This is a genomic window from Marivita sp. NO-S04 (assembly GCF_059070475.1).
Map to the genome: position 1 here is coordinate 1,779,266 of NZ_CM180980.1, position 43,235 is coordinate 1,822,500.

The window sequence follows — 43,235 nt, forward strand, 5'->3', positions numbered from 1 at the left end:
AGGTTTGGATTGGCTTTGGACAGATCGGCAAAAACCCGCGGAAGCACGAAATTCGCGCACCCGTCCGGTGCCCCGATACGGATCTGCCCGGTCAGCGTTCCCGCCTCTCCTGTCAGAACCGAGCTTGCACCCTGCATCGCCTGTTCTGCGCGTTCGGCATGGTCGATCAACCGGGTGCCCGCTTCGGTCAGCGTGTAGCCCTGTGGGCTTTTGACAAAGAGCGCCTGCCCAAGCGTTTCTTCGAGCCGCGCGACCCGCCGCCCCACCGTGGCGGGGTCCATGCGCAGGGCCCTGCCCGCTCCGGACAGGGTTTCACTGCGTGCGACGGACAGGAAAATTCGCAGGTCATCCCAGCTTTGCATCTCGAAACCTTTGCATTTTTGCAAAACGCATTTGGGATATTGCCTCTTTGCCCAGCATTTTTGCAAGGCTATGGTGCCCGCAAAAGGGAGACTGATCATGAAAGAGCTTACGCATTTCATCAACGGCGCGCAGGTCAAAGGCACGTCTGGGGATTTTGGCGACGTCTACAACCCCGCAACCGGTGAGGTTCAGGCAAAGCTGCCGCTGGCCAACCCCGCCGAAGTTTCGAAGGCGGTCGAAGATGCCGCTGAGGCACAGGTCGCATGGGGCGCCACAAACCCGCAGAAGCGCGCGCGTGTGATGATGAAGATGGTCGCGCTGATGAACCGCGACATGGACGTTTTGGCCGAGGCGCTGAGCCGCGAGCACGGCAAGACGATCCCGGACGCCAAGGGCGATCTTCAGCGCGGCCTCGAAGTGATCGAATACTGTGTTGGCGCGCCGCAGATGCTCAAGGGCGAATACACCGACGACGCGGGCCCCGGCATCGACATGTATTCCATGCGTCAGCCTCTGGGTGTGGTCGCCTCCATCATGCCATTCAACTTTCCGGCGATGATGCCGCTTTGGCATGTCGGCCCTGCCCTTGCCTGCGGCAACGCGGTTGTGCTGAAACCGTCCGAGCGTGACCCCTCGGTGCCGCTGATGCTGGCGGAGCTGTTCGTCGAGGCGGGCCTGCCCAAAGGTGTGTTCCAGGTCGTGAACGGCACCAAGGAGGCGGTCGACACGCTGCTCGATCACGAGATCATCCAGGGCGTGTCCTTTGTCGGCTCCACCCCGATTGCGCAATATATCTACAGCCGCGCCACGGCGAACGGCAAACGTGCGCAGTGTTTCGGCGGTGCCAAGAACCACCTGATCGTCATGCCCGATGCCGACATGGATCAGGCAGCCGACGCGCTGATCGGTGCGGGCTTTGGTGCGGCAGGCGAACGCTGCATGGCGGTCTCTGTCGCCGTGCCCGTGGGTGAAGAAACCGCAGATCGGCTGATCAGCGCTCTGGTCCCCCGGATCGAAAAGTTGCGCGTGGCTCCCTACACCGATGGCGACGATGTTGATTTCGGCCCCGTTGTGACCCGCGAAGCCAAGGAACGTATCCTTGGTCTGATCCAGTCCGGTGTCGATCAGGGCGCCGAGCTGGTGGTCGACAACCGTGACTTCAAACTTCAGGGTTATGAAAACGGGTTCTTCGTCGGTCCACACCTGTTCGACCGCGTCACACCGGACATGGACATCTACAAACAAGAGATCTTTGGTCCCGTGCTGTCGACCGTTCGTGCCGGGTCTTATGAAGAAGCGCTCAAGCTGGCGATGGACCACGAATACGGCAACGGCACCGCGATCTTTACCCGCGACGGCGACACCGCCCGTGATTTCGCGCACCGCGTGAACATCGGCATGGTGGGCATCAACGTGCCGATCCCCGTGCCGCTGGCCTATCACACCTTCGGCGGATGGAAGAAATCCATGTTCGGCGATCTGAACCAGCACGGGCCGGACAGCTTCAAGTTCTACACCCGCACCAAGACCATCACAACGCGCTGGCCTTCTGGGATAAAGGAAGGTGGGGAATTCAACTTTAAGGCAATGGATTGATTTGCCAGAAAAATAATAGCACAAAGGGCGGAGCAATCCGCCCTTTTTTGTTCGAGGTTCCGTGCCTGTCTCCGTTCAGATCATTGCCACGCATAACCTCGTGTATGTCCGCTACAGTGGCGCCATGTTGGTCAACGAGACGGCGGAGGCGCTGACCGAGTTTGCCAAGCACCCCCTTGCAGGACCGGGTCTACGGCATCTGGTCGATCTTACACGCCTGACTGATATCGATCGTGACTACGCCAAATTCATGGAGATACAGGCCAAGAAGGTCGAAACGATGGCTGGGCACGGAATAGAGACCTTTATGGTCTATTACGCGACAACACCCATCGGCCTGCAGGCTGCCAATCTTGGCAAAAATGGCTGGACGCCGGAAAGTGGTGTCGTGGCCATTGTTCTGGAGGACGAGGAGCACGCCCTGCAAGCACTGGGGCTGCCCTATGACAGCATTGCGGCCATGCTCGACAGGGTCGACGTACAAAGCGTGTGATGCGTGGAGCCGCTATTGCATTGCGTTCGCGGGCTTTTTCCGAAATTGTCGCCGGGTTGATGCCCCTTTGTCATTGAACCCCCATGCCCGCCAGTTTCCAGATCCTGCCCCAGCACAATCTTGTCTATGTCCGCTACAGCGGGTTGATGCTGGTTGAGGACAGCCTCAAGGCCTTTGGCGCCTATGCGCAACACCCCGACGCGCGGCCCGGCCAACGCCATCTGATCGACCTGAGTCGGATCACCGACATGGAACGGGATTTCGCGAGAATCATGCAATTGCAGGCCACCAAGGGCGCGGATTTGGCAATGCGCGAGGTCGACACCCTGATGGTCTATTTCGCAAATACGGCCGTGTCGCTCAAGGCGGCGGCACTGGCCAAGAACGGCTGGTCTGCGAGCCCAGGTGTGATTGCCATCGTGCAGGACACTGAAGAGACTGCGCTTGCCGCATTGGGATTGGCGGCGGCATCCTTTGATGCGCTTCTGGAAGAGGCGCTACGCCGGACACCCTGAGCGCGTGCGTCCAGAATGACGCAGTAACAGGTTTTGCATTTCTGACCACGAGCGGTCATTTTGGCATGACACAATCGGGAGGTGTGCCATGCAGGAACCCGCATTCAGCATCGGGATCGAAGAGGAATACCTGCTGGTCGATCTCGACAGCATGGCTTTGGCCCAAGCGCCTGAAGGGCTGATGGAAGCCTGTGCGGCAGAGCTGGAAAGCCAAGTCAGCCCGGAATTCCTGCAATGCCAGATCGAAATCGGCACTAAGGTCTGCGCCGACATCAACGAGGCACGAGAAGACCTCAAACGTCTGCGCAGCACGGTCGCGCGCTGTGCCAAGGCCTATAACCTCGCCCCTATTGCCGCGTCGTGCCACCCGTTCGGAGACTGGAAGCACCAGCACCATACCAACAAAGACCGGTACAACGCGCTTCAGGATGCGTTGGGGGGTGTGGTGCGGCGGATGCTGATCTGCGGGATGCATGTCCATGTGGGGCTGGACGATGACGCATTGCGGGCGGACCTGATGGGGCAGATGGCCTATTTCCTGCCGCACCTGCTTGCGATGTCCACCTCTTCGCCATTCTGGCAGGGGCAGGATACTGGGCTGGCCTCCTACCGGATCTCGGTGTTCGACAACCTGCCCCGCACCGGACTGCCGCCGACCTTTGACAATTGGTCGGAATATGAACGGTCGGTTCAGGTCTTGGTCGATCTGGGCGTGATCGAAGACAGCTCGAAAATCTGGTGGGATTTGCGCCCGTCGCACAGCTTTCCCACGCTTGAGACGCGCATCATGGATGTGCAGCCCCGGCTTGAGGACACTCTGACGCTGGCCGCCATCAACCAGTGCCTGATGCGGATGCTGTGGCGGTTGCGGGTGCGCAACCAGCGTTGGCGGCGGTATGATCCGTTCTTGATCAGCGAAAACCGCTGGCGCGCGCAGCGCTATGGGGTGAGCGACGGGCTGATCGACTTTGGCCGGGGTGAAATCGTGCCGATGGCTGAATTGACCGAGGAATTGATTGCACTGGTCGAAGAAGATGCAGGCATTTTAAGGTGTTACCGAGAGTTGGAGCACAGCCGCGAGATTGTCGCGAATGGCAACGCGACCACCCGCCAACGTGCGGTCGCGGCCGAGGCCAAGGCCGCAGGCAAAGACGGTGATGGGCAGATGCAAGCAGTTGTCAGCCATTTGGTCGAGGCGTTCCACGACGGGCTTTGACCTCTTGCAAAAGTCCTGAAACAGTTGGCAATTAAACAAACGTTCAATTCTCGCAGCCAAGGGGAGGAGCAGCGCGATGGATTTTGCCCTCACAGAAGAACAGACCGCCATTTTCGACATGGCTTACGCCTTTGGGCAGGAGCACATCGCGCCCCATGCCCGCGACTGGGAAGCGCAAGGTACGATCCCGAAAGAGCTTTGGCCGCAACTCGGAGAACTGGGGTTCGCCGGTTTGTACGTGTCCGAAGACAGCGGTGGCTCTGGTCTGAGCCGATTGGACGCCACCTTGGTGTTCGAGGCGCTGTCGATGGCCTGCCCGTCGGTCGCAGCCTTTCTGTCGATCCACAACATGTGCGCCAAGATGATCGACAGCTTTGCCGATGAAGCCATGAAGGCGCGTGTTCTGCCCAAAGCCATGACGATGGAAACAGTGCTCAGCTATTGCCTCACTGAGCCGGGCAGCGGGTCAGACGCGGCGGCGTTGAAAACACGGGCCGAGCGGTCCAACGAAGGTTACACGCTCAATGGCACCAAGGCCTTCATCTCGGGCGGCGGCTATTCCGACCTTTACGTCGCTATGGTGCGCACGGGCGAGGACGGACCCAAGGGCGTGTCTGCGGTGCTGATCGAAGACGGCACACCAGGGCTGAGCTTTGGTGGGTTGGAAGACAAGATGGGCTGGCGGTCGCAACCCACACGGCAGGTCCAGTTCGACGATTGCAAGATCCCGGCGAACAACCTGCTGGGCGAGGAAGGCCAAGGCTTCAAATACGCGATGGGTGGTCTCGATGGCGGGCGGCTCAACATTGCCGCGTGCTCATTGGGGGCGGCACAAACCGGTCTGACCTCGACCCTCGCTTACATGGCTGAACGCAAAGCCTTCGGGAAATCCATCGACCAGTTTCAGGCGCTTCAGTTTCGGCTGGCGGATATGGAAATCGAATTGCAGGCCGCACGAACCTTCCTGCGGCAGGCAGCATGGAAGCTCGACACCGGTGCGCCGGATGCTACCAAGTTCTGCGCAATGGCCAAGAAATTCGTCACCGAAGCAGGCAGCAAGGTGGTCGACCAGTGTCTGCAATTGCATGGCGGCTATGGCTACCTTGCCGATTACGGGATCGAGAAGCTGGTCCGCGATTTGCGGGTGCACCAGATCCTCGAAGGCACCAACGAAATCATGCGCCTGATCGTTGCACGGCAAATGTTGGCGCGCTGACCCTCCGGCTTCTTTGGGCTTGAAATACCTCGGGGGAGTCCGCCAGCGGCGGACGGGGGCAGCGCCCCCCTCGCCCCTCACCAGACACGCGAAAGCAGACCGATATGACCGACATCGACATTCGCAAAGACGGCCATGCCGGCCGCATCACGTTGAACCGACCCAAGGCGTTGAACGCTCTGACCTACGAGATGTGTCTGGCCATCGAAAACGCGCTTTGGAACTGGCGTGAGGATCCGACGATCAAATTGGTGTTGATCGACGCGATGGGCGAAAAGGCGTTCTGCGCCGGCGGAGACATTGCAGACATGTATGCCAGCGGCACAGCAGGCGATTATGCCTATGGCCAGCGGTTTTGGCGCGACGAGTACCGGATGAATGCGCTTTTGTCTGAATATCCCAAGCCGGTCGTCAGTTTCCTGCAAGGCTTCACCATGGGTGGAGGCGTCGGTGTGGGCTGTCATGGATCGCACCGCGTCGTCGGAGACAGCAGCCGCATCGCCATGCCGGAATGCGGCATTGGCCTTATTCCGGACGTTGGCGGGTCATACCTTCTGGCGCGCGCCCCTGGGCAAGTTGGCGCTTATCTTGGGCTGACCGCCGATCGTATGGGACCGGGCGACGCGATCTTTGTCGGGTTTGCCGATCTTTATGTGCCAGAGAGCGCATGGGGCAGCATCAAGGTGGCACTTTGTTCACAGGGCAATGTCGCATCGCTGACCAAGGCGGCGCAGCCCGCACCGGAGGCCGCCTTGATCGAACACCGCGCGCAGATCGACCATCTGTTTGCCTCAGAAACCCTTGCCGATCTCGTAGCAAAACTTCAGTCAGACCCGGGCGATTTTGCGCAGCAAGCTTTGGCCAAGCTGTCGCGCAATGCGCCGCTTTCGATGGCCTTTACGCTGGAGATGCTGAAACAGCTGCGCTCCGGACCGCTGGATATCCGCCGGGCGCTGGAGCTAGAGTATCGTTTTACGTCGCGCGCGATGGAGCATGGCGATTTTATCGAAGGCATCCGCGCGGCGATCATCGATAAAGACAAATCCCCGAAATGGTCACATGATCTGACCGGGGTGCCCGAGGCGGATGTGGCCGCGATGCTGCAGCCGGTGGCAGGCGAAAACGTGACATTCGAACGGAGGAGCGAGGCATGAAGATCGGGTTTATCGGATTGGGCAATATGGGTGCGCCGATGGCGGCGAACCTGGCGAAGGCCGGGCATGATGTGACCGGATACGACATGGCGACCGTGACAGTGGACGGGGTGTCGAACGCGCGAACCGCCAACGAAGCCGCAGAGGGCGCGGATGTGGTGATCACCATGCTGCCCAATGGTGACATCCTGCGCGCGGTGGCGGCGCAGGTCATTCCCGTGATGCGCAAAGGGGCCGTGCTTCTGGATTGTTCGACCGTGGATGTGGAGAGCGCACGCGCTGTGGCGTCCGATGCCGAAACGGCTGGATTGCTGCCGTTGGATGCACCGGTGTCCGGCGGGATCGGAGGTGCGGCGGCCGGAACGCTGACCTTCATGGTCGGTGGATCGGACGAAGCGTACACCACCGCCCTGCCCCTGTTTGAGACAATGGGGCAAAAATCAGTCCATTGTGGACCCTCGGGCAACGGTCAGGCGGCTAAGATCTGCAACAACATGATCCTTGGCGTGACCATGATCGCCACCTGCGAAGCCTTTGCGCTTGCCGACAAGTTGGGCCTAGATCGGCAGGCGATGTTCGACGTCGTTAGCACCTCGTCGGGATACAGCTGGTCAATGAATGCTTATTGCCCAGCACCTGGGATTGGCCCCAAGAGCCCGGCAGATAACGATTATATCCCAGGTTTTGCCGCGGAATTGATGCTCAAGGACCTGAGGTTGAGCCAACAGGCGGCCGATGCGTCTGACGCCGATACGCCGCTGGGTCAGCAAGCGACAGAACTCTATCGCCGCTTTGTAGAGGACGAAGACGGCGCCGGCCGGGACTTTTCCGCGATGCTGCCCCGTTTCGAAAAACGTGGGCGCGGATAGCTGCCACAATTATCCAAAGATAGCGATCAATACCAAAAGAAATGTCTAAAAGTTAACTAGATTGCTACAAAAGATCGCCGCCTTGCCGGGGCAAAACCGTCTGAACAACACGGTTAAAGGCAAGGCGGCACAACATGCCCATCGCGCAGGAACTTCCGATCAACATCAATGCCACGGCATTGCAAATGGCCAATGCCATTTTCGGCTCTGGCGTCACGGTCAGCAGCGCATCTTATTCCGGTGATTTCCGGTCTTCGGGCATCTACACGAACGGCGACACGATCTCTCCCGGTGTGGTGCCCGGAGATTCCGGTGTCATCATGTCAACCGGTTTCGTTGCTGATTTCACCAACAATTCCGGCACATTAAACACCAATATCAGCGGATCGACCGGCACCAACAGTTCGGGCATCAACCGTGATCCAGACTTTGATGCACTGGCTGGCCGCAATACCTTTGACGCTGCCTTTCTTGAAGTGGTGTTTACCCCTGCCGGTGATTTTATCACCGTTGATTTCGTCATCGCCTCGGATGAATATCCGGAATTCGTGAACTCGGCCTTCCTCGACACCGTGGGTGTCTGGGTCAATGGCGTCGAAGCCACAGTTTCGATTGGCAACGGTCAGGCGTCGATTGGCAACATCAACAGTGCGACGACCCCGAACCTCTACAAGGACAACACGCTCGACCAGTTCAACACCGAAATGGACGGTCTGACGGTCACGTTGACCTTCATTGCACCGGTGAACCCCGGCGTGCCGAACACCATCAAACTGGGTGTGGCCGATACATCGGACCCAAACTACGACACGAACTTCCTGATTGCCGGTGGGTCGATCCAATCGTCCATCATCGCCCAAGATGACAGTGCCAATATCGGTCTGAACAGCTCGAAAACCATCAGCGTTATGGACAATGACAGCACCACGGCGGGTACGCTCACGGTAACTCATATCAACGGCGTAGCCGTGGGCCCGGGTGGATCTGTCACGCTGACGTCCGGTCAAACGGTAACCCTCAATGCTGACGGCACGCTGACCGTGCTGTCCGATGGCGATGTGGAAACCGCCTACTTTACCTACACGATCAACAACGGCGTCGGTCAGGAAGACACTGGCATCGTTCAGATCAACCAGCTTCCGTGTTTTGTGGCGGATACATTAATCGACACTCCGACCGGCCCGGTGCCGGTGCAGGATCTGCGCCCCGGTGATCTGGTTCTGACGCTGGACAATGGGGCGCAACCACTGCGTTGGATCGGCGCGCGCGAGATCGAGGCGCGGGATAATTTCGCACCGATCCGCATTTGCGCGGGCAGCTACGGTGCCGAGGCGGATGTGCTTTTGTCACCGCAGCACCGCGTTCTTATCCGCGATGTCTGGGCGGAACTGCTGTTCGGTGAATCCGAAGTGCTGGTGAAGGCCAAGGATCTGGTGAACGGCAAGACCGTGCGCCGCGAAGAAAGCGGCGAGGCCATCACCTATGTGCATCTGCTCTTCGATCAGCACAACATTGTGACGTCAAGCGGCTTGCTGTCCGAAAGCTACCTGCCCGGACCGATGATGCGCCACACCTTCCCGGAAGACTCCTGCGCCGAGATCATCACGCTTTTTCCCGAATTGGCCGACATCGATTCATCCGGGTGGGAAGCGGCGCGACCGATCCTTAAAATCTACGAAGCGCAAGCCTTGCAGGCCCGCGCTGCGTAAGTGTCATTCGGCGGCAATCGGTTTCTTGGCGCTCAGCATCGATTTGAGATAGTGCCCCGTATGCGAGGCCGCCACTTGGGCCACTTCTTCGGGGGTGCCAGTTGCCACGATCTGGCCGCCGCCATCCCCGCCTTCGGGGCCAATGTCGATTAACCAGTCGGCGGTCTTGATCACATCAAGGTTGTGTTCGATCACAATGACCGAATTTCCCTGGTCCACAAGTTCGTGCAGAACTTCAAGAAGCTTGCGTACATCCTCGAAATGTAAGCCAGTTGTTGGCTCGTCAAGGATGTAAAGCGTGCGTCCGGTTGATCGCTTGGCAAGTTCCTTCGACAGCTTCACGCGCTGCGCTTCACCACCCGAAAGCGTGGTCGCCTGCTGGCCCACCTTGATGTAACCCAGACCCACGCGCACCAGTGCGTCCATCTTTTCACGGATGCTTGGCACCGCCTTGAAGAACTCCTGCGCGTCTTCGACCGTCATATCAAGAACGTCAGCGATGCTCTTGCCTTTGAACTTGATCTCCAACGTTTCCCGGTTGTAGCGCGCGCCTTTGCAGGTTTCGCAGGTCACATAGACATCGGGCAGGAAGTGCATCTCGATCTTGATGACGCCGTCACCCTGACACGCCTCGCAGCGCCCGCCCTTGACGTTAAAGCTGAACCGCCCGGGTTTGTAGCCGCGCGCCTTGGCTTCGGGCAGACCGGCGAACCAGTCGCGGATCGGGGTGAACGCACCGGTATAGGTCGCAGGGTTTGACCGGGGTGTCCGGCCAATCGGACGCTGATCAATGTCGATCACCTTGTCCAGATGCTCCAGACCTTTGATCGTTTCGCAAGGCGCAGGCGTCTGGCGCGCGCCGTTCAGGCGCATGGACGCGGTTTTAAACAGGGTTTCAATGGTCAGCGTGGACTTGCCGCCCCCGGACACGCCGGTCACACAGACGAACTTGCCCAGCGGGAACTCGGCGGTGACGTTCTGCAGGTTGTTACCCGTGGCCTTTACCACCGTGATCGACTTGCCCTTTTTGCCCGTCCGACGTTCGGTCGGAACCGAGATTTCGCGCGCGCCGGAAAGGTATTGACCGGTCAGCGAGGCAGGATCATCCGCCACTTCTTTCGGCGTCCCCTTGGAAACCACCTGCCCGCCATGCACGCCGGCTCCGGGGCCAATGTCGAAGACGTAATCGGCTTCGCGGATCGCCTCTTCGTCATGTTCGACCACGATCACTGTATTGCCTTGATCCCGCAGGGATTTCAGCGTTCCCAGAAGGCGATCATTGTCACGCTGATGCAAACCGATGGATGGCTCGTCCAGCACGTAAAGAACGCCCGTCAGGCCGGAGCCGATCTGGGATGCCAGACGAATGCGCTGGCTTTCGCCGCCCGACAGGGTGCCAGCATTGCGGGACAGCGTCAGGTATTCAAGGCCAACATTGTTAAGGAACCCCAGCCGTTCACGGATTTCCTTGAGGATCGCCTTGGCAATCTCGTTCTTTTGGTTGGTCAGATGTTCGGGCACCGTATTACACCAGTCGAACGCTTCCTTGATCGACATCTGAACGACCTGCCCGACATGGACGCCTGCGATTTTGACCGCCAACGCCTCTTCCCGCAGGCGGTAGCCGCCGCAGGTGCCGCAGGAACGGTTGTTCTGGTAGCGCTCGAATTCTTCGCGGATCCAGTTGCTGTCGGTCTCGCGGTAGCGGCGTTCCATGTTTGGGATCACACCTTCGAAGGTGCGGGTCACTTGGTAGACGCGGCCACCTTCGTCATAGCGGAACGGGATTTCTTCATCGCCCGAGCCATAAAGGAAGACCTGCTGCACATGCGCATCAAGGTCCTTCCAGCGGGAATTCTTGTTGAATTCGTAATGTTTTGCCAGCGCTTCGATGGTTTGCAGGAAATACGGGGATTTGCCTTTGCGCCATGGGGCCAGAGCCCCATCCGCAATCTTGAGCGTGGCATCTGGCACCACAAGCCGTTCGTCAAAGAACAATTCGACCCCAAGGCCATCGCAGTCGGGGCATGCCCCAAATGGTGCGTTGAACGAAAAGAGCCGTGGTTCGATTTCCGAAATGGTAAAACCGCTGACCGGGCAGGCGAATTTTTCCGAGAACGTGTGCCGTTCTGGTTCGCCGTCGCTTGGTGCGGTTTCAAGAATTGCGATGCCATCGGCCAGATCGAGTGCGGTGCGGAAACTGTCCGCAAGGCGCGTCTCAAGCCCCTCTTTCACAACCAGACGGTCGACAACCACGTCGATGTCATGGCGGAACTTCTTGTCGAGTGTGGGTGGTTCGTCCAGTTCGTAGAACTGCCCATCCACTTTCACACGCTGAAACCCTTGCTTGCGCAGTTCCAGAAACTCCTTGCGGTATTCGCCTTTGCGGTCGCGCACGATGGGCGCAAGAAGATAAGCTCGGGTGCCCTCCTCCATCGCCATCACGCGGTCGACCATGTCCTGCACCTGCTGCGCCTCGATGGGCAGACCCGTAGCCGGGCTGTAAGGGGTGCCGACCCGCGCGAACAGCAGGCGCATGTAGTCGTAAATCTCCGTCACCGTGCCCACGGTCGAGCGCGGGTTCTTCGATGTGGTTTTCTGTTCGATCGAGATCGCAGGACTAAGACCACTGATGTGATCGACATCCGGCTTTTCCATCATATCAAGGAATTGCCGGGCATAGGCCGACAAGGATTCCACATAGCGGCGCTGGCCCTCGGCGTAGATCGTATCGAACGCCAACGAGGATTTGCCCGACCCGGACAGCCCCGTGATCACCACAAGCTGATCGCGCGGAATATCCACGTCTATGTTTTTGAGGTTGTGCTCGCGCGCCCCGCGCACCTCGATATTCTTGAGCTCGGCCATCTTGTCCCCCGGTACGGTTGATTAACACATAGGGGATGGTCCGAGTTTCGCCAATCGAAAAAAGAGAACGAACAAGGAACACCGCGATCTGCCCACAGAAAATGCAAACGGCTCAGAACTTTGTCCGGAGCCGGTGCACATTATGCTCTGCGCGATAGACGATCAGCGGTACAGCAGCGACACCTCGTCGTGGAACACATGCACCTTGTCCGGTGAAGCGCCCAGTTTGACCGATTTGCCGCGCAGTCCGGCATGGATGCCCGGCAGTTTGCCGATCACCGCATGGGCGTCTCCTTGCTGTTCGAAATACAGCAACGTCACTTCGCCCAAGGCTTCGGTGATGTTCACCTTGCCTTCGAAGATGTAATCACCCCCAGTTTCAAGGAAATCCTCTGGGCGGACGCCGACATTGACCTTGAGGCCCATATCAGCATCGGTGGTCGGGTAATCCGACACCGCGGTGCCGCCGCCGACCATCTTGATGGTGGTTTGCGCGCCAGTGCCGACAATTTCACCCGGAAGCAGGTTCATCGACGGTGAACCGATGAACTGCGCCACAAATTCGCTGTTGGGTCGTTCATACAGCTCCAGTGGTGCCCCGACCTGCGCGATCCCCTTGTTGGCCAAAACGACAATGCGGGAGGCAAGTGTCATCGCTTCGACCTGATCATGGGTCACGTAGATCATCGTGCTTTCGGGCATCTGTTCCTTGAGTTGCGCAATCTCGATCCGGGTGGCGACACGCAGCGCCGCATCGAGGTTCGAGAGCGGTTCATCGAACAGATAGACTTTGGGATCGCGGACAATTGACCGACCAATCGCGACACGCTGACGCTGACCACCAGACAGGGCCTTGGGCAGACGGTCGAGATACGGATCGAGTTGCAGCATCTTGGCGGCGCGATTCACCGCCTCGTCAATCTCGGCCTGCGGTTTCTTGGCGATCTTGAGCGCGAACTGCATGTTCTCGCGCACGGTCATGTGCGGATACAGTGCGTAGGATTGGAACACCATGGCAATGCCGCGCATCGCGGGCGGCATATCGTTGACCACCTGCCCGTCGATTTCCAGCGTGCCGCCGGTGATCTTTTCCAACCCGGCGATCATCCGCAGCAGCGTGGACTTGCCACAGCCGGAGGGGCCTACAAAGACGATCAGCTCGCCCTGCTGGATATCGAGGTTGATATTGTTGAGCACGTTGACCGCGCCCGCATAGGTCTTTTCGACATCCGTCAGCTTTAAATTGGCCATGACTGTCCCTCCCTAATCCTGTCTCTCTCAGGAATTCATTTTCAGCGCGAGGCATGGTTGCCACGGGCCAAGATGCAATTTGCCATCGGCTTGCGGTCCGGCGCTCCCCAGTTCCAGACCGATCTGCGCCCAGTTGCCCGATGGCATGTCCATCGTCGCGGGCTGGTCGCTTAGGTTGAAGGCACAGAAAATCGTCGAGCCTTCATGACTGCGTGTGAAATGCACGATGGTGTCGGTATTTTTCACGCCGTCGTGGTCACCCTTGGCCAATGCGGGCTGTGCATGGCGGAACGCGATGGCACGGCGATAGTGGTGCAGGATTGCAGCAGGGTCGTCTTCTTGGTGCGACACGGTGCGGTTCAGGTGTTCGTGACTGACTGGCAGCCACGGCTGGCCCGAGGTGAACCCGCCATTCTGGTTCGAAGGTTCCCACACCATCGGCGTGCGGCAACCATCGCGACCCTTGTATTCCGGCCAGAACTGGATGCCGTAGGGGTCTTGCAGGTCTTCAAACCCAACCTCGGCTTCCGGCAGGCCCAGTTCTTCGCCTTGGTAAATGCACACCGATCCGCGCAGGCACATCATCAGCGTCGCAAACAGGCGCTGCGCCGCAGGTGACAGGTTCCAGCGCGACGCATGGCGTGTCACGTCGTGGTTCGAAAACGCCCAGCAGGCCCAGCCGTCTGAGGCCACTTCGTCCACATGGCCCAGCACCTCGACAAAGCGGTCGGCGGTGGGTTCGACACCCGACAGGAATTCGAACGCGTAGCACATGTGCACACGGTTCTCGCCACGGGTGTATTCGCCCATGATCTCAAGCCCGCGCTGTGCATCGCCGACCTCGCCCACTGACGTGGTGCCGTTGTATTCGTCCAGCAGCGCGCGGAACCGCTCAAGAAAGGCCAGGTTTTCGGGCTGGTTCTTGGAATAAAGGTGTTCCTGATGGTTATAGGGGTTCACCGACGGCGCGATATTGGCGTTTCGCATTTCCTTGGGCAGCGCCGGGTTGCTGCGCAGTTCCTTGTCGTGAAAATAGAAGTTGATCGTATCAAGGCGGAAGCCGTCAACGCCGCGATCCAGCCAGAACCGAGTCACATCCAGAAGCGCCTGTTGCACATCCGGGTTGTGAAAGTTCAGATCCGGCTGCGAGGTCAGGAAGTTGTGTAGGTAATACTGTTCGCGCCGCGCGTCCCACTGCCAAGCTGAGCCGCCAAAGATCGACAGCCAGTTGTTGGGCGGTGTGCCGTCGTCCTTGGGATCAGACCAGACATACCAATCCGCCTTGTCGTTGTCGCGGCTGGACCGGCTCAGCTGGAACCACGGGTGCTGATCCGAGGTGTGCGACAGCACGAGGTCGATCATCACGCGGATGCCAAGGCGGTGGGCGGTCTGTACCAACACATCGAAATCAGCCAGTGACCCGAACATCGGATCGACATCGCAATAATCGCTGACATCGTAGCCGAAATCCTTCATCGGCGAGGTGAAGAAAGGGCTGATCCAGATCGCATCCACGCCAAGTGACGCCACATAGGGCAGCCGGTGCGCGATCCCCAAAAGGTCGCCAACGCCATCTCCGTTGCTGTCCTGAAAGCTGCGCGGATAGATCTGGTAGATCACCGCCCCGCGCCACCAGTCGTTGTCTACAGCGGGGTTTTCTGCGGCCAGAGTGTTTGCCACGTTCATCGTCCTGTTTTCTTTGCATCCGCACCTGCAGATGCTGTGTGAGAGTTGGCCCCGCCGTTCAGGCGGGACGCGTTACTTTACCGAACCGGCCAGAAGGCCGCGCACGAGGTATTTTTGCATCGCGAAGAACACCAGAAGTGGCACCGCGATGGACACGAAGGCCGCAGTGGCAAGGATTTCCCAATTGCCGCCACGTGTGCCCAAAAGTTCGACGATTTGGTTCGTCATGACCGTGGTCTGCCCGGTCGCGTCGATCAGGAACACCTTGGCCACCAGAAGATCATTCCACGTCCACAGGAACTGGAAGATCGCAAAGCTGGCCAGTGCCGGGAAGGAAAGCGGCAGGATGATCTTGGTGAAGATCTGGAATTCGGTCGCGCCGTCCACGCGGGCATTTTCGATGATGTCCCGTGGTAGGCCAACCATGTAATTGCGTAAGAGGTAGATCGCCAAGGGTAACCCGAAGCCTGTGTGGGCCAGCCAAGTGCCCAGATACCCCTTTCCGATGCCAATCCCCAGATGCAGCTTCAGCAGCGGGATCAGCGCCAATTGCAGCGGCACCACCAATAGACCCACGATGATGGCAATCAAAAGCGCCCTGCCCGCGAAATCCATCCATGCCAGCGCATAGGCCGCAAAGGCCGCGACCACGATGGGAATGATCGTTGCGGGGATCGTCACGGTCAGTGTGTTGAAGAACGCCTTGGCCATGCTATCTGTCGCATTACCCGAGAAAAGAACCTGTTGGTAATTCTCAAGCGTGAAATCCGGCGGCAGTTCGGCGGTCACAAAGATCCGCTGACCGCGGCTGCCTTCCATCTCAACCGGGCTTTCCAAGCGGTATTCGCCATTTGCCTGCACGGTTATGCTTTCGCCATCACGCAGTTCAGCAGTGTCGCCGGGGGCATAGGCGCCGATATCGCGCGAAGAGGTTCCCCATGCGGACATGTCGATGTCTTCCGACAGGTCTTCGCCGGTGAAAAGGTTGCCTTCGATGACGTAGACCCCATCGACCAGCGTCTGTGTGTCAGGATCGGCGGTGCGCAGCGTCAGGCTTTGTTCCGTGGGGAACAGAGCCTTCCACCAGCCCGAAGTTGCGATCTGGTCCGCCGTCCGGAAGGACGACACAAAAAGACCAACTGTCGGGAAAAGCCAGAGCGCCACGAGCGCTGCGACCGAGATGTGAACCGCCCATGTCAGGGAGGATTTCGTTCCAGCGATATTGTCCATCAGCGCATCTCCTTGCGCGCGTTGCGCACGTTCCAATAGAGGATCGGTGTCACCAGCAGCATGATCACCATCGCACTGGCCGAGCCAACGCCCCAATCCCGGGCCACGAACAATTGGTTGAACATGTAATTGGCCAGAACCTGCGTGCCCCATTGGCCGTTGGTCATGGCGAACACGATGTCAAAGACCTTGAGAACCACCAGCGTGATCGTCGTCCAGACCACCACGATGGTGCCCGCGATCTGCGGCATCTTGATCTTGAAGAAAATCTGGAACGGGTTGGCACCATCCACAATGGCAGCCTCGATGGTTTCCTCGGGAATGCCGCGCAGGGCGGCGGACAGGATCACCATGGCAAAGCCGGTCTGGATCCAGATCAGCACGATCATCAGCAGAAAGCTGTTCCAGAACGGTGTTGTCAGCCATTGTTGCGGGTCATTGCCCGTAAACCAGACATAGACCGCGTTCAGAACGCCGATCTGTTCGGTGCCGGGCGGGCGCGCGTCATAGACCAGTTTCCAGATCACCGCAGCGCCCACGAATGAAATCGCCATCGGCATAAAGATCAGCGACTTGGCGATATTGCCCCAACGGATGCGGTCGGTCAGTTGTGCAGCCAGCAAGCCGAACGCGGTCGACATGGCAGGCACAATGATGAGCCAGAACATGTTGTTGACCAGCGCTTCCCAGAATTTCGGATCAGCCGACATTTGCGCATAATTCGCAAAGCCGACGAAGTTATAGACCGTGGTGCCGTCAGACAATGTCTCGCGTTCGGTCAGCGACAGGCGGATCGTCTCGACCACCGGATAGGCCAGGTACAATCCCAACGCGAGAAGCGCTGGAAGCAGGAACAGCCACGGGCGCACAAGATTGGCGCGGTTGATGTTCTTGCCTGCGTTCGGGCCTTTGGCGGGAAACACCACCTTGTCCAGAATTTGGTTGGAAAAGTAGAAATAACTCAGACAGCCGCCGACGCCGATGGCGATGGTCAACAGACCTTGAATTGCGGGATTCATCTGTCCCTCCCAAAAATGTTTGCTGATCCAGTGTGTGCCACTGGCGGTCCCTTAAAACGGGTCTTGGCCTTGCAGCTTTGTGGGTATGGACTGCGCGATCACCCGCGCAGTCCTGCATTTTTGCAAAACAGCCTTACTTCAGAGCGTCCCAGCTTGACTGGATTTCGCTGGCAACTGCGCTTGCGTCCTTGCCGCCGGCATAGTCAACCATACCGGTCCAGAACGTGCCTGCACCCACGCCGCCCGGCATAAGGTCGGACGCGTCAAACCGGAACGTGGTGGCGTCCAGCAGGATCTGGTTCATGTTCGCCGCCGCCTCGGTCGAGAACTTCGACAGGTCCACACCTTTGTGCGGTGTCAGGAAGCCGCCATTGGCCATCCAGATCTCGTGCGCCACAGGCGTCTGGAGGTACTCAATCAGGTCATGTGCTGCCTGATTTTCGTTTGTGATCGCCCAAAGCGTGCCTGCACCCAAAACCGGCGCGCCAAGGTCTTTGCCTTCATAGGCCGGGAAGTAGAAGAAATCCGCGTCCGCGCCGATTTCCGTACCTTCCGGGAAGAACGCGGGGATGAACGACGCCTGACGATGCATGTAGCACTGCGGAGGCGCTGCAAAGAGGCCCTTGGGGCTGTCGCGGAAGTCAGTTGAGGCCACGGCCCCGGCCCCACCAGCAACATAATCGTCGTTGCGGGCAAATGCGCCAAACTCTTCGATTGCCGCAACGACGCGTTCGTCGTCGAACGGGATTTCGTTGGACACCCACTGATCATAAACGGCAGGCGGCTGTGTGCGCAGCATCATGTCCTCGACCCAGTCGGTCGCAGGCCAGCCCGTTGCACCACCGGAACCCAGACCGATGCACCACGGCGTTTCACCATCCGCCACGATCTGATCCGTCAGTGCCTTGAGCTCTTCCATCGTGGTCGGGATTTCATAACCCGCATCCTCGAAATTCTCGGGCGAATACCAAACCAGCGACTTCACATCGACCTTGTAGAAAAAGCCGTAGAGATCTTCTGCGCCATCAGGGCCGGCATATGTGCCCAGATCGACCCACGACTGACCGGCGGCATAATTGTCGCGCACCCAATCGGCGGTGCCATCCTTGAGCGGTGTCAGAAAGCCGCGCGCGGCCATGTCAGAGGCCAAGCCCGGCTGCGGGAATACCGCGACATTCGGTGCAGAGCCCGCTTCGGCGTCAACGACAATTTGCTGTTCAAAGCTGTCGGAGCCGACATAGCTGACATTGTGGCCGGACTTTTCGGCAAAGTCGGACAGGACCGCTTCGACCAATTCCTGATCCGGGCCAAGCCACGGTCCGAACACGGTGACATCTTCGGCAAACGCGGCGCTGGAGCACAGCGCGGCAATCGCCACACTCGATGTGAGCGTCTTTTTCATGAGTAACCTCCCAAGTTGCGCATGTTAGCGCCTAACTTATCCCCCGCTCCGGAATCACTCCAAAGCGCTTTGGATACCTGAAACTCCCCGATTTGTTAGCGCCTGTCAATCCGCGGTTGAGCCTGAATTATTGTTGTTTTATGCTGCTTTGCAGAAATTTAGCGCGCGTAAAGGGGCTTTCCTCGCCTTGGATTTTGTGCCTAATTTGATGGCGAAACTCAAAGCGCTTTGGAAAATCCTGTGAATCTCAAGCAACTTTCGGAACATCTCAATCTGTCGCAGACCACTGTGAGTCGCGCACTGAACGGGTATCCCGAAGTCAGCGAAAGCACGCGCACCCGCGTTCTCAAGGCAGCGCAAGATCTCAATTATCGGCCCAACCTGCGCGCCAAAGGGCTTGCGACCGGCCGCGCGCTGGCGATTGGGCACGTGATCCCGGTCTCGAACCAGCACGAGATGGTGAACCCGGTATTTGGGGATTTCATCGCCGGAGCAGGCGAAAGCTATGCCCGAGAGGGTTTTGACATGATGCTCAAGCTCGTGCCCGACAGCGATGAAACCCGCGCCTATGAAGACATCCGTGCGCGCGGCACTGTGGATGGGATCATCGTGCATGGCCCGGTGATCAATGATGAACGCATCGCGCTTTTGTCGCGGATTGGCCTGCCCTTTGTGGTGCATGGGCGGTCAACCGATGTGGCCCTGCCCTATTCTTGGATCGACGTGAACAATCGCGGCGCGTTCGAACGTGGGACACAATTCCTGATCGAACTTGGCCATTGCAGCATCGCGCTGCTGAACGGTCTGGAACACATGGATTTCGCGTTCCGGCGGCGCAAAGGCTATGAGACGGCCTTGCGCAATCACGGCATCTCTGTGGATGCAAGCCTGATGCGCAGCGAAGAGATGACCGAAATCTACGGCTACCGCGCGGCCAAAGAGATGCTGTCACGGTCAAAAAGGCCCACGGCCTTTGTCTGCTCATCGATCATCACAGCCATTGGCGTGCGCCGTGCCGTTCACGAGGCAGGGTTGGTGTTGGCGCGCGATGTGTCGATCATCACCCATGACGACGCGCTCAGCTATCTTGAGAACGGGGATGACGTACCGATCTTTACCGCCCTGCGGTCGTCGGTGCGCTATGCCGGGGCCGAGGCGGCCGACATGCTTCTGTCGCTGATCGCGATCCCCAAGAACGCGCCCAAAACCCGCCTGCTTGAGGCGGACCTGATCATCGGCCGGTCCACCGGACCCGCTGTAACCTGAAGGACACCCCTATGTTGAACTTCAAACGGCAGGACTTTCCTGACGATTTCATCTTTGGCTCTGCCACATCCAGTTACCAAATCGAAGGTCACGCCTTTGGCGGCGCGGGCAAGACCCATTGGGACACCTTCGCGGCGACACCGGGAAACGTGGTGCGCGCCGAAAACGGCGACCTTGCCTGTGACCACTATCATCGGTTCGAAGAGGATTTTGATCTGGTCAAAGCCGCCGGATTGGACGCCTACCGTTTTTCGACAAGCTGGGCACGAGTGATGCGCGAGGGGCGTGGCGCCCCCAACCCTGAAGGTCTTGATTTCTACGACCGACTGACCGACGCGATGCTCGAACGCGGGCTGAAACCCTGTGCCACGCTTTACCATTGGGAACTGCCGGTGGCGCTCGCGGATCTGGGCGGCTGGCGCAATCCGGACCTGCCCAAGTGGTTCGGCGACTTTACCGAGGTGATCATGGGCCGGATCGGCGACCGCATGTTTTCGGTCGCCCCCATCAACGAGCCGTGGTGCGTTGGCTGGCTGTCGCACTTCCTTGGCCATCACGCGCCGGGCCTACGCGATATCCGCGCAACGGCGGGCGCGATGCATCATGTGCTCAAGGCGCATGGCACAGCTATTCAGGCGATGCGCGGTTTGGGCATGGGCAACCTTGGCGGTGTGTTCAACATGGAATGGGCGACGCCTGTCGATGACAGCGAAGCGGCGAAAAAGGCGGCAGAACTGTACGACGGCTATTACAACCACTTCTTCATGTCCGGTGTTTTCAAGGGCTCCTACCCCGAGAACGTGATGGAGGGGTTGGAACCGCATATGCCCAAGGGCTGGCAGGATGATTTCGGGGTGATCCAAAGCCCTCTCGACTGGTGCGGGATCAACTATTACACGCGCAAGATCATTGCGCCGAATGATGGTCCTTGGCCCAGCCATCACGAGGTCGAAGGCCCGCTGCCCAAAACCTTCATGGATTGGGAGATCTACCCCGAGGGTCTGTATGATTTCCTCACCCGGACCGCGCGCGATTACACCGGCGACCTGCCGCTATATGTCACCGAAAATGGAATGGCATCACCGGACGTGATCGAAAACGGCGTGGTGAATGACCCCGGCCGCATCGACTACCTCAACCAACATATCGCCGCTGTGCAGCGCGCCATGGCAGATGGAGCACCGGTGAAAGGCTATTTCATCTGGTCGCTGATGGACAATTACGAATGGGCGCTTGGCTACGAGAAACGCTTTGGCCTTGTGCATGTGGATTTCGATACACTGGACCGCACGCCCAAATCCTCCTATCACGCGCTCAAATCCGCGTTGACCGGGACCTGACATGACCAATACCACGACCCTGACCGCCTTGGTCGCCGATCTGGGCGGCACCAACACCCGTGTCGCCCTTACTGACGGCGCAAAAGTTCGAACCGATACAATCAAACGCTTTCGCAATGCCGAGCACCCCGATCTGCTGTCGGTCTTGCGTGCCTACATGGCAGAGCAAACCGTGGTCCCGGATGCGGCCTGCGTGGCGATGGCAGGACCAGTGCGTGACGGGGTTGGCGAATTGACCAACCTCAGCTGGACCGTCGATCGCGCGTCCGTGGCCGAGGCGACAGGCGCGGGCACTGTAGCGGTGCTGAACGATCTGCAAGCACAGGGTCACGCGCTAGACCTGCTGACCCCCGATGTGCTGCAAACCATCCTGCCGGGCCAGACTGCAGGGGATCACGCAGCGCGTCTGGTGATTGGTGTGGGCACAGGTATGAACGCAGCGGCCGTTTACCGTCTTGGGGATCGCACGCTGGTGCCCCCGTCCGAGGCAGGTCACGTGTCCCTGCCCGCCCAGAACGCCGACGAATTGCGGCTTTTGGATTGGATCGCGCGCAAACATGGGACGCCGGGCTTTGAAGACGTGCTGTCCGGGCGCGGGTTCGAGCGGGTCTACGAATGGCTTTGCGACGAGGCGGGTGTCGATGCGCCGCTTGATGCGGGCGGGATCATGCAAGCGGTGAACGAAGGATCGAACCAAATCGCCGAAGACGCAGCGCGGGTGTTCATTCGCATGATGGGTCGCGCTGCGGGAAATCTGGCGCTGGTGCATCTGCCGTTTGGCGGCATCTACCTGATCGGCGGTGTCGCACGCCATTTCGCACCGCACCTGTTGCGGTTGGGCTTTCAGGACGCGTTCTACGACAAGGGCAGGTTCTCGATCTTCATGGAACAGTTCCCAGTGCATCTGGTCGATGACGACTATGCCGCCCTGACCGGATCAGCTGCCCACCTGTCCGAACTGATGGGTTAGGATTTCACCTGCCGGATCACACCGGCAGGACCAAGGATTTTTCCCTCTATTTCAACATCATGCGGGTTATGGTTGAACCAGAACCGCTCGGTCCCTGTATCGCGCAGTCGGACACCCATCGGCAAGACTGTGGTGTCCACCTGGGCACGGTCGCAGATATCTTTTACCAAACGGTCAAAAAACGCATCATCCCCCCAACCACCACAATAGGTGATGGTGCCAGAGCGCATCGCGACCGGCATTCCTGCCTCTGTCAAAAACAGACTTTCTGCTTCACCTTCAAGATGTTCAAACCAGTTCTTAATGTGACCTCCACCGCTGAGTGGGATGGGCATGTCGGGACGCAGGGTTTCCAGACGGGACACGGTCGCGTCCAGTCCCGGCCATGCAGGTGGCAGCGGCACAGGAATGGTGAAGTCGCCATCACGGGCGGCTGAACGGGGGCCAATAAGCACGTCAGCCCCACTGTCAGACAAGGCCGACTTAAGCTCGTCGGGCATTGTCATCATGCCGGGGGCGGCAACGACGCGATACCCTGTGAAATCGCGCTGTGTCGGCGGCAGGATATCCACCGTCACCCCCGCCCGTCGAAGCGCTCGGTAGAGGTCAAAGACCAGACCGAAATAGTCCATGCCCTGCCCCTGTGGCTGGACCTCCCAAGCCCATGCGGCATCGTAGTCGAAGATCAGCGCGACGGGGGCTTGGGTGATCGCCACGTCTGGCGCGTCGGCCAATTCCTGCGCCACCTGCTCGGCTTCAACATAGCCCGGTGCGATCACGCTATCGGGGCGCAACAGGCCCGCGTGAAGCTGCTCCTGCGCAAAGGGGGCCTGACGCCAGCGAAAGTAACACACCGCCTCGGCCCCATGGGCGAATGCCTCCCACGTCCAGAGGCGCACCATGCCAGGCAGAGGTGCCGGGTTATAGGGCGCCCAGTTCACCGGGCCGGGTTGTTGTTCCATCACCCACCAGCGGCCTTTGCCCACAGCCCTGTAGAGATCATGGTGGAACGCCTGAAAGTCGGGATCGCCTTGGCGGGCATAGTGGCGCTGTTCCTCTGCCGTTGCACCAACGCGGTCTTCGAGGAAGCCCAGCGGATAGCTGTCCCATGTCGCGATCTCGAGGTCTTCGCCCACTGCGAAATGGTCGAAATCGGTGATCCGCCCCATGTAATTGTGCGAGATCGGCGCGTCGGAATACTTGCGGATGATGTCCACCTGCGCCCGGTTGAAGCGCACCACCTGATCGGACGAGAACCGCCGGAACGCCTGCACATGGGCGGGGTTTGGTTCCGTTACGGTCAGGTTCGGCAGGTCGATATGGTCGAAATCATCATACTCCATCGACCAGAACACGTTGCCCCAAGCGGCGTTCAGCGCGTCGATGTCGCCGTCATTGCCCTTTCCCGGATAGCGCGTGCGCAGCCAGCCGCGGAACGCCTGACGCGCGGCGTTGGAATAGGAAATGATCGTGTCGTGACAGCCGTATTCGTTATCGGTCTGCCACGCTGCGACATGCGGGTTGCGACCATAGCGCTTGGCCACTTCGGTGACGATGCGACGGCATTCGTCAAGATAGCCTTCATGGCTAAAGCAGTAGTGGCGACGCGATCCGAACCCGCGCGGGTGGCCTTGGGCATCAACAGCGAACATGTCGGGATGTTTGTCGCAGAGCCAGCGCGGCGGTGTCGCTGTGGGGGTGCCAAGAACCACCTTGAGGCCTGCCGCGCCCAAAACCTCGATCGCCTCGTCCAACCACTCCCAGCGGAAATCGCCCGAAGCGGGTTCGATCCGCGACCACGCGAATTCACCGATGCGGACCCAGGTGAGGCCAAGCGCAGCCATGCGTGCGGCGTCTTCTTCCCAGATCGCGCGCGGCCAGTGTTCGGGGTAATAGCAGGTGCCAAGCGTGCGTTTCATAGGATGACTTGGTGTTCTTTCTGGCCTTTGGTGCCTGAGGGGACGGCGAATGTCATTCCGTCACTGTCGCTGGCCGGGTTCAACCCATCGGCAGCGCTGGTGATGTAGAGGGTGCTCAGATCCGCCCCACCGAAGGCCGGGCAACTGGTTTGCGATGCAGGAACCGCTATCGCGCGGATCAACACGCCATCGGGGCCGTAACACGCGACCCGTGACGCGCCCCATTGCGCGACCCAGAGATTGCCATCCGCATCCACCACCGCGCCATCTGGGTTCAGACCTTCTCCCCCCAAGTCGGTAAAGAGTGTCGGTTTGCCGTCCGGGTAGCCGTCGTCGTCCAACGCCACCTTCAGGATCTTGCGCTTGCGCGTGTCGGTGTAAAACGCGTGGCTGCGATCCGGCGCGAAACAGATGGCGTTCGAAATGGTGATCTTGTCGAACAGCTTGGTCAGTGTGCCGTCAAAATAGCGATAGATTGCGCCCGCACTTGGTTCCGCGTTCTTGCCCATTGTGCCGATCCAGAACCCACCCCACGGGTCAGCGCGGCCATCGTTGGACCGGGTGATTGGGTTGTCGGATTCGAGCGGATGGACAAACGTGCTTTCTCCGGTCTGCGTGTCCAACACCGACAACGATGTTTCGCTGGCGATCAGCAGAACGCCCGTGTCGACCCATCCTGCCGCCGAGACATGTTCGTCGAAATCCCAGCTTTGCTCATCCGTCCCGTTGCTGCGGTAAAGCCGTTTGCCAAGGATATCGAACCAGTAAAGCACCTGTTCTTCGGGGTGCCAAAGTGGCCCCTCGCCAAGGGTACAGATCGTCGAGCTGAAGATATTGGCCATCAAGGTTTTCCCGCATCATAGGCCGCAACGATGTCTTTCGCGCGTGCCTTGATGTCGTCCACCGATGCCCCCGGTTTGTAAAGCGCTGATCCGATCCCGAACCCATCCACACCCGCCGCAAACCAGTCGGCGAAATTGGACGAACTGGCCCCACCCACGGCAAAGGTTTGCGTGCCTTCAGGAAGGACCGCCTTGATCGCCTTGAGGCCATCCGGGCCGATCAATGAGCCCGGAAAGAGTTTCAGCCCGTCCGCCCCATTGCGCAGCGCGGTAAAGCATTCGGTGGGCGTCATCACACCGGGAAAGCTTTGCAAGCCCAATTGCTTGGTCGCTACGATCACGCGCGGATTGCAGTCCGGCGATACCACCATGCCAGCACCGATCTGGTGTAGGCGTTGCACGTCGTCCGGCGTTAAAACCGTGCCCGCGCCAATGAGAGATTGCTCTCCGAACGCATCCACCATGGCCTTGATCGACGTGAACGGATCGGGCGAATTCAATGGTACTTCTATCGATGTGATGCCCGTGTCGATCAGCGCTTCGGTGATCGGCACAGCCTCAACCGGGGTGATCCCGCGCAGGATGGCGATGATCTTGCGGGTCATTGCGTGGTCTCCTTCAGGCCGGCATAGGCGGCTTTCAGCCCTTCTAGCGTCATACGTTCCGCATCAGTGCGTTCAACTGGCAAACCTTGCGCACCCAGCGCATCGGCGTAGGCCTTGCAGAGCTTGTCGTCACCGATCAGCGCGACATGCTGGCCCAGCCAATAGGGTCGCGACGCTGCAAGCTCTGCGCCGATCAACAGACCTGACAACCGCGCGCGGGCCTGATCTGCGTGAAGATCGTTCAACAACCCCTCGGCGCGTATGGAAAAAAGCCGCGCGGCAAGCTCTGCTGGGTTGGACATGCCGCTGGAGACCGCATCGGCAAATATCGCAGCATCCCAGCCGTCGCCCGCCACTGTGTGACGAAGGACAGACTGTTGCGACAGGAGCGCGAACATCTCTCCGGTCATGAAAGTGCGGAAGCTGACAATCTCACCCGCGCTGATATGCACCCATTTCGTGTGTGTGCCCGGCAGGCAGATCACGCCATCGAATTTCTGGTTCAGCGCGAGGAAGCCCGCGATCTGCGTTTCCTCTCCGCGCATCACGTCCGCCGGGCTGGTTTGCTTGACCCCGGGTAAGATGTGAACCGACAGGCGCGGGTCCGTCGTTGTCACACGGGTCGCGCGGTCGATCCCCGGCGGGGTGCAGGGGGTGGCTATGTATTTCGCCTCGGCCCAGCCCTGCCGCGATCCGGCCATGCCACAGACCACGACGGGCGTTTCACCCGTTGCCAGCAGGTCACCAGCGAGATCCAGCAGCGCAGGTTCGAATTCGTCGCGAGTGAGACCGCCCATGCCTGCATCATTCGTCCTGCGGGTGAGCACCGCTCCATTCCGCGACATCGCCCAGACGCGCAAATGGGACGTGCCCCAATCGACTCCGAGCCAATCCGTCATGCCGCCACCGTGACCACACCACCATCCACAGCAAGCGTCTGGCCCGTCATCATGCGGCTGGTCTTTGACGCTAGGAACAGAGTGGCATCGACCACGTCCTGTTCAACGAGGTGCTCTTTCAAGCATTGCTTGTCGAGATGGGCGGCCAGTGATGCGGGGTCAGCCCACAGCTCTTTCTGTTTCGGCGTCAGCACCCAGCCGGGAGCCAACGCATTGGCGCGGATGTTGTCGGGGCCAAATTCGCGCGCAAGGCTGCGGGTCATTCCGGTGATCCCGGCATTTGCCGTGGTGTAGGCGATATATCCAGCATTTCCCATCATATAGCTGATGGAGCTGAAGTTGATAATGGCACCGCCGCTTGCCGCCTGCATGCCGGGAATGACAGCCTGACAGGCGAAGAAATAGGCATCGAGATTAATCGACAGCGACCAATCCCAAAATTCCGGCTCCACGTCGAGCGCGTTGTGGCGTTTGTCATTTGCGGCGTTGTTGACCAGAACGGTAATCGGACCGTGGACCTCAGCTGCCTGCGTGATCGCAGTTTGCAGCGCGGCGGTGTCGGTGATGTCGCATTGGATGAACAGCGGCGCTGTCCCGTGTTTCGCCTCCATCTCGGCCACAAAAACCGACGCGTCAGAGCGGCCGACAAAGGCGACCTTCGCGCCCTGCCCCAGAAACCCGTCCGTCAGCGCCGCGCCAATGCCCGAACCGCCGCCCGTGATGAAAACGGATGCATCCTTGAGGTCGTGGAATGTCGCATAAGAAGTCATTCAGGCGGCTTTCTTCAGTCGAGCAAATTCTGGCAGCATGTCGCCATGAGCCGCCAGCAGATCGGTCACAAGGCTGTGGATCTGGCGCAGGTCCAATTCGGCAGCGGTGTGCGGGTCCATCATGGCGGCGTGGTAGACATGTTCGATGTCCTCGTCCACCAACGCGCGCACGACAAGTTCCTGCACGTTGATCTGCGAGCGCATCAGCGCCACCAGCTGCGGCGGGATGTCGTCGATCACCGAAGGCTGGATGCCGTTTGCGTCCACCATGCATGGCACCTCCACCGCCGCACCCTTGGGTAGTTGCGGCGACTGACCCCGGTTCGGCAGGTTGCCATAGATCGTGTAAGGTTGGTTGGTGACCATGGCGTTCATGATCTCGGCCGCGAACTCATGACTCTTCTTGAAGTCGATCTGATCCGCCGTGCGGTAGGCTTTCGCCTGATCTGCCCAATCGGCCATCTGCTCGATGCAGCGCTTGGGATATTCATCCAGCGGCACGCTGAACGTGTCGATCAGGTCCGCACGGCCATCTTTGATGAACCACGGCACGTATTCGGCCAGATGTTCCGAGCTTTCGGTGCAGAAATAGCCCAAGTGGTCCATCACCTCGTAGCGCACCTTGTTGGCACAGCGCGGCATCAGCAGCGGTGGTTTGGGAAGGCTGCCGTTGCGATAGCCGTCGCGCAGCGCGGGATAGAGCGGCTTGCCCTTGTGCGTCAGGTCCAGAAAAAACGCCACATGGTTCACGCCTGCCACACGGTAGCGGATCTCGTCCTGTGGCAAGTCCAGATCATGGGCCAGTTCCTGAACCGTATTCTGCACGGAATGGCACAGGCCCACCTGTTTCACATTCGGATAGCGTTCGGCCAGCGCCCAAGTGTTGATTGCCATCGGGTTCACATATTGCAGCAGGGTGGCGTTCGGGCACAGCTCTGCCATATCCGCCGCCACGCGCCACAGATGCGGAACGGTGCGCAAACCGCGCATGATGCCACCCACGCCCAGCGTGTCGCCGATTGTCTGACGCAACCCGTATTGCTTCGGAATGTCGAAGTCGATCACGGTCGACGGCTCATAACCGCCGATCTGGAACGCGGTCACAACGAAGTCGGCCCCCGCCAAAGCGCGGCGTTGGTCCGTCGTTGTCTCCACCTGCGCCGATCGCCCCGAGGCGGCGATCAGCTTGCGCGCAACCAGTGCGGATTCCTCCAGCCGCTGCTCATTGATGTCCATCAGCGCAAAGGTGGTTCCTTCCAGCGCCGGAAAGTGAAGAACGTCGCCCACGATGTTCTTCATGAAGATCGTCGAGCCTGCGCCGATAAAGGCGATACGTGTCATGGTCTTTGGTCCTTATTTCACCGCGCCCAATGTCAGGCCCGCGATAAAGTGTTTCTGCATGAGGAAAAACATCAGCACCGGCGGCAGGGCCGCGACGATGCTGCCCGCGCTCATCAAGTGATAGGCAGCACGGTACTGTGCGTTGAAGCTGGTGATGCCAGCGGTCACGGGCTGTGCGTCCGGCCCTTGGGTCAGGACAATGGCCCAGAAATAGTCGTTCCAGATGAAGGTGAAGATCAGCACTGCCAATGCGGCCAGAGCAGGCTTCATCAGCGGCAGCACAACGAACCAGAAGATCCGCCACTCCGCGACCCCCTCAACCCGCGCCGCTTCAATGAGCGGAAACGGCAAAGCGCGGATGAAGTTGCGCATGAACAGCGTACAGAACCCCGTCTGAAACGCGATGTGGAACAGCACGAGGCCCGTCTTGGTGTTATACAGCCCAAGGTCCAGCGTCAGGTCGCGCACCGGGACCATCAGGATCTGGAACGGCACGAAATTACCCGCCACGAACATGAAGAACACCCAGATGTTCGACCGGAAATTGTAGACGCCAAGGGCAAACCCCGCCATAGCCGACAAGGCCACGGCCCCAATCACCGTGGGCACGGTGATCAGCACCGAATTCAACATGTAGCGCGGCATGTCAGAGTTGAAGAACACCTGCCCGTAATTGTTCATAAATTCGAACGACCCCGGCATCCCCCAGTAATTGCCTTGGGTGAAATCCGATGCCGGCTTAATTGAAAACACCGCTACAGCAATCAGCGGCAAAAGCCAAAGGATCAACGCGATGGGAAGCATGGTCTTGTAGGCCGTCTGCGCAGACGCACTGGCCTGTTGAATGGGACGTGGGAACATCAGAATACCCCCCGTTCAAAACACCACGGCATGATCTTCATCTTGCCAAATAAACTCCCGCCGGAGGCTCCCGTCAGACACCACATGCTCAATGCCCCTTCTCTTCGCGGTACATCGACCAGAGGAAGTAGGCGATGAAGACCAGCATGATGAGGAACAGAACCACAGCAATCGCCGCGCCATAGCCCATGCGGAAGCCGTATTCCGACAGCGCCTTTTCGAACATATAGAAGGACAGCACGCGGGTCTGCCCGAATGGGCCACCATTGGTCATGATCGAGATGAGGTCAAAGGACCGCAAAGCGCCGATGATCGTTACGACAAATGCGATGAAGGTGGCGGGTTTGAGTTGCGGGATGATCACGTACCACAGCATCTTCCAGCCCTTGGCTCCATCCAGCCGCGCGGCTTCGACCTGTTCAGGGTCCACAGCGTTGAGGCCAGTGAGATAGAGGATCATGCAGTAGGCCGTTTGCGGCCAAAGCCCAGCAAGGATAATACCGTAGGTCGCCAGTTTCGGATCGCCCAGAACATTGACCGGGCCAAGGCCGATCATCGCCAGCATGTTCGACAACAGGCCTTCGTTGGGCAGGTAGAACCACGCAAAGACAAGGCCGACAACGACCTGCGACAGAACAAACGGAAAGAAAAACAATGACTTGTAGATACGGATACCCGCAACCGTCTGATTCAGGAACAATGCGATGAAAAGGCCCGCCGGGATCGCAAGCAGATAGCAGACCAGCCATTTGAGGTTGTTCCACAGCGACACCTCGAAGGCGCGGTCGTTCATCAACTCGGCATAGTTGCCCAAGCCGATATACTCCGCCTGCCCCAGCCCGTCCCAGTCGTAGAGCGAGATCGAGAAGCTCTGGAAGATCGGGATGATGACATAGACCGCAAAGAACAGGATCGCAGGCGCAAGGAACAACCACGGTGTGACCGCAATTTCGTTGCGCTTGTACCAGCCGCGTTTCGGCGGGTCGGTGTCGGGCAAAGCTGCAGTGGTCATGGTCGGGTCTCCTCCACACGGGCCACGCGAAAGCCGGATCGCGGCTTGCGGATGGGCCGCGATGGGCCGGGAATGTCCCGGCCCACGCGTGATTGGCTTATTTGTAGACGCGCTGGCGTACCTGTTCGAGGCGGGCCAAAATATCGTCGAGGTTGTCAGGCAGCACCATGAATTCCTGGAAACCTTGCATTGCCTCAGCCGCCATTTCCGCCGGGAAGTCACGGTCAAAGAACTGCGCAACGCCGCCCGGGCTGTTCGACGATAACATCGCAAAGCCCTGTTCGAGGAACTTGTCTGCGTCGATCGATGCGGATGCGTTCACCGGAAGCTGGCCGAGGTTTGCGCCATTGTTGATCTCGGTCTGTTCCTCCGCCGATACGACGAACCGCAGGAATTCACGCGCGGCCTCCTTGTTGTTGGCATTGGCCGGGATGTGGAACGTGTCAGTTGGCGCATCTTCGGCCAGTGCTACACCTTCGGTGATTGCCGGGAACTGATAGAAGTCGAGCTGGTCATCGCTCAGCCCCGCTTCGCGCAGCGGTGCGACAGCGAAGTTGCCCATCAAATACGCTGCAGCATCACCGTTGACCATGAAGGGCAGCGCTTCCTGCCAGCTGTAGTTCTGGTGGTTGTCGACATACCCGCCCATGTCGATCAGCTCGCGCCAGTTGGCGAATGTCTGACGCACGCGGTCGTCCGTCCAAGCCACGTTGCCAGCTGCCATTTCCATATGGAAATCATAGCCATGCGTCCGCAAGTTCAAGTAATCGAACCAGCCGCCAGCTGTCCAAAGGAACTTTGTGCCGATGGTGTAGCACTTCACACCATTGTCCAAAAGCGTCTGACAATTGGACTTCATCTCGTCCCAGTTGGTCGGCTCACTCAGACCGTATTGGTCGTAGATATCTTTGCGGTAATAGATGCCCCACTGATAGTAGGTATAAGGCACGCCCCACTGTTTGCCGTCGATGGTCATCGCGCCCTTGGTCGATGCGAGGTTGTCGGCAATCGCGGGTTCGGCCCAGAGGTCGGACACGTCTTCGAACAGACCTGCCTCGACATAGGGGCGCATACGGTTCGCTGCGTACCATGTCGCCACGTCCGGTGCGTCGGCGGTCAGGAAGTTGCGGATCTGCGTCTTGTAGGCTTCACGGTCGATCACTGTCGTTTCGATGTTCAGCTCTGGGTGCTGCGCACCAAAGCGTTCGATCATCGCTTCCATCGTGGCGCGCGGCGCCGGGTTTGATGTGTCGAGGAATATCTTCAGATCGCCACTAAGCGAATGGCTTCCTGCAAATGCCGTCGAGGCTGCAAGTGCAGCCGTCAGCGCCAGTGCTGACGCTTTCAATGTGGAACGCATGGTATCCTCCCTAATGCTCCCAATTCTGGTGCAAGGTTGGTTTCATTATTTGAAACCTTGTTTTGCATATTGAAATCATAACAGCGACTCGCCTATGCTTGTCAACAGCCGACGGAACGCGACCTGCGGCTAAGGGAGGAAATCGCGAACATGACATCGGTCGAACGAAACGATGGAACCGTGGGCAAAGCCCTGTCTGTACTGGACCAGATTGCGTCGTACGGGCGCCCTGTGCGTTTTGGCGAACTTCTGGCTGACTCCGACATGCCCAAGGCCACGCTGTACCGGTTTGTGCAAACCCTGACCAACCAAGGCATGTTGCAATATGAACCCGAGCGCCAAACCTACGCGCCGGGGCTGCGGCTTGTGCGGTTGGCCCATGCCGCGTGGGCGCAATCCTCGCTCGCGCCGGTTGCCCGCCTGCATGTCGATGCGCTCAGCGCTGAAACCGGAGAGACCGTCCATCTGGCGCAACTTGACCATGCGCAGGTGCTCTATATCGACAAACGCAACGCCCGCGACCCGGTTGAAATGTTCAGCCAGGCGGGCAAGGTCGGACCCGCCTACTGCACCGGTGTTGGCAAGGCGATGCTGGCCTTCCTGCCCGAACCCGAATTGCAGACCGCCCTCGCCCAGCAAAGCTGGCACCAGTTCACATCCGCCACACATGGATCGGCTGAAAGCCTGCAGCGCGAACTGGCAGAGATCCGCGAAGAAGGGCTGAGCTTCGACCGCGAGGAACACGAGATCGGCATTGTCTGCGTTGCGGTGCCGATCCTGAATTCCCAATCCCGCCCACTAGGTGCCTTGTCCGTCACAGGCACCACCCGGCGCACCAATCTTGACGCGCTGCGCGATCTTGGCCCGCGACTCAAACAGGCAGCGGCGGCGATTGCACGCGATGCCGAAAGCTGGCTGTTCCCGCGCACCTCTGCGCGGCCCACACACCATAATAACGGAGAGATGTCCCATGTCCGGAGTGACGCTTGACACTGTCATCAAACGCTATGGCAACACGCAGGTCATCCACGGGATTGATCTGGACGTTCAGGAGGGAGAATTCTGCGTCTTTGTCGGACCATCGGGCTGCGGCAAGTCCACCCTACTGCGGATGGTGGCCGGGCTTGAAGAAACCACCGAAGGCACGATCCGCATCGGTGCCCGTGATGTGACGCGGCTCGACCCGTCGGACCGGGGCGTGTCGATGGTATTTCAGACCTATGCGCTGTATCCACACATGACGGTCGAAGAGAACATGGGGTTCGGGCTCAAGATGACCGGCCATCCGTCATCTGAGATCAAGTCCAAGGTCGCTGAGGCGAGCCGCATCCTCAAACTGGACGACTATCTCAAGCGCAAGCCCAAAGCCCTGTCCGGCGGCCAGCGCCAACGCGTTGCCATCGGCCGGGCCATCGTGCGCGGGCCGGAGGTGTTCCTCTTCGACGAGCCGCTGTCGAACCTCGATGCCGAACTGCGCGTCGAGATGCGCGTGGAGATTGCCCGTCTCCATAAGGAGATTGGTGCCACGATGATCTACGTGACCCACGATCAGGTCGAAGCAATGACGCTGGCCGACAAGATCGTCGTGCTGCGCGCCGGTCGCATCGAACAGGTCGGCGCCCCGATGGACCTCTACCGCGATCCCGACAATCGTTTTGTTGCAGGGTTCATCGGATCTCCGTCGATGAATTTCATCCGCGGCACGGTCCAAGGCGCAGAGGTCGTGTCAAACGGCTTGGCCCATGCGGTGCCCCAAACCGGGTCTGCGCAAGACGGCCAAGAGGTCTTGATCGGTCTGCGGCCGGAGCATCTAACGCTGAAAGCAGGATCGTCGCACCGGGTCGACCTTACGGAAAGCCTTGGCGGCGTGTCCTATGTTCACCTGATCGGACCGGATGGCGGGAAGATCATCGTCGAGGAACGTGGGGATCACAGGTCTGCAATTGGCGACCAGGTCGATCTCGTGGTTGATCCCGACCACATGTATCTGTTCGATGCGACATCCGAATTGCGGCTGCGGTAAATTCCACAGAATTTTCCAAGCACATTAAAGGGTTTGCGCAGCTCGTTTTGCCTCGCGTTCAGGTTGCATCCAAAGATATTGCTCCCAGCCCTAAAGAGATATTTTTTTGCGTCGTTTTTTCCTTATGTCCCGTACGGGATTTGGAAAACAAAGGGCAATAATTGTGTCTCAAAATATTGATAAGTCAGAAACCAAAACGGAATTCGAAGCAGCGCCCCTGCCGGCAAATGAGGCGGCGCGCAATGCAAGGGTTCTTCGATCTGGCGTAATGGATGTTCACCAAGAAGACCGATACGGCCTTTATGTCGATCTTGCGAAACTCATCACCGACTGCCCTGTCGCGTATACGGGGTTGCTCGACGATGATCGCCAGTTCTTTCTTGCCAAGGATTTCAACGGGCTGCTCGACACTGATGAAGTGCCGCGCCACCTAACGCTGTGCCAATACGCTCCTGGATCAACACAGCCTATGATCGTGCCAGATCTGCGGGAACATCGTAACCGCGCCATTGGCACCGCCTGCCTGAGGTTGGTGCGGTGATCTAAGACACGTGTTTAACTACGTCGTTAGCGACGTGTCTTATGCGGGGTCCCTGATGCGTGGTGAAATTCTTGGGATGGAGCGGCGGCGCTTCTGGCGTGATGAGGACAAGCTCGAGATCATCATGTCGGTCGGGGTTGGTGGCACAACGGTGACGCAGGTGGCGCAGCGCCATGAAGTGACGCGGCAGCAGATTTACGCTTGGCGGCACGACCTGAAGAAGAAGGGTCTGTGGTCGCCGGAGGCCGGGGCGCTTTTCTACCCTTTGGATATGCCAGTGGCGGCTGGAGTGCCGACAGCGCAGGATACGGCCGCTGAAACGTCGCCACCGGTTGCGGTTGAATTGCGTTTGCGTGGCGGCCGTAGTTTACATTTTGAAAGCACGATTGATCCGACTGCACTGTCGGTGCTGATCCGCGCGGTGGACGCCGCATGATCGGTCCCGGCACTGGTGTGCGTGTGTATCTGGCGTGTGGTGTCACGGATATGCGAAAGGGAATCGCGGGGCTGGCCGCTTTGGCGCAGGATGTGTTGCGTCAGAAACCAGCCAATGGTGCGGTATTTGCGTTTCGTGGGCGACGCGGGGATCGTATCAAGCTTCTGTTCTGGGATGGCCAGGGGTTTTGTCTCTACTACAAAGTCTTGGAGCGTGGCCGCTTCCCCTGGCCGAATGCTGCGGATGGGTCGATGCGGCTAACATCAGCACAGCTCGCGATGCTGTGGGAGGGGATCGACTGGAGACGTCCGGATTGGGGCGCTCCGCCAGCGCGCGTGGGGTAATTCTGCGCACGAATTATCGTTATTTATATGGCGCTTGAGCCTGTTTTTTGGTAGTCAAGCGCATGTCTGAACCTGCTGAAAACCTGCCTGATGATCCCGCTGAATTGCGCGCTATGATCGCTGCTCTACAGGCTGAAAACCTGCGGATCGCGGCAGAGAACGCCAAGATATCGGCCACGCTACGGGTTCACGACCAGCTGGTGCAAGCCCTGCGCCTACGGATCGCCAAGCTTCAGAAACTGGCCTTCAGCAAATCCTCGGAAAAGATTGAGCGCGAGATCGAACAGCTGGAACTGGCGCTTGAAGACCTGCTGGTTGCCGTGGCCGAAGACGATGAAGCGCCAATCGACGAAGGGCCGGATGAGCCATCAGCGGAAGCTGCCGATGCGCCCACTTTGCGCCGCAAGCCACGTGTCTCGGATGCGACCCCGCGCGAACGCCGTGAACTGGACCCCGGTGCCTGCTGCCCCGACTGTGGCGGCGATCTGCGTGTGGTGGGTGAGGATGTCAGCGAACTGCTGGACATGATCGCCGCTCAGATGAAGGTGATCCAGATTGCCCGGATCAAGAAATCCTGCCGCCGGTGTGAGCGGATGGTGCAGGAACCAGCACCCAGCCGTCCGATCCCCGGCAGTATTGCAGGGCCGAACTTGCTGGCCCATGTGCTGGTCTCGAAGTTCGACGACCACCTTCCGTTATATCGCCAGCACGAGATCTTCGCCCGCATGGGAGCAGACATTCCCGAAAGCACGCTTGTTGGCTGGTGCGGGCGAGCCATGAAGACCTTACAGCCGCTCATTGTACGGATCGAGGCGGACATCATGGCCAGCGACCTGCTGCATGCGGACGACACCCCCATCCGGGTGCTTGATCGCAGCATGCGCAACAGAGGGCTTGGCAAGGGTGTCAAGCAGGGCCGGATCTGGGCCTATGTGCGTGATCAGCGACCCTGGGCCGGGGCATCACCACCGGGTGCTGTCTATCGCTTTGCGCCAGACTGGAAGGAAGAGCACGTCCTCAGTCATCTGTCCGCAGCGCAGGGCATTCTTCAGGCCGACGGCTACAAAGGGTATGCCAAGCTTTACGCGCCAGAGCCTGACGGCACAGCCCGTTTGCGGGAGGCCGCCTGTTGGGCGCATCTGCGGCGCGACTTCCATGACTTTTGGACCTCAACCAAATCCGAGATCGCTCGCGAGGCGCTCGACCGGATCGGAAAATTCTACGACATCGAGCGCGATATCAACGGTCAGCCCGCCAACGTCCGCTATGCGGCACGTCAAAAACTTACCAAGCCCAAGGTCGAGGCTTTCTTTGCTTGGTCTGAACAGCAGCTTCTGCGCATCCCCGGCAAAAGCGATCTAGCCAAGGCGTTCCGCTATGGCCTCGCGCGGAAGGAGGCCTTCAGCCTGTTCCTGAACGACGGGCGTGTGGCCATCGACAACAATCCGGCCGAACGCGCCCTGCGCCCGATTGGAATAGGACGTAAAAACTGGCTCTTCGCGGGCGCAGATACCGGCGCGGAAACCCTCGCGCGCGCGATGACGGTCATTGAAACGGCCAAGCTGAACGGTCTTGACCCGCTGGCCTATCTTGCTGACATCCTCGACCGCATCCACGATCACAAGATCAACCGGCTTGATGAATTGCTGCCTTGGAACTGGGCGCCGATCGCATCCGTGAAGAACAGTCAAGCCGCGTAAGCTGCGGTATCAATGGCGTGGTTACGGAACATCCAAAGCTCAAGCACAACCCATTGGTCACGGCATCTCCGAATTGGGTCTTCTGGGGCGCGTATCCGTTGGTCACACAAGATGGTCTCGTTCTGGGAACCCTTTGCACAGTCGACTACAAACCCCGCTCCATGGAGCCTTTCCAAATCCAACAGATGCAGGCTTTGGCGAACAACCTGACATTGCTTGTCACGCTACAAATGGATGAGCGCGATGCTGTCACAGAACGCATGGCAAAACTCGCGGCGTATTTCCATCGCAATCACCCGGACCTGCGCCCAATTGAATTGGAGAATTTCCTGAACCTGTGTTCCGGCCAACCCGTTAACCGCCAAGACCTTCAGCGCCTGGCGCAATGGGGCATCGTCGCATTGGACGACAACGCACCGGACCTGACCGCCAAGGGTCGGGAAATCCAGGCAGAGCACGGTCTGCACGCCGCAACCTTCCGTCGTCAGGCACTGGCGCAACGCACCGCAGTCGATATCGAAGACCTTTTTGCGATGATCGATTGAAACAGGACACGACATGTATACCAAGATTTATCAAATCAAGACATCCACCCTCGCCGAGGGAAAGATCGCCGCGTCCTATGTTGCCGAAGAACTTGGCGGGAAGATTTCGCAATTCAATATGACGGCACTCAACGTCCTTCTGTGCAAAGAAGGCGCTCTGTACGTGACTATCAATTTTGACGAAGCATCAGATATGAAGGTCTTTCAGACAGCACAGGTTGAACTGTTCGAAAATCTGCGCAAAAGCCTGAAGTGTCACACGATGGACTTTCAGGCGATCCCGGTCTTCCGCTACGAACGCGAGGCGACCAACGCGGCGATGGAGAACTTGGCGTCCTGACGCACAAGCGTTTCAGCGTCAGTTGATCGGCACGGAAACCTTGAATTGAACGGTCTCGATGCCGGGGTTGTCGTCGTAGATCCCGGCATTCGACCTATGGTCATAGCTCAGCGCCATCCGCCAGCCGCGCCGGTTTTCGTAACCGAACTCGATGCCAGACCGGAATGCAATCGGTCCGCCAAGATCAAAGCCACCGTTGTCGAAATACAGCCCCGGCATGGAATGCAGTTCAGCATATGCGCCGCTGCGGCCAAAAGGGATCGTGTAGGTGGAGCCGAATCCGATCCACGTCTCTCCGTTTTCGCCGATCGACAAACCGGCGGCATTCCCAAACGGCCCACGCTTATGGCCAAGATCGTAGCGAAGATAAACCTCTCCCGCAGGATCGGCGTGACGCTCCAGAACCTCGCCCCCAGAGATCGAAAACCGCGGCGTGGCGTCGGATTTCCCAAGACAGCCCGCCTCCGTCCCGCAATGGTTCATACTCATGTCGGTCATGCCAAGAATGAAGAGAAGTGCCGCGAAGGTGCCGTCCGCCATTTGAAACCGTCCTATGCCATGGGCCCGTATGATCACGCATGATGCAAATCACGTCCTATGTCCAGTTGAGCACGTCACTTCTCGCAGACGATCCGCCAGTGCGAAACGACTGGAGCGAAACTGAACGCCGGATCACGAAAATTTTGATTTTTGCAGGTAATCGGGCACTGTTAGCAGAGCGTAACGATCCTATTTCAGAGTTCAATTCTCAAATCGACTTTTCGAAAGGACTATTCATGTCCATGACCTTGTTTACCCAGGCGTACAAGAAAGCGCGTGAGATATTCGAGACCCAGAAATTCGCAGGTGGCGATCCCGATTGGGAAAAATTCCTCAAGAACGACGTCGCCAGCTTGTCGATCCTCGCAAATGGTGGGCCTAACCCCGCCCATGCGGATGGGTGCGATAAGCTGCGCAAGAAGCTCTCGGATTCTCTGCCGACAGGCATGTTCGGACGTCTTTTCACACATGAAGGCGATATCATCTGGCAAGCCGCGGGTTCGGATAACGGCGGCACACAGATCGAGCGCGCCGCCGCGATCAAATTCTTACGGCACCTATACCGGGCACACAAACGCGGCGGACAAGATGTCTGGGTGTTCAACCCACCGAAAGCGCACAAGAAATTCGTCTTCGATGAAGTGAAAGGCTTTGCCATTCTCAACAAGCACAAATTGGGGCAGGCAGACGAAATCTACTCTGATGACGAAATGAGACACATGTGTTCCGCGCTGGCGCTGGCATTGGCGTCGTCCCAAAAGGCGCAAATGAAAGTGAACTCGCCCGACGATGCAGTGCGAGCCTGCGTCAAGGATTGGTTCTGCGACGATCACAGCTCTGACACGCAGTTCAACACGGCGATGACCAAGCTAAAAGCAGGTCTTCCCAAGATCGTCAACGCCTGCAATTCGAACAGTCTGGTGTTCAGCGACGACCCAACCAGCAGAAAGTCGCGGGCGAAAACTTATGGTCTGGCCTTGCCCGGAGGAGAAGGTGGAGGGTTTCCGGTGATCTATCTTGAAGGGCTGTTCACCCGGATGACTGGCAATTCCGGCAAGCTTTGGCTTTGCGCAGAAACCATCATACATGAATTGACCCACACAGAGTTGAGCACAAAGGACGTCTTTTATGATTGTGAGGGTCTCAAGCCGTCTGGCAACAGATTTTCAAGCGCTGATGCGCTGTCTAATGCTGACAGTTGGGGCTACTTTGTTATGGATATCGACGGCAAACTCTCTGCCGCAGACAAAAAACGCATTCTGGTCACCCCATAGGCTGGAGGCAGAGATGATCAAATCCGCAAAACGCGCCGCCCCTGATCCTGTGCCCCCGGTTATCGTTGGGGATGTGAGATACGAAGTGATCCATTTTGGGCGCCGTGAAGGTCTAGACCAGAATGGTGGATATATCGTGGCCAAGACTGACAAGACAGGCGAGGTTCTTTGGACGCTCAAGGTCTACGACGTCGTGTATGACCCAAATGGAAAGGAGGGCGACAGTCAGGATGTATTTATTGCCACGATGCGCAAGATGTGGTTTCGCCCAAAACTTTGGATTGCTGATGAGCTTGGTCGCAGGTTTGTGGTCGACCTGAACAGCAAGACTGTCTCGCCGTGACGCGGCTGTGATATATGCGGCTACGAATTTAATTCGTGGCTGATATAACAGCCTCGTTGGCGGGTGTATTTGGCAATTATGTGATTGTACATCGATTGAGAGATTGGGGATTTTATTAGGTTTGGCGGTGACCTACTCTCCCACGACTTGAGTCGCAGTACCATTGGCGCGGTGGCACTTAACGGCCGGGTTCGGAAAGGGACCGGGTGTATTGCTCACGCTATGACCACCAAACCGAATAAAATCCCCCTCGCATCTCGGATGCGAGGGGTGGCAGGCAGGGTATGACGCAGTCATGCCTGAGCTGAGCATCTTTGATGCCAGCGAGTTGCCACACCGCGTCATTCCGGGTGCGAAGTAATCAACGAACCACATTTTTGATGTGGTTTTGTTGTCCGAGGCAAGTATTTTCACTTTGGTGTTTGTGCTTTTGATCATTGGTCCAGTTTCCGCGGCTCGGATTGAGCGTTGGTTTTGTTGTTACTGGATCAAATCAAGCCTATCGGGCCATTAGTACCGGTCAGCTGAACGCATTGCTGCGCTTACACCTCCGGCCTATCGACGTGGTGGTCTACCACGGCCCTCAGGGATACCTTGTTTTGAGGGGGGCTTCCCGCTTAGATGCCTTCAGCGGTTATCCTTTCCGATCATAGCTACCCTGCACTGCGGCTGGCGCCACAACAGGTCCACCAGTGGATCGTTCACCCCGGTCCTCTCGTACTAGGGGCAACTCCTCTCAAGTATCCTACACCCACGGCAGATAGGGACCGAACTGTCTCACGACGTTCTAAACCCAGCTCACGTACCTCTTTAAACGGCGAACAGCCGTACCCTTGGGACCTGCTCCAGCCCCAGGATGAGATGAGCCGACATCGAGGTGCCAAACACTGCCGTCGATATGGACTCTTGGGCAGTATCAGCCTGTTATCCCCGGCGTACCTTTTATCCGTTGAGCGATGGCCCTCCCACTTGGGACCACCGGATCACTATGGCCGTCTTTCGACTCTGCTCGACTTGTCAGTCTTGCAGTCAGGCTGGCTTCTGCCATTGCACTCAACGAGCGATTTCCGACCGCTCTGAGCCAACCTTCGCGCGCCTCCGTTACGCTTTAGGAGGCGACCGCCCCAGTCAAACTACCCGCCACGCAGGGTCCCGGATCCGGATAACGGACCGCGGTTAGACATCAAGAGTGCGAAGGGTGGTATCTCAAGGGAGGCTCCACGATGACTGGCGTCACTGCTTCAAAGCCTACCACCTATCCTGCACATCACAATCCTGATGCCAGTGCGAAGCTGTAGTAAAGGTGCACGGGGTCTTTCCGTCTAACCGCGGGAAGCCTGCATCTTGACAGGCAATTCAATTTCGCTGAGTCGATGTTGGAGACAGCGGGGAAGTCGTTACGCCATTCGTGCAGGTCGGAACTTACCCGACAAGGAATTTCGCTACCTTAGGACCGTTATAGTTACGGCCGCCGTTTACCTGGGCTTCAATTCAGAGCTCTCACCCCTCCTTTTAACCTTCAGGCACCGGGCAGGCGTCAGACCCTATACGTCGTCTTGCGACTTCGCAGAGCCCTGTGTTTTTAATAAACAGTCGCCACCCCCTGGTTTGTGCCCCCAGCCCCTAGTTGCCTAGGAACCGGGCCTCCTTCTCGCGAACTTACGGAGGTATTTTGCCGAGTTCCTTCAACATCGTTCTCTCAAGCGCCTTGGTATTCTCTACCAGTCCACCTGTGTCGGTTTAGGGTACGGTCTGATGATGGAGCTATTTCCAGGAACCTCTGAACGGCCCCTCCAATCCGATAAGGAGGAACAATCTTCGAGATCCGTCACTTCCATCTGGCCCACGAATATTAACGTGGTTCCCATCGCCTACGCCTTTCGGCCTCGGCTTAGGAGCCGGCTTACCCTGCTCAGATTAGCTTTAAGCAGGAACCCTTGGACTTTCGGCGAGAGTGTCTCTCACACTCTTTGTCGCTACTCATGTCATCATTCTCACTAGTGATCTCTCCACCGGATCGCTCACACGCCGGCTTCACAGAATAGACTTTGTCTATTCTGACTTCTTTTGTGCACTACCGCCTCCGGCTACTTGAGTGCGAACACTCACGGAACCAATGCAGCAATACAAAAAACCAGAATAAGACGAAGTCTAATGTCACACTACGCTCTGCTACCATGCACTATGTGCATCCTAAGCTTCGGCTCATGGCTTGAGCCCCGTTACATCTTCGCCGCAGGACAACTTATTTAGACCAGTGAGCTGTTACGCTATCTTTAAAGGATGGCTGCTTCTAAGCCAACCTCCTGGTTGTTTTGGTCGTCCCACCTGCTTTCCCACTTAGCCATGAATTGGGGGCCTTAGCTGTAGGTCAGGGTTGTTTCCCTCTCCACAACGGACGTTAGCATCCGCTGTGTGTCTGCCATCTAGTACTCCCCGGTATTCGGAGTTTGGTTAGGATCAGTAAGCCTGTGGGGCCCCATTACCCATCCAGTGCTCTACCCCCGGGGGTATTCGGATGACGCTCTACCTAAATAGATTTCGCAGAGAACCAGCTATCTCCGAGTTTGATTGGCCTTTCACCCCTAGGCACAGCTCATCCCGATCCTTTTCAACGGATGTGGGTTCGGTCCTCCAGTTGGTGTTACCCAACCTTCAACCTGGCCATGCCTAGATCACTCGGTTTCGGGTCTGATCCATCTAACTCATGCGCCCTATTCAGACTCGCTTTCGCTGCGCCTACACCTAACGGCTTAAGCTTGCTAGATAGACCAAGTCGATGACCCATTATACAAAAGGTACGCCGTCACCCCGCAAGGGGGCTCCGACTGATTGTAGGCGTTCGGTTTCAGGTACTGTTTCACTCCCCTCGTCGGGGTGCTTTTCACCTTTCCCTCACGGTACTGGTTCACTATCGGTCAGTAAGGAGTACTTAGCCTTCGAAGGTGGTCCTCCGATCTTCAGACAGGATTTCACGTGTCCCGCCCTACTTAATACGTCCCATCACGCTTCCTATACGGGGCTGTCACCCGCTATGGCTGTGCTTTCCAGCACATTCTAGTCACGCTCAAGGCTCGGCTGGTCCCCGTTCGCTCGCCGCTACTAGGGGAGTATCAATTGATGTCCTTTCCTCCGGGTACTTAGATGTTTCAGTTCCCCGGGTTTGCTCTTAAAACCCTATGTATTCAGGTAATAAGTACCTGTTTCAGCAAGATATAAGCTGCCCGAAGGCAATTATATCAAACTGTCAGGTGGGTTGCCCCATTCGGAAATCCATGGATCAAAGCTTATTCTCAGCTCCTCATGGCTTATCGCAGAGTATCACGTCCTTCATCGCCTCTTACTGCCTAGGCATTCACCAAACGCCCTTCTCGCGC

Annotated in this window: 38 protein-coding genes and 2 rRNA genes (2 of these 40 running past the window's edge); 21 read left to right on the forward strand and 19 right to left on the reverse strand. The window is 58.3% G+C overall.

Annotated elements, in window-relative coordinates:
- Window positions 1-362, reverse strand: the beginning of a protein-coding gene (locus tag ACK3EW_RS09355; RefSeq protein ID WP_493809349.1) for a LysR family transcriptional regulator. The gene continues 541 nt to the left of window position 1, outside the view; 362 of the gene's 903 nt are visible here — the first part of the coding sequence; its start codon is at window positions 360-362; the stop codon falls past the left edge of the window.
- 97 nt (window positions 363-459) lie between these two features.
- Between ACK3EW_RS09355 and ACK3EW_RS09360 the strand changes: the two genes are divergently transcribed.
- The 8 genes from ACK3EW_RS09360 to ACK3EW_RS09395 all read left to right on the forward strand — a co-directional run bounded on the left by ACK3EW_RS09360 (window position 460) and on the right by ACK3EW_RS09395 (window position 9,131).
- Window positions 460-1,959 (forward strand): CoA-acylating methylmalonate-semialdehyde dehydrogenase, encoded by a 1,500-nt coding sequence (locus ACK3EW_RS09360; protein WP_493809350.1) that lies wholly within the window; start codon window positions 460-462, stop codon window positions 1,957-1,959.
- Window positions 1,960-2,020: 61 nt separating this feature from the next.
- Window positions 2,021-2,452, forward strand: coding sequence for a hypothetical protein (locus ACK3EW_RS09365; protein WP_493809351.1), 432 nt, complete (start codon window positions 2,021-2,023; stop codon window positions 2,450-2,452).
- 83 nt (window positions 2,453-2,535) lie between these two features.
- Window positions 2,536-2,967 (forward strand): hypothetical protein, encoded by a 432-nt coding sequence (locus ACK3EW_RS09370; protein ID WP_493809352.1) that lies wholly within the window; start codon window positions 2,536-2,538, stop codon window positions 2,965-2,967.
- Window positions 2,968-3,055: 88 nt separating this feature from the next.
- The gene (locus ACK3EW_RS09375; RefSeq protein WP_493809353.1) at window positions 3,056-4,183 is read left to right on the forward strand and encodes a carboxylate-amine ligase; all 1,128 of its coding nucleotides are present in this window, start codon (window positions 3,056-3,058) and stop codon (window positions 4,181-4,183) included.
- A gap of 76 nt (window positions 4,184-4,259) precedes the next feature.
- Window positions 4,260-5,399, forward strand: coding sequence for an acyl-CoA dehydrogenase family protein (locus tag ACK3EW_RS09380; RefSeq protein WP_493809354.1), 1,140 nt, complete (start codon window positions 4,260-4,262; stop codon window positions 5,397-5,399).
- 104 nt (window positions 5,400-5,503) lie between these two features.
- Window positions 5,504-6,553, forward strand: coding sequence for an enoyl-CoA hydratase/isomerase family protein (locus ACK3EW_RS09385; RefSeq protein ID WP_493809355.1), 1,050 nt, complete (start codon window positions 5,504-5,506; stop codon window positions 6,551-6,553).
- Entirely contained in the window at window positions 6,550-7,422 is an 873-nt protein-coding gene (mmsB, locus tag ACK3EW_RS09390; protein ID WP_493809356.1) for a 3-hydroxyisobutyrate dehydrogenase, read from the forward strand. Before ACK3EW_RS09385 ends, mmsB begins: the two co-directional genes overlap by 4 nt.
- Window positions 7,423-7,556: 134 nt before the next feature.
- The gene (locus ACK3EW_RS09395) at window positions 7,557-9,131 is read left to right on the forward strand and encodes a Hint domain-containing protein (protein ID WP_493809357.1); all 1,575 of its coding nucleotides are present in this window, start codon (window positions 7,557-7,559) and stop codon (window positions 9,129-9,131) included.
- Window positions 9,132-9,134: 3 nt separating this feature from the next.
- Here ACK3EW_RS09395 and uvrA read toward each other — a convergent pair whose 3' ends face one another.
- The 6 genes from uvrA to ACK3EW_RS09425 form a co-directional block, all read right to left on the reverse strand.
- Window positions 9,135-11,999 carry an excinuclease ABC subunit UvrA gene (uvrA, locus tag ACK3EW_RS09400; RefSeq protein ID WP_493809358.1) on the reverse strand — a complete coding sequence of 955 codons (2,865 nt, stop codon included), beginning with the start codon at window positions 11,997-11,999 and terminating at the stop codon, window positions 9,135-9,137.
- A gap of 162 nt (window positions 12,000-12,161) precedes the next feature.
- On the reverse strand, window positions 12,162-13,250 hold the full coding sequence (locus ACK3EW_RS09405; protein ID WP_493809359.1) for an ABC transporter ATP-binding protein: 1,089 nt from the start codon (window positions 13,248-13,250) through the stop codon (window positions 12,162-12,164).
- 27 nt (window positions 13,251-13,277) lie between these two features.
- On the reverse strand, window positions 13,278-14,936 hold the full coding sequence (bglA, locus tag ACK3EW_RS09410) for a beta-galactosidase BglA (RefSeq protein WP_493809360.1): 1,659 nt from the start codon (window positions 14,934-14,936) through the stop codon (window positions 13,278-13,280).
- A 72-nt stretch (window positions 14,937-15,008) separates the two neighbouring features.
- Window positions 15,009-16,166: a carbohydrate ABC transporter permease gene (locus ACK3EW_RS09415; RefSeq protein WP_493809361.1), complete on the reverse strand. Its 1,158-nt coding sequence runs from the start codon at window positions 16,164-16,166 to the stop codon at window positions 15,009-15,011.
- Window positions 16,166-17,185 carry a carbohydrate ABC transporter permease gene (locus ACK3EW_RS09420; RefSeq protein ID WP_493809362.1) on the reverse strand — a complete coding sequence of 340 codons (1,020 nt, stop codon included), beginning with the start codon at window positions 17,183-17,185 and terminating at the stop codon, window positions 16,166-16,168. Before ACK3EW_RS09420 ends, ACK3EW_RS09415 begins: the two co-directional genes overlap by 1 nt.
- Before the next feature lie 133 nt (window positions 17,186-17,318).
- Complete coding sequence (locus tag ACK3EW_RS09425; RefSeq protein WP_493809363.1) at window positions 17,319-18,587, reverse strand: ABC transporter substrate-binding protein; 1,269 nt, start codon at window positions 18,585-18,587, stop codon at window positions 17,319-17,321.
- Between the two features lie 240 nt (window positions 18,588-18,827).
- Between ACK3EW_RS09425 and ACK3EW_RS09430 the strand changes: the two genes are divergently transcribed.
- From ACK3EW_RS09430 to ACK3EW_RS09440, 3 genes are read left to right on the forward strand one after another with little or no spacing between them, the layout of a single operon-like run.
- Window positions 18,828-19,853 (forward strand): substrate-binding domain-containing protein, encoded by a 1,026-nt coding sequence (locus ACK3EW_RS09430; RefSeq protein WP_493809364.1) that lies wholly within the window; start codon window positions 18,828-18,830, stop codon window positions 19,851-19,853.
- A gap of 11 nt (window positions 19,854-19,864) precedes the next feature.
- Window positions 19,865-21,193, forward strand: a complete 1,329-nt coding sequence (locus ACK3EW_RS09435; RefSeq protein ID WP_493809365.1) for a GH1 family beta-glucosidase — start codon at window positions 19,865-19,867, stop codon at window positions 21,191-21,193.
- A gap of 1 nt (window position 21,194) precedes the next feature.
- Complete coding sequence (locus tag ACK3EW_RS09440; RefSeq protein WP_493809366.1) at window positions 21,195-22,163, forward strand: glucokinase; 969 nt, start codon at window positions 21,195-21,197, stop codon at window positions 22,161-22,163.
- Here the strand turns inward: ACK3EW_RS09440 and ACK3EW_RS09445 are convergent.
- From ACK3EW_RS09445 to ACK3EW_RS09485, 9 genes are all read right to left on the reverse strand, one after another.
- Window positions 22,160-24,082, reverse strand: coding sequence for a beta-galactosidase (locus tag ACK3EW_RS09445; protein ID WP_493809367.1), 1,923 nt, complete (start codon window positions 24,080-24,082; stop codon window positions 22,160-22,162). The genes ACK3EW_RS09440 and ACK3EW_RS09445 overlap by 4 nt on opposite strands.
- A complete protein-coding gene (locus ACK3EW_RS09450; RefSeq protein ID WP_493809368.1) occupies window positions 24,079-24,924 on the reverse strand; it encodes an SMP-30/gluconolactonase/LRE family protein in 846 nt (281 codons plus the stop codon). The genes ACK3EW_RS09445 and ACK3EW_RS09450 overlap by 4 nt, the downstream gene beginning before the upstream one ends.
- Window positions 24,924-25,529: a 2-dehydro-3-deoxy-6-phosphogalactonate aldolase gene (locus ACK3EW_RS09455; RefSeq protein ID WP_493809369.1), complete on the reverse strand. Its 606-nt coding sequence runs from the start codon at window positions 25,527-25,529 to the stop codon at window positions 24,924-24,926. Before ACK3EW_RS09455 ends, ACK3EW_RS09450 begins: the two co-directional genes overlap by 1 nt.
- Window positions 25,526-26,428, reverse strand: a complete 903-nt coding sequence (locus ACK3EW_RS09460) for a 2-dehydro-3-deoxygalactonokinase (RefSeq protein WP_493809370.1) — start codon at window positions 26,426-26,428, stop codon at window positions 25,526-25,528. The genes ACK3EW_RS09455 and ACK3EW_RS09460 overlap by 4 nt, the downstream gene beginning before the upstream one ends.
- Window positions 26,425-27,198: an SDR family NAD(P)-dependent oxidoreductase gene (locus ACK3EW_RS09465; RefSeq protein WP_493809371.1), complete on the reverse strand. Its 774-nt coding sequence runs from the start codon at window positions 27,196-27,198 to the stop codon at window positions 26,425-26,427. The genes ACK3EW_RS09460 and ACK3EW_RS09465 overlap by 4 nt, the downstream gene beginning before the upstream one ends.
- On the reverse strand, window positions 27,199-28,539 hold the full coding sequence (locus ACK3EW_RS09470) for an alpha-glucosidase/alpha-galactosidase (protein ID WP_493809372.1): 1,341 nt from the start codon (window positions 28,537-28,539) through the stop codon (window positions 27,199-27,201). It abuts the gene before it with no gap.
- A 12-nt stretch (window positions 28,540-28,551) separates the two neighbouring features.
- Window positions 28,552-29,400 (reverse strand): carbohydrate ABC transporter permease, encoded by an 849-nt coding sequence (locus ACK3EW_RS09475; protein ID WP_493809373.1) that lies wholly within the window; start codon window positions 29,398-29,400, stop codon window positions 28,552-28,554.
- Between the two features lie 88 nt (window positions 29,401-29,488).
- Window positions 29,489-30,412, reverse strand: a complete 924-nt coding sequence (locus ACK3EW_RS09480) for a carbohydrate ABC transporter permease (RefSeq protein ID WP_493809374.1) — start codon at window positions 30,410-30,412, stop codon at window positions 29,489-29,491.
- Between the two features lie 97 nt (window positions 30,413-30,509).
- Complete coding sequence (locus ACK3EW_RS09485) at window positions 30,510-31,772, reverse strand: ABC transporter substrate-binding protein (protein ID WP_493809375.1); 1,263 nt, start codon at window positions 31,770-31,772, stop codon at window positions 30,510-30,512.
- A 150-nt stretch (window positions 31,773-31,922) separates the two neighbouring features.
- Here ACK3EW_RS09485 and ACK3EW_RS09490 point away from each other — a divergent pair, with 150 nt between their 5' ends.
- The 8 genes from ACK3EW_RS09490 (at window position 31,923) to ACK3EW_RS09525 (ending at window position 37,701) form a co-directional block, all read left to right on the forward strand.
- Window positions 31,923-32,762: an IclR family transcriptional regulator gene (locus tag ACK3EW_RS09490; RefSeq protein WP_493809376.1), complete on the forward strand. Its 840-nt coding sequence runs from the start codon at window positions 31,923-31,925 to the stop codon at window positions 32,760-32,762.
- Window positions 32,743-33,795, forward strand: coding sequence for an ABC transporter ATP-binding protein (locus ACK3EW_RS09495; protein ID WP_493809377.1), 1,053 nt, complete (start codon window positions 32,743-32,745; stop codon window positions 33,793-33,795). The genes ACK3EW_RS09490 and ACK3EW_RS09495 overlap by 20 nt, the downstream gene beginning before the upstream one ends.
- A gap of 268 nt (window positions 33,796-34,063) precedes the next feature.
- Window positions 34,064-34,336: a hypothetical protein gene (locus tag ACK3EW_RS09500; RefSeq protein WP_493809378.1), complete on the forward strand. Its 273-nt coding sequence runs from the start codon at window positions 34,064-34,066 to the stop codon at window positions 34,334-34,336.
- Window positions 34,337-34,391: 55 nt separating this feature from the next.
- Window positions 34,392-34,772 (forward strand): IS66-like element accessory protein TnpA, encoded by a 381-nt coding sequence (gene tnpA / locus ACK3EW_RS09505; protein ID WP_493806895.1) that lies wholly within the window; start codon window positions 34,392-34,394, stop codon window positions 34,770-34,772.
- A complete protein-coding gene (gene tnpB / locus ACK3EW_RS09510) occupies window positions 34,769-35,116 on the forward strand; it encodes an IS66 family insertion sequence element accessory protein TnpB (protein ID WP_037967155.1) in 348 nt (115 codons plus the stop codon). Before tnpA ends, tnpB begins: the two co-directional genes overlap by 4 nt.
- Window positions 35,117-35,178: 62 nt before the next feature.
- On the forward strand, window positions 35,179-36,816 hold the full coding sequence (gene tnpC / locus ACK3EW_RS09515; protein ID WP_493806894.1) for an IS66 family transposase: 1,638 nt from the start codon (window positions 35,179-35,181) through the stop codon (window positions 36,814-36,816).
- Entirely contained in the window at window positions 36,768-37,361 is a 594-nt protein-coding gene (locus tag ACK3EW_RS09520; protein ID WP_493809379.1) for a hypothetical protein, read from the forward strand. The genes tnpC and ACK3EW_RS09520 overlap by 49 nt, the downstream gene beginning before the upstream one ends.
- A gap of 13 nt (window positions 37,362-37,374) precedes the next feature.
- Window positions 37,375-37,701 carry a hypothetical protein gene (locus ACK3EW_RS09525; protein ID WP_493809380.1) on the forward strand — a complete coding sequence of 109 codons (327 nt, stop codon included), beginning with the start codon at window positions 37,375-37,377 and terminating at the stop codon, window positions 37,699-37,701.
- Window positions 37,702-37,719: 18 nt separating this feature from the next.
- Here ACK3EW_RS09525 and ACK3EW_RS09530 read toward each other — a convergent pair whose 3' ends face one another.
- Window positions 37,720-38,241, reverse strand: a complete 522-nt coding sequence (locus tag ACK3EW_RS09530; RefSeq protein ID WP_493809381.1) for an acyloxyacyl hydrolase — start codon at window positions 38,239-38,241, stop codon at window positions 37,720-37,722.
- 242 nt (window positions 38,242-38,483) lie between these two features.
- Between ACK3EW_RS09530 and ACK3EW_RS09535 the strand changes: the two genes are divergently transcribed.
- Together ACK3EW_RS09535 and ACK3EW_RS09540 are read left to right on the forward strand one after the other, a co-directional pair.
- Complete coding sequence (locus ACK3EW_RS09535) at window positions 38,484-39,515, forward strand: M35 family metallo-endopeptidase (protein ID WP_493809382.1); 1,032 nt, start codon at window positions 38,484-38,486, stop codon at window positions 39,513-39,515.
- 13 nt (window positions 39,516-39,528) lie between these two features.
- Window positions 39,529-39,858 carry a hypothetical protein gene (locus ACK3EW_RS09540; protein ID WP_493809383.1) on the forward strand — a complete coding sequence of 110 codons (330 nt, stop codon included), beginning with the start codon at window positions 39,529-39,531 and terminating at the stop codon, window positions 39,856-39,858.
- A 119-nt stretch (window positions 39,859-39,977) separates the two neighbouring features.
- Here ACK3EW_RS09540 and rrf read toward each other — a convergent pair.
- Both rrf and ACK3EW_RS09550 read right to left on the reverse strand, forming a co-directional pair.
- A 5S ribosomal RNA gene (gene rrf / locus ACK3EW_RS09545) occupies window positions 39,978-40,092 on the reverse strand.
- Window positions 40,093-40,347: 255 nt separating this feature from the next.
- A 23S ribosomal RNA gene (locus ACK3EW_RS09550) occupies window positions 40,348-43,235 on the reverse strand (it continues 6 nt past the right edge of the window).

What these genes read in the sequence shown, in the direction of transcription:
- tnpA (WP_493806895.1), top strand. Translation starts at nt 34,392, where the DNA reads ATGCGTGGTGAAATTCTTGGGATGGAGCGGCGGCGCTTCTGGCGTGAT.
- ACK3EW_RS09460 (WP_493809370.1), bottom strand. Translation starts at nt 26,428, where the DNA reads ATGACGGATTGGCTCGGAGTCGATTGGGGCACGTCCCATTTGCGCGTC.
- tnpC (WP_493806894.1), top strand. Translation starts at nt 35,179, where the DNA reads ATGTCTGAACCTGCTGAAAACCTGCCTGATGATCCCGCTGAATTGCGC.
- ACK3EW_RS09465 (WP_493809371.1), bottom strand. Translation starts at nt 27,198, where the DNA reads ATGACTTCTTATGCGACATTCCACGACCTCAAGGATGCATCCGTTTTC.
- ACK3EW_RS09490 (WP_493809376.1), top strand. Translation starts at nt 31,923, where the DNA reads ATGACATCGGTCGAACGAAACGATGGAACCGTGGGCAAAGCCCTGTCT.
- bglA (WP_493809360.1), bottom strand. Translation starts at nt 14,936, where the DNA reads ATGAACGTGGCAAACACTCTGGCCGCAGAAAACCCCGCTGTAGACAAC.
- mmsB (WP_493809356.1), top strand. Translation starts at nt 6,550, where the DNA reads ATGAAGATCGGGTTTATCGGATTGGGCAATATGGGTGCGCCGATGGCG.
- ACK3EW_RS09370 (WP_493809352.1), top strand. Translation starts at nt 2,536, where the DNA reads ATGCCCGCCAGTTTCCAGATCCTGCCCCAGCACAATCTTGTCTATGTC.
- ACK3EW_RS09420 (WP_493809362.1), bottom strand. Translation starts at nt 17,185, where the DNA reads ATGAATCCCGCAATTCAAGGTCTGTTGACCATCGCCATCGGCGTCGGC.
- ACK3EW_RS09495 (WP_493809377.1), top strand. Translation starts at nt 32,743, where the DNA reads ATGTCCGGAGTGACGCTTGACACTGTCATCAAACGCTATGGCAACACG.
- ACK3EW_RS09480 (WP_493809374.1), bottom strand. Translation starts at nt 30,412, where the DNA reads ATGACCACTGCAGCTTTGCCCGACACCGACCCGCCGAAACGCGGCTGG.
- ACK3EW_RS09525 (WP_493809380.1), top strand. Translation starts at nt 37,375, where the DNA reads ATGTATACCAAGATTTATCAAATCAAGACATCCACCCTCGCCGAGGGA.
- ACK3EW_RS09475 (WP_493809373.1), bottom strand. Translation starts at nt 29,400, where the DNA reads ATGTTCCCACGTCCCATTCAACAGGCCAGTGCGTCTGCGCAGACGGCC.
- ACK3EW_RS09405 (WP_493809359.1), bottom strand. Translation starts at nt 13,250, where the DNA reads ATGGCCAATTTAAAGCTGACGGATGTCGAAAAGACCTATGCGGGCGCG.
- ACK3EW_RS09435 (WP_493809365.1), top strand. Translation starts at nt 19,865, where the DNA reads ATGTTGAACTTCAAACGGCAGGACTTTCCTGACGATTTCATCTTTGGC.
- ACK3EW_RS09440 (WP_493809366.1), top strand. Translation starts at nt 21,195, where the DNA reads ATGACCAATACCACGACCCTGACCGCCTTGGTCGCCGATCTGGGCGGC.
- ACK3EW_RS09455 (WP_493809369.1), bottom strand. Translation starts at nt 25,529, where the DNA reads ATGACCCGCAAGATCATCGCCATCCTGCGCGGGATCACCCCGGTTGAG.
- ACK3EW_RS09500 (WP_493809378.1), top strand. Translation starts at nt 34,064, where the DNA reads ATGGATGTTCACCAAGAAGACCGATACGGCCTTTATGTCGATCTTGCG.
- ACK3EW_RS09470 (WP_493809372.1), bottom strand. Translation starts at nt 28,539, where the DNA reads ATGACACGTATCGCCTTTATCGGCGCAGGCTCGACGATCTTCATGAAG.
- ACK3EW_RS09535 (WP_493809382.1), top strand. Translation starts at nt 38,484, where the DNA reads ATGACCTTGTTTACCCAGGCGTACAAGAAAGCGCGTGAGATATTCGAG.
- uvrA (WP_493809358.1), bottom strand. Translation starts at nt 11,999, where the DNA reads ATGGCCGAGCTCAAGAATATCGAGGTGCGCGGGGCGCGCGAGCACAAC.
- ACK3EW_RS09360 (WP_493809350.1), top strand. Translation starts at nt 460, where the DNA reads ATGAAAGAGCTTACGCATTTCATCAACGGCGCGCAGGTCAAAGGCACG.
- ACK3EW_RS09485 (WP_493809375.1), bottom strand. Translation starts at nt 31,772, where the DNA reads ATGCGTTCCACATTGAAAGCGTCAGCACTGGCGCTGACGGCTGCACTT.
- ACK3EW_RS09385 (WP_493809355.1), top strand. Translation starts at nt 5,504, where the DNA reads ATGACCGACATCGACATTCGCAAAGACGGCCATGCCGGCCGCATCACG.
- ACK3EW_RS09395 (WP_493809357.1), top strand. Translation starts at nt 7,557, where the DNA reads ATGCCCATCGCGCAGGAACTTCCGATCAACATCAATGCCACGGCATTG.
- ACK3EW_RS09375 (WP_493809353.1), top strand. Translation starts at nt 3,056, where the DNA reads ATGCAGGAACCCGCATTCAGCATCGGGATCGAAGAGGAATACCTGCTG.
- ACK3EW_RS09530 (WP_493809381.1), bottom strand. Translation starts at nt 38,241, where the DNA reads ATGGCGGACGGCACCTTCGCGGCACTTCTCTTCATTCTTGGCATGACC.
- ACK3EW_RS09380 (WP_493809354.1), top strand. Translation starts at nt 4,260, where the DNA reads ATGGATTTTGCCCTCACAGAAGAACAGACCGCCATTTTCGACATGGCT.
- ACK3EW_RS09540 (WP_493809383.1), top strand. Translation starts at nt 39,529, where the DNA reads ATGATCAAATCCGCAAAACGCGCCGCCCCTGATCCTGTGCCCCCGGTT.
- ACK3EW_RS09415 (WP_493809361.1), bottom strand. Translation starts at nt 16,166, where the DNA reads ATGGACAATATCGCTGGAACGAAATCCTCCCTGACATGGGCGGTTCAC.
- tnpB (WP_037967155.1), top strand. Translation starts at nt 34,769, where the DNA reads ATGATCGGTCCCGGCACTGGTGTGCGTGTGTATCTGGCGTGTGGTGTC.
- ACK3EW_RS09445 (WP_493809367.1), bottom strand. Translation starts at nt 24,082, where the DNA reads ATGAAACGCACGCTTGGCACCTGCTATTACCCCGAACACTGGCCGCGC.
- ACK3EW_RS09450 (WP_493809368.1), bottom strand. Translation starts at nt 24,924, where the DNA reads ATGGCCAATATCTTCAGCTCGACGATCTGTACCCTTGGCGAGGGGCCA.
- ACK3EW_RS09425 (WP_493809363.1), bottom strand. Translation starts at nt 18,587, where the DNA reads ATGAAAAAGACGCTCACATCGAGTGTGGCGATTGCCGCGCTGTGCTCC.